Origin of the sequence: Phyllobacterium brassicacearum, assembly GCF_003010955.1 — a bacterium.
In the GTDB taxonomy this organism is placed as follows: domain Bacteria; phylum Pseudomonadota; class Alphaproteobacteria; order Rhizobiales; family Rhizobiaceae; genus Phyllobacterium; species Phyllobacterium brassicacearum.
Window position 1 is genome coordinate 1 of record NZ_PGGO01000019.1, and the last position, 57,468, is coordinate 57,468.

Below are 57,468 nucleotides of genomic sequence, written 5' to 3' on the forward strand. Positions count from 1 at the left end.
ATATGCACGACATCTCATGCCCCAGATTGGGCAACTGCACTCGGATGTGTGGTACTGCACGGCATTTGGAGGTCATGGACTGAACACGACAGCGATTGGCGGTAAGGTGATCGCTGAGGCGATCCTCGGGGAGTCCGATCGCTATGAATTGTTCAAGCCGTTCGGTCTTGTGTGGGCTGGAGGCCTCGCCGGCTTGTCCGCTGCGCAACTCACCTACTGGAAACTGCAAGCACAGGATTGGTGGCGCGAACAATCATCTGTGTGATCGCGACCTATCCGCAGTGGCCGGGTCTAGCGGTCGCCGTGACACCGATCGGCAAGTATGACAGACGCTCCCGCCTCACGCGCCGCGGAGACTGTCCGCCTGCGAGCCCCCCGCCGATAACAAGAACGTCCGCGGTCGCGGTTTGTCTCAGTGGTGACGCGTGACGGCCGCGAATACCTAATCCCGAACGAAGACTTCATCACTGCGGCCGTTACTTTGTGCGAAACTAAGCGTAATTGTCGCTCGGTTTCTTGTTCAGCGTCAGCTTGGATTCAGTTCATCAAAATCTCTCGTCAGGAACTACGATGACGCCACCACGCTTCTTGGAATGCCTCGCCTATCTGTTTTGGTCGAGAGAAACGCTCGCCGAAATTCTCGAATGCGAGCCGGTATTGGTGAAGGAATGGGCCGAAGGGCGAGAACCCATTCCGCCACAACTTGCCAGATGGCTCGAAACATTGGCACTAGCGCATGCCAAGGCGGGAATTCCGACCGCTTATCGGCGCAAGAAAGCGGCGTGGATGAGGTCGAGCTAAACGGATTTGCCGGAGGGGATGTCCGATCATGACGCCAACGCAGCAGGGTGAGATTCCGGCTGTACAAAATCGTTGACTATCGAAAGACTATTTTCTGATCCTCCGATGCGTATGACTGTGCAAGCAAAGCTGGCTCATGCAGGCGATAAACCCCGCCTGCGAAGTCTTCTTGGGAATACCTGGCAGGCTCGGCAGCTGGCGAATTTTCTCCCGTTAGCGTGGCTTTCTGTCCGCGTTCGCCACGGCATCCAAGGCAATCGCAACGATGCTCTCGGCAAAGCCAGCATCGAGGGGGCGATGCCCTACGAGCAGCCGGTAATACACCGGTCCATAAATCATGTCGAGCAGCACCTCGACATCTTGCGGCAGGGTGACCTCTCCCCGCACAGTTGCCTCCTGCAACAAGGCCCGACCTGCCTCGCGGCTCGACAGGATGACCTGATTGCGGAAAGCCTTGGTATATTCGCTTTCGGGGTCGGCGGCGGCGAGCGTCATGGTGATTTGGCGACCTCTAGTCGTCGCGAAGGCCTGGACCAGAGATCGCATCTGTGCCGTGAGCGCCGATCGCAAATTTGTCCCACTTTCTTCGAGCTTGACCGGACCTCCCGACATCAGGGCGGCCATGGCGAGCTCGGAAGCGTTCGCCCACTGCCTGTAGATCGTCGGCTTGCCCACCCCGGATTGCGCCGCAACGGCCTCGACAGTCAACCGGCCAAATCCGTCCTTGATCAGCATGTCGTGCGCCGTCTTCAGAATCTTCGTGCGGGCTAACTGGCTTGGTGGTCTTCCGGGCCGTCGTGGTGGGCTCATGTGCTCTTGACTCTTTTTATTATGAAACGTAACGTAACGTAATTAACACTTCACTGCAAGGCGCTGCCATGTCCACCTCTATTTCATCGCTGACGCCCTATTTCATCGTCAAGAATGCTCCGGAAGCGATCGATTTTTATCGCCGGGCCTTCGACGCCGAGGAGCTTTTCAGGATGACCGACCCACATGACGGTCGTATCGGTCATGCGGAGCTCAAAATTGGCGAAAGTACGGTCATGATCGCCGACGAGTATCCGGACTTTGGCGCGCTGAGCCCAGACACGATTGGCGGCTCTCCCGTAACCTTCTACCTCGCAACCCGCTCGGTCGATGCCGATCTTGCCCAGGCAGTCGGTGCGGGGGCTGTCATTCTCCGTGCCGCCGCAAAACAAGGTTATGGCGAGCGCGTCGCCATGATCGTCGATCCATTTGGCCATCGTTGGATGCTTTCACAGAAGATCGAAAATGTGGAGCCGGAAGAAATGCAGCGCCGCTGGAATGAGGAGACAGGGGCATGAACGCGTCCGACCGAAATTAACAGAAAGAATGCGGCCTTCAAAAACGTGATTTGCCCAAATGTCATGTCCAGATAGCACGGTGTAATCAAATAATGGGGGTGACAGGTGGCACGGCGATCTCTCTCAAAGCAAAGCGTACGGGATGACAATGCGCAGCGCAGTAGCCGGGACGTCATTTTTCTGCAACGGGAAGAAGGGCGGCGCTATGATCTTGGCCGGCTCACAGGCATATTCAAGGCTGATGAAGCCGATACGGATGGAGCCTATTCTGTTTCCGAATGGATCCTCGAGTCGGGTCTGCAAGGTGTTGGCGAGCACAAACACGACGAAAATGACGAGGTTTTCTATGTGCTCGAAGGCGCGCCTGAGGTACTGGTTGGCGAATGCTGGCGGCGCTTCCAGCCGGGGACCTTCCTACGAATACCAGCCGGCGTCGTTCACGATTTCCGAAACAACGGAGAAAAGGCCGCGAGGCTGCTCAACCTCTTCATTCCCGGTGGGTTTGAGCGCAATATGCCAAAGATTTCAGCATGGTTCGCCGCCCAAAAGGAGGCTTAGGAAAAGCACCACGCTGTCTTTGACCCTTGTCGGAAAGCTCGCGCGGCGCCATCCAGAAATGACATCTCACCGGCGCGATATGCGGCTGATCGTCCGATCAGCCGCGGTAACGATCGGCGTATTGCCATGCTGCGCCACTTCTCGGGAGCCAAAAAAATAGGGACCTTCATCCTCAACGCTACGCAGCCTTGGTGATAAACGAAAAGCTGTCGAACGGATACTTCCGCAGGGTACGACCCCAGGGATCACCCACCAACTCCCAAGCCGCTTCTCCCGAATTAACCTGATTTGCTGCGTGCCTGATTGCAGGCAGATAATCTCCTCTAATCCACGGAACATTGTGGCTGGGCATGATCATTTCGAAATCGCTCCGATAGCGCATCAGTCTTTCATAGCTCGCAGCCAGATCATTCAAAGATCCGCCATCAAGATGAGTCCACACCGCTCCTGCTAGAATTATGTCACCGCTAAACAGTATTCGGTCCTCTGCGTTCAGCAGGCATATATGATCTGGTGCTTCCCCAGGGGTATGCAAAACTGACAGACGCTTACCGCCAAATTCAATGCAATCACCATCTTTCAACCATCGTGCGACTTTGAACGGCGGGATCCTGCAATCAACATCTTTAAAACCTGTTGGCCGCGGGCCTTCAAAAAGATTGTCCGCCAGAATCTCCTTGGCCAGTTGCTCTGAAGAAGCTCCAAACTCCGAAACTTGACGCGAAAGTGGATGATCGAACATCATTATCTCGTCGAAGTCGCGATTGCTGCCGAGGTGATCGAGATGAGTGTGGGTATTTACAACCAGGATGGGCTTGTCAGTGATCCTACCCACCACCTTCTTTAGATCGCCAATGCCACATCCCGTATCGACGAGAATGGCTCCGGTATCGCCAATCATTAGGCTGATCAACGTCGATTCATAATGGCTCTGTTCGCTTATAGCATAGAGATCGGGCGTAATTTCATACACTTTGAACCAATCGTCGCCCGCAGCGATCTCTCGAAAATCAGAAAACTTTGGAATAGGTAACAACTTCGTCTCCTGTGCACGTCATACTTGAAAATGACTCGAACTGCAGTCGCAGCCGTCCAGTCATCGCTCCGTCTCCAGCATAAAGGATTCCGCCTCTCGGGCAGACATTGCTTCCTCGGCGTACGTAAAAGTGCCGGAATCCCTGACCTCCCGTGCAGCGCGCATGAGCCCTCCAAGTGCTGCCCGCGCAAACGAGCCGCCAACGCTGATCCTCTTGACACCCGCCTCGCTCAGTTCCCGGACAGTAAAGACTGGGCCTAAAAGCCCCATCACGACGTTTACCGGACGGTTGACGGAAGAACACACGGTCCGGATTGCATCGAGGCTCGGCAAGCCCGGCGCATAAAGGACGTCGGCGCCTGATTTCTCGAAGGCCTGAAGACGGCGGATTGTATCATCAAGGTCGAACCGCCGATGCAGGAAGTTCTCGGCACGTGCGGTCAGAATAAATGGATGCTTGCGCGCCTCCTCGGCGGCAGCGGCTATCCGTTCCACGGCAAGAGTAAAGTCGAAAATCGGGTCTGTCGGATTGCCGGTGGCGTCCTCGATTGACCCACCCACAAGACCAATCTCCGACGCCAGAGAGACTGTCATGGCACAGCATGCCGGGTCTGCCCCGAATCCGTCCTCCAAATCGGCAGAAACAGGCAGGTTTGTCGTCTCGACGATGCTCCGTGCATTCAGCAAGATGGCCTCGCGCGGGAGGGCGGCGGCCGAGTCCCGGCGCCCTATGGTGAAGGCAAATCCGGCGCTTGTGGTGGCCAACGCTTCAAAACCGAGAGCGGTCAGAATTCGGGCGGAGCCAGCATCCCAAGGGTTGGGAACTACAAAAGCCCCCGGCCGATCGTGCAACTCGCGAAACACCTGATACTTTGTCGTTTGACTTGGCATGCTCCCCTCCGGTCAAAAAGCGATAAAGAGCGTGTTAACACGCAACGAACAAAAAGGGAACGCAGCACCAAAAACGTTTCGCTAGATTCGAGCGTGCGAAGTTGATCTTAGGTCGAGAACCCCGAGGATTTTCTCAACTCTTCATCCCCAATCAATTGCCGTTTCTAACCTCTGGCATACGGCCAACCGTCATCAGACATTGATCAACATTCCCAGCTGTAGACGAATTCGTAACAAATCTACCTTGCCAACAAGTGGTTATATATTGGCCTGTTTGGCCCCTCGCGAAAACTTTAGAACGATCGCGATCAAGATCGTCCCGAGAATGAAAACGAAGGCCGCCGCAGCGATTGCGGGACTGATGTTTTCCCGTATCGTCGAAAACATCTGCCGTGCGAGCGTCCGCTGGTTGGGGCCTGCCACGAACAGCGTCAGCACAACTTCGTCCAACGACGTCGCGAAGGCGAAAATTGCTCCAGACACGATGCCGGGGAGCGCCAGCGGCAAGGTGACTTGTTTCAGCACCGTAACGGGCGTTGCGCCGAGGCTGGCTGCCGCCTGCTCCAACCGGCGATCGATCCCTTGCAGGACGGCCAGGACGTTGACGACGACAAAGGGCACGGCCACCACCGTGTGGGCGATAATCACCCCGAGATAGGTGTTTGTCAGACCGTATCGCGCAAACATCAGCTGCATGCCGACGCCCAGCACCACCGCCGGAACCACCATTGGCAGGAGAAAAATCGTCTTGATGGTCGTTAGAACCGGCGAAAGCTGCCTGTCGCGAAGTCCGAGAGCACCAACCGTCCCAAGGATCGTCGCCAGCAAGGTGGTACCGCACCCGATGATGAGGCTGTTGACGATCGACCGTTGCCATACGCTGGCGGTGAACAGCTCTTCGAACCACCGTGTCGAATACCCCGGTATGGGGTAGTTGAGGAACACGCTGTCGGTAAAGGCGAGCGGCAGGATGGCGATCAACGGTGCGATCAGAAAGAAAACGGTGGCGGAGCCGAAGAGGAGTTTCGAGAAACGCAGCACGTTCACGGGCGCACCTCCCGTTCTGACGAAAGCCGAAGATAAATTGCATAAAGGATCATCGTGGCCGCCAGGAGTACCAGTCCAAGTGCCCCTGCCATTCCCCAGTTCGCCGCGCCGGTGGCGTAATAAGCGATTACCGAACTGATCATCTGATCCCTCGCACCGCCGATCAGCGCGGGCGTAATGTAGTAACCGAGGGCGCTCATGAATACCAGAAGCGAACCAGAAACGACGCCGCGCAGTGCGAGCGGCAGCAAGACATACAGGAATGCCCTGACGGGATGAGCCCCCAACGACGCCGCGGCCGGCATCAGATTTTTGGGGATGCCGATCAGCACGCTGAAGATTGGAAGCACCATGAAGGGAAGGAGAATGTGGGTCATGGCGATGATGACGCCGATCCGGTTGAAAATCAGTGGCACCGGGCCGGATGTCACGCCCAATTGCATCAAGACTGAATTGATCAGGCCTCTGTCCTGCAACAGAATGAACCAGGCGGCGGTACGCACCAGGAGGGACGTCCAGAGCGGCAACAGCACTGCGCCCAGCAACAACTGCCGCTTCCAGCCGTCGACCGAGGCAGCGATCATCGCGAACGGCAGTCCGATCAAGACGCACACCACCGTTACCGTCAAAGCCATCACAAACGTCCGGAGCATGATGACTTTGTTCGCCGAAGCATCCGCAGGAAGCGCGGTGATTGCGCTGGACGCGTCCCGTTGCAGATCGACCGCCGCCAGAAGGTTGCGGTCTGTAAAGGTCGAGGATGCCGCCACGCTGACAGCCTGCCAATAGGAGGGATCGGCCCATCGTTTGTCCAACGCGATGAGATCGATGTTTCCGTCGGTTTCCGAAGCGGCTGTACGTGTTTTCGACATCAAGGTTCGAAAGCCGGACTTCGCGCTGTTCAACCGCCGAACCAAATCCCCGAACAATTGGTCGTCGCCAATCTGGCGCAGGTCGGCTACGAAGGCAGCCTTCATTTCATCGGTTGGAGGGCTGACGCGATCCCAGCTCGAAACCGCACGGGCGGTGGTAGGAAGCGCGCGTGCCGCCACGGGATCGGAAACCGCGGACCTCATCATCGTGACGAGCGGAAACGCGAAAAAGAAAACAAGGAACAACAACAGCGGCGCAACAAGCACTAGCGAAATCACCTGTTTGCTGCGTCTTGGCGGATTCATGGGCGGACCACCCAGCAATCGGACGGCAAAAATGAAAGTTGCACCTCTTCACCAATTGAGAGCGTCGGTTGGCTGCGGTCCGTCTTGACGACAAGCGCCTGGCTGTCACTTCTCGCAACCAGCCGCAAATGATCCCCGTGATAGACCACGTCGGAGATGGCGGCGGTTATCTTATTGCCTGCGACTTCCCGTCCTCCCACCTTGATCCGCTCGGGCCTTATCGACAGGCAAACACTGCCGTTTGGACGGAGGTCCGTTGCCGTTTCGATAAAGACCTCCTGACCGCCGGGCAACTGGACACGGGCCGTGCCACCTTCGATGCTTTGCACGGAACCGCGGACCAGATTTGTCTCACCGATAAACTCCGCGACGAATTGCGTGCTCGGATGGTCGTAGATGTCCGAGGGCTTGCCGATCTGTTCGATTTGTCCGCGGTTGAAGATCGCGATGCGATCCGACATTGTCAGCGCCTCCGACTGGTCGTGTGTCACAAAGACGATCGTCAGCTCGAGCCGCCGATGCAAGTCCCTGATATCCAATTGCATTTGTTCGCGCAGTTGCTTGTCCAGCGCACCGAGCGGCTCGTCCATCAAGACCACTTCGGGCTCGAAGATCAGGGCACGCGCCAAGGCAACCCGTTGCTGCTGACCGCCCGAGAGCTGTGACGGACGTCGTTCGGCAAGTGAACCAAGCTGTACCATATCGAGCGCTTTTCCCACACGCTCGGTCACCTCCGCACCCGGGCGGCCGCGCATTTTCAAGGGGAAGGCCACGTTCTCGGACACTGTCATGTGCGGAAAGAGCGCATAATTCTGGAAAACGACACCCATGTTGCGTCTGTGCGGTGGCAAACTGTCAATTCGTTTGCCGCCTGCCCAGATTGCTCCGCTTGTCGGATTCTCGAAACCTGCAAGCATCATGAGTATCGTTGTCTTGCCCGAACCGGATGGGCCAAGCAGGCTGATGAACTCCCCCTTACCGATCTCAAGATTCAGTCCCTCGACAACGGTGAGGAGGCCGAAAGATTTGCTGACATCCTCCAAGCGGATGAATGGATTACTCAATGTCGATCACCTCAGCTTTCAGGAAACAATGCGCAACGGCGACGGCTCCGACAAACCACGAACCTGTCGGTCACAGCGGCGAGTGCAGAGGCGCCGATGTCTCAGCGCCCTTGCACAACAACTTCACTGTGCGAGCCAGGCATTGAAACGCTGCGTCAGAGCCTCGGAATTGTCGGTCCAGAAATCGACATCCAGGGTAATCGCTCCCTTCAGGTTTTCCGGCGAAGTCGGAAGCTCAGTCTGGAATTTTGCAGGCACGAGCTTGCCTGCCTCGGTGTTAGGTAGTCCGTAGGCAATGTATTCCGGTAATTTGGACTGGTTGTCCGCCTTGCTGGCATAAGCGATGAAATCCATCGCCGCGTCCTTGTTCGGACTGTTCTTCAGAACCACCCAACTGTCGATCGCATAAATGCTGCCGGGAAACACAAAGCCGAAGTGCTTGCCTTCGGATCTGTTCAAACCGCTGATGCGCCCGTTATAAGCAGTAGTCATGACCACCTCTCCTGAAGAGAGTAGTTGAAGCGGCTGTGCTCCGGCCTCCCACCAGACAATGTTCGGCTTCAGCTCATCGAGTTTCTTGAAGGCCCTGTCGACGCCTTCCGGGGTGGCGAGAACTGAGTAGACTTCATCGGCGGCTACGCCGTCCGCCATCAAGGCGAATTCAAGCGCGTATTTCGCGCTTTTGCGCAGGCCGCGCTTGCCGGGAATCTTCTTGGTGTCCCAAAAGTCGGCCCACGAGCCTGGTGCTTGTTTGAGCTTGTCGCCATCGTAGGAAATTCCGGTCGACCAAACGATCGCGCCGACGCCACAGTCGCTTACGGCGGCCGGCAAGAACTTGGACTTGTCCCCAAGCTTGTCCCAGTCGACCTTTTCGTAAATGCCGTCCGCGCAGCCAAGCGCAAGTTCCTCGGCCTCAACCTGAACCGCATCCCAGTTTGGAATGCCCGCTTTCACTTTGGCTTGAAGGACTCCGTACCCGCCATCCCAGCTTTCATCCAGCACTGGCTTTCCGGTCTGCTTTGCAAAGGGTTCGAAGTAGATCTTACGTTGGGCGTCCTGGTAGTTACCGCCCCAGGACACGACCGTCAGATCGCGTGCTTCAGCCGCCGCGGCCCCGATGGTGGCCAACGCGCATGCAATCAACGTTGCGTTCAGAATTTTCATTGTCATTCCCCTTGTTTTTCTATGACAAAGGCTAACAAATCACAGTTTGACTTGATTGAAAGCCCGATTAAGCAAAGCGGTGATTAAAATCACCGTATTGAACCCCATCCAGTCAATATGTCGGTGGAGTTATCGCGCTCAAGATCTCGCTTCTCTCCTCGCCGACATTGCGGAAGCAATGGGGTAGCCGGCTGTCGAAATAGTACCCATCGCCCTTTTTCAGGATCTTTTTCTGCCCCCCGACCGTCACTTCGACTGCTCCGCTTATCACCATTCCCGCCTCCTGCGCGGCATGGGCGAATGCTTCTCCGGTATCCGCACCGACCGCGTAGGTTTCGTGCAGCATAAGAAGTTGCCGGTTGGGATGGTTGAGGCCAATGACACGGTAGGAGATTGTTTCCGCCTTGCCGATCTCTACCAAATCCTCTGCCCCATAAAATGGCGTGTACGGCAGGCTCGACTGAAGATCGCTGAAAAACCCCGGCAGCGTCGTTCCCAGAGCGTCCAGCACCGCGCTCAACGTGTCGATCGACGGACTCATCTTGTCTCGTTCTATCAAGGAAATGGTGGAATGTGAGATGCCGGACCGTGCCGCCAGCTCACGGACGCTTAAATCGCGCCTGCGCCGCATCTCCCTCAATTTGAGGCCAATCTTTGGCATGGGATCCTTCTCCAGTTTTTGTGCCCTCTTCGAAACAATAGCCGCAGGACGTGCAGAAAGACCTTCACCTTGGTGAATATACTGAACAGAGGGCACAGAGGCAATTGCAGTCAATCCGCAGGTGCACGATTGTGATGACATTCCTCGCGCCGCAAGCAACCCAGAGATTCAAATGGCAAACCGCTTCAACCAACTCGATGACAAAATCAAGCATATCAAGCAGCCAAACTTACTCTCGGTATCGGACTTGGCGGCAATCGAGGCCACCGTGAAGGACATCATTGCAAATGTGCGCGCACAAGGAGACGCTGCAGTACGAAAATACTCACGCACCTATGACAGAGCGGATATTGAAGCCTTCGAAGTGGGTCTCGAGGATCGTCTGGAAGCGGTTGCCAACCTCGACCCTCAAACCCGGAAAGACACGGAGTTTGCCATTGAGCGGGTAAAGGAGTTCGCCGAAGCGCAACTCCGAACCATACTTCCCCTCGAATTCGACGCTCTTCCGGGATTGCACCTCGGGCATCGGATCATTCCGATCGAGGTTGTTGGAGCCTACGTGCCCGGGGGCCGATATCCGATCCTGTCTGCTCCCGTCATGACCATCGTGCCGGCAAAGGTCGCGGGCTGCGATCAGGTCATTGCCTGCCTGCCGCCCAATGCACATCCGGCCATGATTGCCGGCTGCCATTTGTCGGGTGCTGACAGGATTTTCAAAGTGGGCGGCGCGCAAGCCATTGCTGCTATGGCATTCGGTACTGAAACCATTCCCGCCGTCGACAAGATCGTCGGGCCAGGCAACGCCTATGTCAATGAGGCAAAGCGACAAGTTTTCGGCCAGGTCGGGATCGACCAATTGGCCGGACCCAGCGAAATATTCGTCGTCGCCGACGAATCTGGCGACGCGGAGATGATCGCCACCGATCTTCTGGCGCAAGCCGAGCACGATGTCAGGACCCGCGTCGGTCTGATCACAACCGATCAAAAACTGGCCGAGGCCACTCTGAAGGAGGTCGAACGCCAACTTGAAACGTTACCCACGGCCGACGTCGCCGGCGTCGCCTGGCGTGACTATGGTGAGATAGCGGTTTGCGCTGATGAAAGCGCCATGATCCAGTATTCCGACCATATCGCGGCGGAACACCTCGAGGTTCACACACGCGATCCCCATTCCACAGCCGGAAAACTGCGCAATTATGGCTCTCTCTTCATCGGGAAACTTGCAAGCGTTGTATATTCTGACAAGTGTTGCGGGACGAACCACACGCTTCCGACCATGGCCGCAGCACGCTACACCGGAGGTCTCTGGGTGGGTTCCTATGTCAAGGTGTGCACCCACCAATGGCTCGACGAGCGCGGTGTAGCCGCAGTCGCTCCCCCTTCGGTACGGCAAAGTCGCACGGAGGGCATGGAGGGCCACCGCCGGGCGGCGGCGTTTCGACTGAGCCAGGAAGACCCAACCACTATCTGACGCGAGAGCGTCCGGGTTGGCATTCGGCGGGGGCATTGTAACCTTGCGCTGATTCTGATCAGGTACAATGGTGGTTTTGATTGCGCAGTTATGTAGCCGTCACGCATGCGATCTCACGCCATTTCGTAGCAGTGGCGAAGTTCGCGATGATCGGTTGAAGTGAATGCGTTATGAGCAAAGTGATGAAGATTGGCAATGAGGTCATGGCCGACGTTGAACATCGGTCACACAGGGTTGAACAATCGGGCGGAGAATTCGCACCTGCCGTTGCGAAAACGGGAGCGAGTAATGCAGGGTTTCCGATCATCGGGAAGCTTGTAAGGCCGCGCCTCACTTCAACATCATTGTGGCCGAAATGACTGACGGCATAGGCTCCGGCCATCTGTTCCGGTGTGAATGCTTCCACCGTCAAGGCGTTGAAGAAGACGAAGGTGGCGAACCCGATCATGGGCAAGGCCAGATAGCGCCAGATTTTCCGCAAATTGCCACTCCGTCCACGACGCGGGTTCAAACCAACCTGAAATCTGCTTGCCGTCGACGGCGATGTCACATTGTTTTTGGCTTAAGAGATTGTCGCTAGACGGTTTCGGCATGAACCAGCCCATCGCCCATTACAAGAACCACCGGTTCCCGCCAGAGATTATCGCCCGAGCTGTTTGGCTCTATTATCGGTTTCCGCTGAGCCTGCGCCACGTTGAGGAAATGCTGCTTGAGCGCGGGATCGCTGTCTCCTACGAGACCATCCGCCGATGGGGCAGAAAACATGGCCCCGACTATGCCCGGCGCATTCGCCGAAAGTCTCCTTCCGGCAATGATGTCTGGTACCTCGACGAGGTTGCAGTTCGGATCAATGGCAGGAAATGCTGGTTATGGCGAGCGGTCGATCAAGATGGCTATGTCCTTGACGAAATCGTGCAGAACCGCAGGAACACCAAGGCTGCCAGGCGCCTGTTGACCCGTCTTTTGAAGAAGCAAGGCCTTCTCCCAAAACGGATGGTGACTGATAAATTGCGTTCCTATGGCGCGGCAAAGCGTCAAGTCATGCCGGGTGTCGAGCATCGCTCACACAAGGGCTTGAACAACCGAGCGGAGAATTCGCATGTACCGTTTCGAAAACGGGAGCATATGCGCCAGGGATTCCGTTCAATCGGAAGCTTGCAGCATTTCGTTTCGCTGTTTTCCGCCGTCCGCAATCTCTTCGTTCCAGATCACACAAAATCTTCTGCCAACCAAATTCGCAATCACAGACTGCAAGCCATGGCTCAGTGGAAAGCCGTCAGCGGACACATCGTCTGAAACTGTCAGCACGGGCCTCTACCCGCCTGTCCTTCAAACAAGGTGACAGCACCTAAAAAGGGCATTCTGCGGCTCGCCGAGATGCCGGAGCCGGAGCTTCAGGACCACGATGTCTTGGTCGAGGTCCATGCTGCAGGGGTGAATCTGCTGGATTCGAAGATAAGAACAGGCGAATTTAAACTCATCCTTCCCTATCGCCGACCCTTCATCCTGGGCCACGATGTGGCCGGGATGGTGGTCCGGGTTGGAACAAAAGTCCGCAAATTCAAACCCGGTGACGAAGTCTACGCGCGGCCGCGCGATGGCCGGATAGGGACGTTCGCCGAATCCATCGCCATCAATGAAGCCGACATCGCCCTGAAGCCGAAGAACCTCAGCATGGAAGAGGCGGCCTCGATCCTGCTGGTCGGCCTGACCGCTTGGCAGGTGCTGCTCGACAAGGCCAAAATGAAGAAAGGCCAGAAAGTCTTTATCCAGGCCGGCTCCGGCGGCGTGGGAACACCATCCAACTGGCAAAGCAGCTCGGTGCGACCGTTGCGACAACAGCGAGCGCAGCGAGTGCCGATCTGGTCAAGGGTCTCGGCGCCGATGTCGTCGTCGACTACAGGAAAGATGACTTCGAGAAAGTCCTGTCGGGCTACGATGTCGTCTTGAACAGCCAGGACGCCAGAACGCTTGAAAAATCCCTGAATGTGCTGAAACCGGGTGGGAAGCTCATCTCCATCTCCGGCCCCCCGGATCCCGAATTTGCCAGGGAGCGGGGACTGAACCTGGGGCTGAGGTTGATACTGCGCCTATTGAGCCGCGCTATTCGGATCAAGGCCAAGCGCCGTGGCGTGAAATTTTCGTTCCTTTTCATGTGGGCGCAGGGTGATCAGCTGAACAAAATCACGTCCCTTATAGAATCCGGAGCGATCCGCCCGGTTGTCGATCGGGTCTTTTCATTTGAAGCGACCAATGAGGCTCTGGCTTACGTCGAAACAGGACGTGCCAAGGGCAAGGTCGTCATCAAGGTCAGATAGCAATTTCCTTGTTTTTATAGGAAGACGGCCTCGCTCGATGTCCGCCCATGGCGCAGATGCTCGTATCGCGCTGCAGTTAATAATGGAATGCCGACTCAATGGTTTCAACGAGTTAGCTTTGCACTTAATTTGAGAGCGAGCAGTTTTTTTGAGAATTCTGCACCAAACGGCCGCTCCACACATGAGATTCGAGTTCACTGGAGTCTCATCCTTTTAATGCCAAACTCGACTGAAACCACCCATTCTTACATTTCAGTGCCGAGCGACACGCTCTTGACAAGTGCACTCCTGCCGCAGGCGCCTAGCTGGTAGGCACCTGGCTGATGCCGGTATTGATCCAGAAACGCGTCTGTTCCAGCACCTCATCCGAAAGCGCGGGATCATTGATCGCCCGGGCGAGGATCACTGCCCCCACCATCGCTGCCCAGCTTCCTATCGCTGCGCGTCGCCTGTCTGCTGAATCCAACTCCGGGAGCGCCTTGCCGATACGGTCGATCTGCGATCGAAGGCCTTCGGTCATGGCCGAGCGTGCAGCCGGGGTCTGATGGCGGATGTCCGCGGCAAAGCCCGCCGTCGGGCAACCACCGGCGGTGTTGTCGCGATGGCGGGGTGAAAGATAGGAATCCACATAAGTGCGCAAATCGCCCCCTCCGCCCTCGTCCGCAGCGAGGACGTGGGCAAGGGTGTGCGCGATCAGGTCGTCCTTCGAACTGAAATGGCCATAGAAACCGCCGTGGGTGAGCCCGGCGGCTTTCATCACCTCCGCTACGCTGACGGCGTCGAACCCCTTGTCGCGAAACAGCCGACTGGCAACGTCCAGAATCCGGCGGCGGTTCTCCGCCATCTGTTCTCGACTCACCTTCATTTCAAAATTCTCCGCTGGTGCCATTGACATTTACATGATGGCCATCATATTTAGTTGCAATCATGACAACCGTCATGAATATAGGTTCCATCAGAGAAAAGAGCAATGCCATGACCACCATTCCGTCAGTTCTCATCACCGGCGCCTCCACCGGCATCGGCGCTGCCTATGCCGAGCGCTTCGCGCGCCGCGGGCACAACCTCGTGCTGGTTGCCCGTGACGTGGCACGGATGGAGGCTTTGGCGACCCGTCTGGGTCAGGAGAATGGCGTGGCGATCGACATCATTCAGGCTGATCTTACGCAGCCTTCTGACCTTGCGACGGTAGAGACGAGGCTGCGCGATGACGCCCGCATCGGGATCCTCGTCAACAATGCCGGAACGGCCATCGGCGGAAGCTTTATCGAGCAGAGCACCGATGTTGTGGCGCGGCTCGTGGCGCTCAACACGACCGCGCTTCTGCGGCTTGCCAGCGCCATCGCCCCGCGACTTGCGAAGGCCGGCGAAGGAGCAATTGTCAACATTGGCTCCGTGGTCGGCCTGGCGCCGGAGTTCGGCATGACGGTCTACGGCGCAACCAAGGCCTTCGTTCTGTTTCTGTCGCAGGGGCTCAGCCTCGAGCTCGCGCCGAAGGGAGTCTACGTCCAGGCCGTGCTTCCCGCCACGACGCGAACCGAGATATGGGAGCACGTCGGCGCTGACGTTAACACGCTCTCCAACGTGATGGAGGTGGACGATCTGGTTGATGCGGCGCTGGTCGGGTTCGACCGCCGCGAACCGGTGACCATCCCGCCGCTTCCCGATGCCGGGCAATGGGACGCGCTTGAGACAGCGCGCCAGGCCATGCTTCCGAACTATGGGAACGAACATCCGGCCGAGCGGTACCGCACCGTCGCCTGAGCACCAACGAAGCTATTCTGATAAACGACCCCGCCGCGGCGGGACAAACAAAGGTGACCCAGGATGACAAAAACGCTGTTTGAGCCCTATACTCTCGGCTCGCTGACCCTCTCAAATCGTATCATCATGGCGCCCCTGACGCGCAATCGCGCTGGCCCGGGCTTCGTTCCAGGCGATCTCACCGCAGAGTATTACGGCCAGCGCGCGTCGGCCGGCCTGCTGATTTCGGAGGCCACGCAAATCTCGCAGCAGGGACAGGGTTACCAGGACACGCCCGGCATCTATTCCCAAGCTCAGATCGACGGCTGGCGCAAGGTCACCGCCGCTGTGCACGCCAAGGGCGGGCGGATTTTCCTGCAGCTTTGGCATGTCGGGCGCGTCTCGCACGTCGATCTCCAGGAGAACGGCGTTGCGCCAGTGGCGCCCTCAGCGATCCGGGCCGAGACCAAAACGTTCGTCAACAACAGCTTCGTCGACGTCTCAGAGCCGCGCGCGCTCGAACTGGATGAACTGCCGGGCATCGTGGACGACTTCCGCAAAGCAGCCGCAAACGCTGTCGCGGCGGGCTTCGACGGCGTTGAAGTTCATGGCGCCAATGGCTATCTGCTCGACCAGTTTGCCAAGGACGGCGTCAACATCCGGAAGGACGCGTACGGCGGATCGATCGAGAACCGGGCCCGGCTGATGCTGGAGGTTACGGCTTCGGTAGTCGAGGAGATTGGCGCCGAGCGCACCGGAATCCGGATTTCGCCCGTGTCGCCCGCCAATGGCGTTTCGAGCAGTGACGCTCAAGCGCAGTTTGACTACATCGTCGATCAACTCGATGCTTTGGGCATCGTCTACATTCATGTCGTCGAGGGCGCCACGGGCGGACCACGCGACGTCACGCCGTTCGACTTCGGCTCGCTCCGCCGCCGCTTCGGCAACACCTATATTGCCAACAACGGATACGATCTTGAGCTTGCGACGTCGTACCTCACCGAGGGTAAGGCGGACTTGTTCGCCTTCGGTCGGCCCTTTATCGCCAATCCCGACCTGGTGGATCGACTGCAAACCGGTGCGCCGCTGGCGCAGATCAATCCTGCCACGATCTATGGCGGGGGCGCCGCGGGCTATACCGATTATCCCGCCATCGCAGCCGCAAGTCGCCGCTGATCCCTTCTGGTGCCGCGCTTAGGCGCGGCCCGACCAGCGTTTGCCGCTCTAAGTGCGAGCGAAGTGAAAAAAAGCCAGACAGCACCTCCAGCCCTCTTGCTATACCAGGCCAGCCCTCGCCGCCGGTGGCGCGAACGAGTCACATCGTTAGTCGGTGCTCAACTGATCGGCCGACATTTTGCCCGATTTCTTGTCCCGCACCATTTCGTACTTGATTTTCTGACCGTCATTGAGGCCGCGCGTAGTCCGGCCCGCTCAACGGCGGAGATATGAACGAAAACATCTGTACCGCCATCATCCGGCTGAATGAAGCCAAAACCTTTGGTCGAATTGAACCATTTAACAGTGCCATTAGCCATTTTAAACCTTCTTGGTGCGTATGGGAGCGCGCCAGATTGGCAACGACCCCGTTATAGTGCGGCCAGAGCCGCCGAGGTCGAGATAGACGCAATGTAACTCTTCCACGCCTTTGGCGAGTTGATCGACAGACATGGATGCATAGCCGAAGATATATCCAGCTCGCTCATCAGTCGGCGATGAGAACAGGCGCGTGACAGGATAGATTCCGATGTCATGGCTTCGAGCGGCTTCGGAAAAACGCTCCTCATCCCTGGAACAGATCGTGTTGAACCACACGACGACGTGAAGTCCCGCAGTCGTGCCGACGATCTCGATGTCGTCGGCAAAAGCGCGGGTCATTAAAGCTAGAAATGCAGCGCGTCTCTCCGCATTCAGTCTCCGCATCCGGCGGACATGCCGCTCATAAGCGCCTGTCTCGATCAACGCGGCGAGAGCTTCTTGCTCGAACGTGGACGTGTGCCGGTCGGCAATCCGCTTGCAGTGAATGAAGGCATCGACAAGAGGATGCGGGAGCACGATGTATCCGAGCCTCAGCGTCGGCGACAGGGTCTTCGAGACCGTTCCGACATAGATGACGCGGCCATGCCCAGACAGATAGAGAGTCGGTATGGGGCCAACATCGTACCGATACTCGCTGTCGTAGTCATCCTCGATGACATAAGCGTTTGCCGACGCGGCCCACTCCATCAATGCCTGGCGATGCGCAGCAGGCAACACCCCTCCCAGGGGGAACTGATGGCTCGGAGTCACGTACGCCACCGCGATGTCGCCAGCCTCCGGAAGCTTCGTGGTGTCCATGCCATGAGCACCACAGGGCACAGCAACGGTGTCTGCTCCGACCGCGAGCATGACGTTCTTTGCCATGGCATAGCACGGGTCTTCCACCACGACCCTGTCGCCGGGATTGACCAGGACCCGCGCGCAGAGGTCCAGCGCCTGTTGCGATCCATTTACGACCATGATCTGGTCGAGATCGCAACTGATGCCCCTTGAGCGCCAGACGTAGCCCTGCAAGGCCTCTCGCAAGGATCGGCTTCCTGCCGGATCATCGTATCCCAATCTGTCGCGATGTATGAGGAAGGCGGTGTTCAGCGCTTTTCGCCAGGAGGCCTTTGGAAAGTCCGCCGCTGCGACATCCCCGTAGCGGAAATCGAACTTGAGCGGCTGCCTCCCGGCGGTGCTGTTCGACGGCAGGGCCATCGCACGAGTTGCATAGGCTGAAAGTTGGCGAGCGGCGATCGCCGAACGGTCGTGCTGGTTGACCTGGCTCGGCCGCCCTGCGGAGGCAACCGACGCCTTTCGACCCTGCTGTACCCGGACATAACCCTCAGAAATGAGCTGGTCGAAAGCGGCGGTCACTGTCGTCCTCGACACCCCCAGCTCTTCCGCAAGCGCGCGGCTTGAAGGTAAGGCGTCGCCGACACCGTAGACTCCGGCCTCGATCTGCGTGAGTAGGGAATGATAGATACGCCGCGTCGCTCCGGTCCTGCGAGACCCCTCCTTGTACTGGACCAATAAAAATCTCCTAAAGTGGCCGTTTAGTTTGTGCCAGTGAACTGCAATAGTGGCTTGCAGTCAAGGAAGCGATCATTACTGGTCGCGCCGCTCATGGATTGCTTTTGCCTGAATTGATGGAGTTGCCTGGATGTTTGAAAATCCCGTAATCGACGGTCGAATACAGAATATTGCACCGGGATTTAGAGCCGTGAGCGTTCACGTCGATGCGGCTTCAGCCGGAGAAGGACGTTTCGATCCTCGATTGCTGACGGAAGCCTGCGATTGCGTGTTGGCCGGTGGCCCGGCCTGGGCGGAAACGCATCTGGCGAGTTGGTCCGACGCCTATGTCCGCTTTGGCGCGAAGCCGAACCGCACGCCGTGCTCAGCCCAGGCCCTGAGAAAGCGGGTTCTGAAGGACAACACCATTCCGACGATCAACCCTGTCGTCGACCTCTACAACGCCATCTCCCTGAAATACGCAATCCCGGTTGGCGGCGAGAACTACGACTCCTATGTCGGAAGACCCTTCCTGACGATCGCGGACGGAACGGAGACGTTCGACACTGTAATGAACGGGGAGGAAGTCAACGATCCTCCCGTAGTGGGAGAGGTCATCTGGCGCGACGACACTGGCGTCACCTGCAGACGCTGGAACTGGCGACAGGGAACTCGAACCCGTCTGGAGACTGCAAAAGGCCGGATGTGGTTCATCTTGGAGGCGTTGGAAACCATGCCCGACGAAGCGCTGGCGGAGGCGACGGATGCCCTGGTCGAAGGGCTGAACACGTTGTTGCCAGGCTGCACGATCGTTAGCCAAACGATTGCCATCACCAAGTGACGTTTCCGGTCGAGCGAGCGCATCCATCGATTGGGACGAGATTTTCAAGGGTTCAGAGAATGAATGTTGATTTCCATCAGTTGCTCATCGTCTTTGCGGCATATGTCATAGCCGCAGGAAGCCCCGGCCCGAGCAACATGCGTATCATGGGCGTGGCGATGGCTCGCGGCAGAGGTGCTGCGCTGGTGCTCGCCTCGGGCGTCGTCAGCGGCTCGATCTTCTGGGGTCTGATGGCCTCGTCGGGCATCTCCGCCTTGTTGGCCAGGTACGCCCAGGCACTGATCGTTCTGCAGATTTTCGGGGGCCTCTATTTGCTGTTCCTCGCCTTCAGGGCGGGACGGTCGGCACTGACGTCGAACGAAAGGCCGGCGGCGCGCGCGTCGGCCGACGACGTCGCTCTGTCACGGGGTGCGCTTTACCGGCGGGGTCTATTGATGCATTTGGCGAACCCAAAATCCGTGCTGGCATGGATCGCGCTGGTCACGCTGGGCATCGGCCCGAATTCGTCATGGCAGAGCATCGCCGCGATATTGGGTGGCTGCGCCGTCCTGAGTGTCACGATCTTCTGCGGCTACGCCGTTGTCTTCTCCACCCCGCCGATGGTGGCTCTGTATCGTCGCTGTCGCCGCTGGATTGAAAGTCTGCTGGCGATCTTCTTCGCGTTCGCAGGGCTGCGCATGCTCTTCTCCCGCCTATAGTTTCGAAAGGATAGATGATGACTTTGTTTCGTGGCCTGTCGGCGTTCCCTCTCACACCAACCGATGCGGAAGGGCATGTTGACACCGAAGCGCTGGCTCGTTTTCTCGAGCGCATTCATCGCGCGGGAGCAGACTCGATCGGGCTTCTCGGCAGCACGGGTGGTTATGCTTACCTCACCAGAGAGCAACGGAAGCGTGCCGTCCAGGCGGCCGTGGAATGCATCGGCGGCAAAATGCCTCTTGTCGTGGGTGTGGGAGCATTGCGTACCGACGACGCTCAGTCTCTGGCGCACGATGCCAAAGCCGCTGGCGCTGACGGCCTGCTCCTGGCACCGATGTCCTACGTTCCCCTGAACGACGACGAAGTCTTCCGGCACTTCGTCGCCGTGGCCGAGGCGGGGGACCTGCCTTTGTGCATATACAACAATCCAAGCACCACGCGCTTCACATTCAGCGACGCATTGATCGCCCGGCTGTCAGCGGTGTCCAACATCGTCGCCGTGAAAATGCCTCTGGCGGCAGATGACGATTACGCTGGGGAACTCGCACGCCTGCGGCAGATGACCCCTGACACCTTCACAATCGGCTACAGCGGCGATTGGGGCGCGGCCGATGCCCTGCTTGCCGGATGCGACACCTGGTATAGCGTTGCCGCAGGTCTGCTGGCAGCCCCGGCGCTTGCGCTCACGCGTGCAGCGCAGTCCGACGACGCTGTCGAGGCCGCGCGGTTGAACGGTGCCTTCGAACCGCTCTGGGCCTTGTTCAAACGCTGCGGCAGTTTTCGCGTCATGTTCGTCATCGCCGACCTCCTGGGACTGGCGCACGTCCAGCCGGCGCGCCCTGTTTTGCCGTTGCCGGAGGAAGCAAGCGACGACGTCAGGCAGGCATTGGAGACGCTCGAGATCGCCGAGCGCGGGGCATAATTTCCAGTGTTACCGCTGACAGTTATTGGTTGCAAAGCAAGCGTTCTGTTGAGGCTCCTTGGCCGTCTTTTCGCCTGGCGGATCGGCGACTCGGTTGATCGATCGCCTCGCCCGCGAATTGACGGGAATTCGTTCGAACTAAGCGACCTTGGCCTCCGTCCATCGATGCGGAGCGATCTTCAGTTGGGCGTCTTCGCTGTTCAAATATGAAACCAGCTCGGATGAAAGCTTGAAATTTCGTCGTGGAGTTCAAGTCCAGACGACAACTGGCGAATCGACAAAATACATCGATCTGGGGGACACGGACCTTAAGAATTGCTCGCAGGGTCGAGGATCAATCCCAAACCTGTTCGAGCAGACACATCGACCTGCGGTGTCCGAAACGGCGGAGATGGCATCTCGGCAGCGCGTTGGCGAATTCGCGTCTGGGATTGACGAGATGAGCTGGTCGTCGGCCCGGTCATGGACAGGTCCCGCGCGGCAAAGCCGACGGATCCGATCGGCGAGGCTGTGCCCGATACAGACCCGGGTGATACGCCGTTGGAAGAGACTGCGGAGAGGGCCAACAAAAGCAGCCGTGCGCCATCGAGCGCTGAAAATATTGAGTGCGTCACAGTGTTAGCGACACCGATTTTCGAAACAAGTTCAGGAGCAAATAGATTGCGGATGACACTTCGCCGCCTTAAAGGTTTTGGAAGCGGCAATCAGCCGTGAAAGCGTCGAGGATTTGTTTATGCCCACTGGCACGGTTAAGTTTTTCAATGGAGACAAAGGTTTTGGCTTCATTACACCCGAAAATGGAGGAGCTGACGTGTTTGTACACGTGTCTGCTTTGGAGGGCGGCAACTCGCTGAGTGAAGGACAGAAAGTGAGCTACGACATCGGTCAGGATCGCAAGACCGGGAAATCGAAAGCTGAAAACGTTCGCGTGCTTTGATTGAGATCGTTCCGTTGTTGGATCGGCCGTGTGTGGAGGCCAATCCTTGTTTGGCGATCCGAAGTCCTTCGCCTTGAATAGACTTCCAATATTCAGCACGAGAGAAAAGCGGTCCCGGACGAGGCATTATGCAACTCTCGGCGCACATACCGAGAACGTCGGGGGTAGCACTCAAAAATTGCGACGCGATGGAGGCGCCACCTGATCGTAGAAATTTTCGCATTGCTGAAGAGCGAAATCCTTGATCCGTGCCTGAGATGGCGTAACTCTGCCCAAAGCTGAAACGAGGCACGCCCGGGATCAAACCCGGGGCAGCCACAGGCTAATCTTCAGCGGGTGCCTCCGGTATTCGGGAAAACATCGGTATGAATCGATCGATGGTAATGGGGTAAGGCTTCATCTGTTTCGGCGGTTTAGTGTCATTTGCGACGGACATCAGCGCCCAACCCTTATATTTCACGTCGTGGCTTTTCCGGAGTAGCTCGGGAAGCTCATCATGACACCACCTCTGATGCCTTGGCCAAAGTGTCTGAGCATCCCACTACGATATCGTTATCCGGAACGGCCTTTTGACATCACTTTGGACATTCGGCTCCGGTTTTCACCCAAGCAGCGATCAGTGCGGCAAAAGTCTCCTGCGAACCGGGAGGGGCGGTTCGTCCATCGCCCGGGTGCCAGGCCCAGCCGACCAGGTGATCCTCACCCATATGTTTTATGAGATCGTCGTGCGAGCGATTGCCGTTGCGGCTCGTGTCCTTCACCTGCTGGCATATTTCGCTGACCGTCAGCCCTTGCCAGGCCATGCTGGCCGGAGCCAATTGCCAGTGTGCGTTGCCCGGGATGGATTTCATGCGGCTTCCGACGATCGGACGATTTTCGGCGCCATGGCAGGTGCTGCACGCAAGACCCAGCGGACCCATTGAGCTATTGCTGGCGATCATCAGCGGCACGTGCGGGTGCTTGTCTTCTCCTTGCGTCGGGCTGCGCGTTGCCGGATGGCAGTTGATGCAGCGCGGATGCGTCAGGACGCGGCTTGCCTCTTCGAAGATGGCCTTCGAGCGCGCGCTGGTATCAGCTATCGCATCGAAATCGGAGATGGCCTTGAGCGGGCCGCTTCCCGATGTCTCGGCGTAACCCTGCAAGGGTCCCATGACGATATATGTTCCGGCTGTCGCGAGAACGGATGCGATTGCAATGACGGCAAAACGCATGGCCATGGTCACACCCTCCGGAATTCGTTCTGGTCGATCGGCAGCGACCGCAGCCGCTTGCCCGTCGCTGCAAAGATCGCATTATACAGCGACGGGGCAACGCCGGGCGTGCCGACCTCGCCTATGCCGCCCGGCGCCTCCGAACTCGGAACGATGTATACCTCGATCCTCGGCGTCTCATGTATTCGCAACACGGGAGAGTCGTCGAAGTTGCCCTCGACGACGGCTCCGTTCTGGACGGTCAAGCGTCCGTAGAGCGCAGCGCTGAGGCCGTAGACGATGCCGCTCAATATCTGGGCGTCCACCGTGTCCGGATTGACGACCTGGCCACAGTCGACTGCACAGACGATGCGCTCGACCTTGGGTTTTCCGTCGTCCCCGACGCTTACTTCAGAGATCATGGCGGCAAAGCTGCCGAAATCCTCCGAAAGGGCGATGCCCCGTCCTTTGCCTTGAGGCAGGGCATTTGACCAGCCCGCCTTTTCGGCGGCCAGATCAAGAGCAGCAAGGAGGCGCGGCTTATGCTGAAGGAGACGTTTGCGGTACTCGATCGGATCAATTTTCGCGGCATTAGCCAGTTCGTCGATGCTACCTTCGATCGGAAAGATGTTGCGCGTGGCGCCGACGCCGCGCCAGTTACCCGTCAACATTCCGTCGGGTGCCTCGTGGCGCACGAACTCCGTGTATTTGTTCGGGATCGCGTATGACGACTCTGCGCCGCCCATGATGTCAAGGTCGATACCATCTTTGGTAAAGGCCGGCAGCCAGCGTGCCATGACGGCGGGACCGATCACTCGATGCCGCCATGAAACGGGCATGCCATCCGGACTAAGCGTCGCGGTGACCTTGCTGTAATTGAGATAGCGATAACAGTCGTGGCGGATGTCCTCCTCGCGGCTCCAGGTGACCTTCACCGGGCCATCCACCTGTTTTGCGATCTTCGCCGCCAGAATGACGCCGTCGACGTCGAGCCTGCGGCCGAAACCGCCACCGAGTAGTTGATTATGAACCATGACCTTATCCAACGGCAGGCCAGTGACGTCGGCTACGGCCTGCCGCGCACGCCCCGCCACCTGGGTGCCGGTCCACACGTCACAGCTGTCGCTGCGAATGTGGAGGGTGCAGTTCATTGGCTCCATTGCCGAATGCGTGAGGATGGGCATGCGGTAGACGAATTCATGAACGGGCCCGTGTTCCGCTTCTGCCTTGGCGACATCGCCTTCATTTATATGAGGCAGCGCCTTGCCGCCGTTCGTCGCATCCTCGGCGCGCATCTCGAGTTCGGCCAATGTGAGATCGCCGCTCGGACCCAGCTCCCACTCGATGGCGAGCGCCGCAAGCCCTTTGCGCGCAGCGCCGGTATTGTCGGCCACCACTGCAACCGCGTCCTCGATGTGGACGACCTGTTTGACACCCTTGACCGCCATTGCCGGCTTGTCATCAACGGAACGCAGCTTGCCGCCGAAGTGCGGGCAGATCGCGATCGCCGCGTAGGACACACCGTCCGGGCGAGCGTCTATACCGAATTTTGCGGTACCGTTGACCTTCTCCGCGCTGTCAAGGCGCCGGATGGGCTTGCCGATAACCTTAAAGCTCGATGCAGGCTTGAGCGGTACGTCCTGTGGAACGGTCTCGGATGCGGCAGCTTGAATAAGGCTGCCATAGGCCGCGCTGCGTCCGCTTGCGGCGTGAACGACATGCCCGGCCTCGGCCGTGCACGTATCGGGCGCAACGCCCCAGCCACGCGCCGCGGCGTTCACCAGCACCATACGGGCGCTGGCACCTGCCTTGCGCATCTGCTCGTACACAGCGCGGATGGCGAGCGAGCCGCCTGTGATCTGGTCGCCCAATAATGGGTTTGCATAACGGGTCGGATCAGCAGGTGCGTGCTCCAGCACCACCTGGTCAAGGGTAACTTCCAGTTCTTCGGCGAGCAACATCGCCACCGAAGTGTAGATGCCCTGCCCCATCTCCACGGAGGGCATGATGAGAACAATTTTGCCATCGGCAGGAATGCGAATGAAGGGGTTTGGTTCAAACCCGGCAGCGGCAGCCGAGGAAATCGACGGGCGCAACCCGATGATCAGCCCGGCTCCAGTGAGCGTTGCGCCGATCAGAAAGTGGCGGCGCGAGACGGAAAGATTGACTTTGTCATGGATGGACATCGCATCACCCCGCCTTTGCTGCCTGCTTGATGGCCGCCCGAATGCGCGGATAGGTGCCGCACCGACAGATATTTCCGGCCATGACCGCATCAATATCGTCGTCAGTCGGCGACGGATTGGCAGCAAGCAGCGCGGTCGCGGACATGATCTGTCCGGATTGACAGTAACCACACTGGACGACATCGATATCCAGCCAGGCCTTCTGTATCCGCGCGCCTGCGGCAGTATCGCCAATCGCCTCGATCGTGGTGATAGGCTTGCCTACCGCGTCAGCGACCGGCATGACGCACGACCGCACCGGTACGCCGTCGACATGCACGGTGCAGGCACCGCACATGGCAATGCCACAGCCGAACTTCGTGCCTGTCAGACCTATGGTGTCGCGAAGGACCCATAAGAGCGGAATGTCGTCGTCCACATCGATGGCATAGTCGTTGCCATTAACCATAAGATTATGAGACATGTGAAACCCGGCTGACAGCCGCCCCCAACCAACCTACAGCAATCGCTAAAAACTACCGGAAATTGCGGGAAGCAGCAAGGTATGAACTCTGGCTTAGCCTGTGTGCCGAGGACCGAAGAGTGATCCGTCCACAAAAGGTCTGCTATGGCTCGGAAGCGGTCATAACGGACGCCTTGGGAGTCACGCGTGCGGTTCCAGAGGAGCCCTTATGCGACTTTCGAAGCACAAAACGCGAATGTCATTTCTGAGTTTGAAGAACCGCGAAGTCAACCGAATATTCGTCGCAGTTCGTGGCTGACGTATTGTCGGGAAAGGCAGATGCATGTTGCTGATGCCAGTCTTCAAGTTCGGAGGTTGGCATCATGAAGCTTGGTCGGGCTCTTGGTGAAGAAGAGGCGTTCGCGATTGTTGAGGAAACCGTCAACGGGCCTATCGGTGATCGTGGTCTTGCTATTTGGGCCATCGGCCAGAAGAGGTTGTGGTCCGTTCTGGATCGCATCTGGGCACAGCGCACCGCACTCACTGAACGTGAAATGGCTCGCCTATCTCTCGACCTGATCAAACGCATCAAACGCGGTCTCCGGGTCCCGTGGTTCGCGGATGGATGCTCATTGTTTTTACTTAATATTTACAGCTTTCCCGCATCTAAATATTACTTAACTTCATCTAGACTGATGATAAAAGGAAGAATTTCCAGTCTACGGATGATTTCCTTTGCCGATCCTGCAACCGAATGGCTATGCGTCCCTGTGATCGCCCCAACACGCGTTTTCCTTGAATTTTGGGCGTTTTGACGCCTGTAGATCTGCTCGATCGCCTATTATCGGCATTTTCAAACGACCGTTTGTCCATAACTTTCGATATTGTACAGACGTTCTCCAAGAACCAACGAACGAACGCCGCCGCCATCTTTAATCGAACAGCCGCAACCATCTCGTTCGCGTGGCAGTGCTGCGGGCGCAATGCTATCATGGCAAGCCGTTCCGACACGTTTGCGCGGAATGCATGAAGGCTCGATCGCATTGGACATCTTCCCTCAGACGTGTCGAGGATTACCGATGAACGCCATAATCTATGCCATAGCCAGCATTCCGATCGCCATCGTGCTTGCACTGATTCTTAAACGTTTCCAGATTGGAGAAAGTACGACCTTCATAGCCTTGCTGCTTCTGCCGCTCGGTGTCTGGGGCATAGCGTCGGGTACGATCAGCGAATTTTCCGCCGGCGGCGTCGGGCTGAAATTTCGCGAGGCCGCCAATGCTGAGGTCAGGACATTGCCACTGACCGCCGTGGTGGAGGACTTCCAGATGGTGGAAAAAGGCGGTCTGGCGGCCATTGAAGGCTTTACCCGCGCCCTTACGCCCGGCAAGCCCATTGCGCTCACGCTGCACCTTGGCCGGCGGGGCTACTACGTGCCGTCTGCCATCGTGAGCTACCTGCAGGCATTGTCGAGCTTCGATCCGGAACTCACATTGGTGGTGACGGACGCTCAAGGAAAATTCGCAGCGGCGGCTGATGGCCGGGCGGTCATCAATTTTCTCACGGGCCAAAATGACCGCTTCGAAGCTGAGCAGCGATTCCGGGAAGCGATCGATTTTGCCGATGCCAGCAAGCTTTTGCGGATCCCGGGGTTTACCGATGCGGCGATCGCAGCTGACGCATCCAACGCCGACGCGTTGACGAAAATGGACGAGACAACAAGGAGAACACTGGTTGCACTTGACGCTGAGAACAAACCCACCGGCATTGCCAAGCGGGATGCGATCGTGACCCACCTTCTCGTGCAACTTACATCCGGCAGTTCGCGATGAAAGTCGCTATCGAATTTGGAATGGCACCGTGAAACTTTGCCGCGAAATCGTAACCTCGTCTGGCGCTGCAGGAACTGGCGATGCGCGGCGAACCGTGTCAAGCACGCTTTGATCGAGTTGCGGCGAGCCGGAACTGCCAACGACACTGGCAGACACGATATCGCCCACGCGCGTTACGACAAATCGCACGCTCACCGTACCCTCGCCGTCTGCTCGAGCCCTTTTGGCTCGGCGCGCCAAGTAGGCCTCAACTCTGGTTTGCCACTTTGCCGCCTGCCTTACCGTCGCCGCACTTGATGCTGTTGGCCGCTGCTTCGCCTCGCGAGGTGTCTCGTCCCTGACTACGGCGGTCGGCGCCTTCTCCGGTTTGCGCTCGGCCTTCTCGAAGCGCTTCTTTGGGGCATCAGGGTTCCTGGCTTCAGGTCGCACGACGGGCAAAGGCACTTCCACCTTCGGCAGTTCGACCAGCTCTTCAGTTTGCTCGTCCGGAGGTGCGACTTCCTCGGGTACGGGTGTGGGCTGTTCGGCGACATCCGGCTCTGGCTGATCCGGGGTCGTTTCCTCAACCGGCTGTGTCTGCGGCTCCGGCTCCGATTGTACTTCCTGTGCAGGCTCTGACGCAGCCGCTTCCTGCGGAACGGGTTCCGGAGCCACCGGCTCCGGTTCAATTGGTGCTTCTTCCTTGACCGGTTGTGCCATGACTGGCGCAGGAAGCGGTTCCATATCGATCATCACTGCAGCGGCAATCTCACCACCTCGGTCGAGCGTTTGATAGTTCTGAATATACCAGGCACCTCCAGCATGAAGGCATGCCACGATGAGGCCGGCACCAGACCAGAGAACCACCTCGCGCCAATCGGGACGCAAGAGCCCTCGCTTTGGTGAAGCGATTCCTGCGTGCATTACTGAGGGCTTCCGCTCGGCGCTACTGCTGGTGCACTCTGCACTACAGGAGCACTTTCAAGCCCGACCAGCGCGATCTTGAGATAGCCGTTCTCACGCAGACCATTCATCAGATCCATCAGCGAACCGTAGTCGACCGCCTTGTCCGCGCGCAGGAAAACGCGTGTTTCCTTATCGCCCTTGGTTCGTTGGTCGAGAAAGCTGCCTAGCGTTTCGCGTGTCAGTGTGTCATTGCCGATGGCAATCGAATGGTCTTCCTTGAGCGTGAGCCAAACCGGTTGGTCCGGGCGCGGTGTCGGCGTGGCAGTCGAAGCCGGCAAATCAACGTTGATATCGACTGTTGCCAGCGGCGCCGCCACCATGAAGATGATGAGCAGGACCAGCATGACGTCGATGAACGGCGTCACGTTGATCTCATGATTTTCCTGCAGGTCGTCGTCCGATGCGTTGTGCCTGATGCCGCCAGCCATGACGGGTCTCCCTACTCAGCTGCGGCAGCGCGCTGCTGCTGTGACTTTGGCACCAAGGCAAAATCCACATCGCGGCTGACCAGACGCTCAACGCCCGCTGAAGCATCGGCGAGCAGCTGTCTGTAGCCGGTGATCGACCGGGCGAACACGTTGTAGATCACCACAGCTGGAATAGCGGCGACCAGGCCGATCGCAGTTGCGAGCAAGGCCTCCGCTATGCCGGGCGCTACAATGGCGAGATTGGTCGTCTGCGATTGCGAGATTCCGATGAAGGAATTCATGATCCCCCACACCGTGCCGAACAGTCCCACAAAGGGTGCCGTCGAACCGATGGTGGCCAATACACCTGTACCGCGGCTCATGCGGCGGCCCGCCTGTGCTTCGATACGCGACAGACGCGACGCAACGCGCTCCTTCAGGCCATCAGCACTGGCATGGCCTTGCGCTTCGAGCGATATGCGCACTTCTTCGCGGGCGGCGTGGACAAACAAGACGCCGGGACCGCCTTTGCCCTCAAGCTCTCGTTCGGCATCGAGCAGCGTGCTGGCGTTGCCAATTGCTTTCAAGGCGCGATAGGCGCGCAATCTCGCCCCGGCAAGCTCGAGTGTTTTTGCAAGCCAGATCGTCCAGGTCACCAGGGACGCAAAGGCGAGACCAATCATCACCGCCTTGACTACCCAATCGGCCGCCATGAACATGCCCCATGGCGAAAGGTTATGCGGCAAATTTCCAGCTGCGGCCGGATTTGGTTGTGCAGGTGCGATTGCTGTTGCGGGAGCAGATTGGGCTTGCGGTGCTGGTTGCGCAGCAACTTCTGGCTGCTGAGCAGGTGTAGGCTCTTGCCCGTAGGCTGCGTGGTAGGACAACGTGCAAGCGAGTAGTAAGCAACCAAGCGTCCCTACCCTCAAACTCGCCATGATTTTACTGGCCGTTGAATGCCCGTTTGGCCTTGCTCGCATTGCTCCGCAATCCTTCAATAGATTCACCGCAGGAGACCTGGATACCGTCGATTGGACCGGGCTCCGCATGCGCGGCTCTGTCTTCGTTTGAGAGCGGCTTAGTATTTATGAGTAAAACAATCAACTATTTTTTGGACCTGTCGACATCGCCGGCCGCCAATGGATCGGGCTCTAGACTATGCCCCAGGCACGGTAACGTCCCCTGCCCGTCATTTCGCGTATGCCCAGTTCAGCGATGAGATTCAGCGCGCCACGTTGTGTTACCTTCAGCTCTTTCGAAATTAGCGCTGTCGAAACCATCGGGCGCGCCAGGAGAAGGTCTATCATGCCCGGCAGGCTCGACGTGGACCGGCGATCCTTCAATTTTCGCTCCATTTGCATGCGCGCCAGACTGAGCCGCTCGACTTCCTTCAGATTTGTTGCACTCGACACCTGGACAGCTTCCAGAAATGCCACAAGGCGGGTGGTGCGATCACGTGCCCGCCGCCGATCACGCGGGATGGTCCGCAATCCGGCATTGAACGCCGCAAGATGTGATTTGGTCTTGCCGCGTTCCCTGAGCATGGCTGCAACAAGCATCGGGCCCAGCCAATGCTGATGTTGCAGCGGCTCGATATCTTCCCATGCGTCCCAGACCACCGCAGCTGCAAGCAGCGGCGGAAGATCACGGGTTCGTTCATGCACCGCGAACCACCGCTCCATCCGTGCTTCTTCATCCCAATCCGGATCGTAGACCAGCGGATCGCCATCAGGCGTCGCGTCGGCCGGCACCGGTTGCTCCCCTCCCCTGCCCTTTCTGTCGCTTGCTGCAGATGCCGGTTGCTTGAGCAACCAGGCCGACCGGTCCAGCAATGCGTCGAGCCGAGCCAACTCATCTTCAAACTCGGTTTCAGCCTGCGATCTGGATTCGCTGTCATAAAGCGGGATGACCTTGGTTTCCGGCGAGCGTTCAGCTGCTGTAATGAAACTATCCGCTCCGCCACGCCCCCGAAGACTGGCCATGCCTTTCGGACTAAGCGCCCAGGCCGGCTGGCTTCCCGCGATCTGGCGCCGGGTCCTCAAGATGGTATGAGCCCGTGTCAATTCGTGCGTCGGTGCGCGAATATCCATGCGGGCATCGTGCAACACCAGATCCTCGACGTGCACGAGCTCACCAGCGAGCCACAAGGCATTGCATGCTTCCATGAAGTGAGCGCGAGCAATCCAACCGTCATTCTCCCGAAGCAGCCCCTCGCCTGACCGGCGACGATCGACCTCACCAAAATCACTCTTTCGGCCCAGTCGGTCATCAAGCCTCGCCAAGGCGTCTTCGGCCGCAACCAAGGGCTGAAGCAGATCATCGAGGGACAAATTATGAGAATCATAAACCATTGAAATCATGGTAAACGATTGGTGAACCGGAAGATATAACGGATTTAACTTCCATTAGGCCGGGCGACGTTTTCGCCCGGATCACTTTTGCAACGAATCACATGGAAGTTGGTACACTATTAGTAGACGGTTTCTCGCCGTTAGCCAACCACTACTGTCGCCTTCCCAGGCACACGGTTGTAAAGATCGATGATGTCCTGGTTGATCAAGCGAACACAGCCGGACGACATGGATTGGCCGATTGACCACCATTCCGGCGAACCGTGGATTCGATATCCGGTGTCGACGCCATCCTTGAAAATATACAGTGCGCGCGCGCCGAGCGGGTTCTCTGGACCCGGCTCCATCCCATGCTCGTATTTGGCCAGTTCCGGTTTGCGCTGGATCATTTCTCGCGGCGGCGTCCAGCGCGGCCATTCTTTCTTGTACTGAATATTGGCCCGGCCGTTCCAGAGAAATCCAGCCTTGCCGATACCGACGCCGTAGCGGATGGCATCACCGCCCGGTTGCACGAGGTACAGGTACTTTTCCTGCAGCCGCACGACGATCGTCCCTGGCTGCTCGCCCGTCGGATCGACTACAATCTGGCGGCGGAACTGGGCCGGAATCTTTTGATACGGAATGGCGGGCAACGAATACGGCCCTTCCTGGACCGCCGCATACATCACGTCCGGAACGGTTACAGATTTGTCGATACTGATCTGCGGACGAATTCCGCTCGTCGGCATGGCGTCGATGTTCAGTTCCGGCATTTCAAAGGTTGTTTGCGTGCAGCCGGATGCACCGAACACCGCGACTGAACCGGCTCCAATCAAAAGCTGGCGGCGGGAAATCATCGGCATCTGCAGTGCGTGTGGGACTGCCTGTTTACGCTTGAACAATTCGGTACTCGCTTACAAAGATGGCAATTGTTCAAACTGTATGGAATTGTGGTTTACAAACCCTAAAGCTGATGCATCGCTTTTTAACCAACGGACCGGCCGGCTCGTTGACAGCTGTCAACAACGCTCTTTCGTCTGTCCGGCGTAATCAACTCCGCATTCCTTGTGGGTTAACACCGAGGACAGTTGACAGCTGTCAACAGCAGCGATCACAGGGAGATTCGCCTAGGTCGAATATCCAGAACGGCACATTCGCTTTATTAGTGTACAATCTGTCGTTTTATGCTTTCACTTTTTCTACGTGTGATTGTATTCTTGCCGTCTGATTTGAGATTAGATCAGGACCATCACAATGCCAGATGACCACCGTCGAGACTGCAGATCTCTTCCTGACGCCAATCCATTCATCATAGATAAGGAAGAGAATACCCCTCCCCCGAACCGTTCCCGCCGCGGGCCCACACGCGCAGCTGAACGACAGATGTGCCTTGCCGAGCAATACATACGCGAGAATATCTATAATCCCATCACCATTGCCGACATCACTGCCAAGACCGGGATCAATATTCGCGCCCTGCAGCGGCTCTACCGGAAATACCACAATGCCACCCCGATTCAGGTTCTCGCCAATTATCGTATCGCCGCTGCCCGCGCGATGATTCTCGATGGACAGGTAACGTCGGTAAGGCATCTGGCGGCCAAGTTACATTTTTCGAACCCTGGCCGGTTTAGCAAACTTTACCGGACAACCTATTCCTGCACGCCGTCTGAACACATTCGGGCGATAAGCCGAAGCGGCCAGTGACCGACACAGCGACAATACGTACTCAGCGATAGGCGGCCGAGCGATCGAGAAAATCATGAAAATGCGCGATCACGCTGTCGCGGTCGATGAAGATCACAGCATAGGCGGGCGGCTCGTGCGTAATCGCAATTCTGTCCGGAGAAAAATCAAGTGCCGACTGATGATTGGTCCCGCGCAGGACGCTGACGGGAATACCCCGCCAACTGCCGGCGATCGGCCGATGCGCATGGCCGGCAAAAATATGCCTGACGTTACCGTGTTGCTCCAGGAGTGCATGAAGGGCATCGGCCTCGACAATGCCCATCCTGTCGAGAAGCGGCATATGGATGGGAAAGGGCGGGTGATGTGAGAAGAGAAACACAGGGCGGTTACTTGCTTCTTCCAGTCGCTGTTGCAACCAACGCAGACGGACGTCGTCAAGGCGCCCTTCCGGCCGTCCTGGGAGTAGCGTGTCGAGCATGATCAACCGGCCTTCCGGGGTATCCTCGACACTATGGATGAAGCCGTCATCCCGATTTCCCCCACCGAACACGTGGCGGAATGCGATGCGATTATCGTGGTTACCGAGCATCAAGCGGAATGGCGGAATGAGCTTGCCCAATTCATCGGACAACGCCCGATATGTGACCTCGTCGCCGGTTTCACTCAGGTCGCCCGTAAAAATGACCAGCGCAGCGTCGCCGTGGTTTCGGTTGATATCGGAGATGCACGCTTTTAGCCGCGCCAACGGGTCAAGACCACATAGAGTCTCGCCCGGCGTCACGAGATGCAGATCGGTCACCTGGATGATTTTCATGGATTGGTCCGAGGGTTGATCAGGAAGGAATGACCGTGCGGAGCCGCGCGCTACCACGCTCGATCAGACGGGTAGTCAGGCGTTCATGCACGGGCGGATGGTCAGGCTCAGCATCGCGGCGATCGAGTAGCGCTACCGCATGCGCGGCCATCACCGAAGCATCCTGCTTGAAAGTGGTAAGATTATAGGCGTCCCACGCCGCTTCGGGGATATCATCGAACCCGATCACAGACAGATCATTCGGGACCCGGAGTTTGGTGTGCCGCCGGACATAGTCAATCAGGCCAAATGCCACGAGATCATTCACGCAGAACACCGCATCGGGGTGGTCCGCCCCGGAAAACAACTGTTCGGCAGCTTCCTGACCACCGGCATAGTTTGAGTTGCGGCCATTTCCTATTTTCACGGCAGCCCCAAGAAGCTCCGCCTCGTGCTGGAAACCATATTCGCGCTCAACAGTCGTTGGCGTGCGCGAGAGTGCTCCTGCAAAACCGAGCTTCCTGCATCCGCTGGCAAGGAATTGCCGCGCCGCTTCACGCCCAGCACCCTCATTGTCGATATTGACGTCGTCCGCGCCCGTCTCTGACCGTCCCAGCACAATCAACGGCTGACCATTGCGGCGCGCAAGGTCAACAAAAGAGGAGGGCGGCGATCCGGACAGGATAATTGTTGCCTCGGCACGATAACCGAACAGAGTTTTCTGGGCAGCCACCAATTCATCGTCAGTCTGGCCGGTATTGATGACGATCGGAACGCTGCCGCGCTGAATCAGCGCCTTCGTGAGCGCTGCCACGAGATGCGACCGGTAACCAAGCTCAGGATTGGTGACGACTAGCCCGACCAGGCGGCTCTTGCGTGCGAGAAGCCCGCGTGCAAGGTCGTTGACCTGATAACCGAGCGCTTCCGCGGCCTCCATGATCTTCTCGCGCTTTTTGGCTGAGACGCTGGCGCCGGGCGTAAATGCCCGTGAGACAGCCGAGCGCGATACGCCAGCATGTTTTGCGACCTGCAACGCGCTTACATACTGCTTGTCGTCTTTCGATGACTTCTTACCCTTGGATCCCATATGTCTAATGCCCAACCTTGGAAAGCACATCGGCGCGCAAGAATCGCTCGACGATCAGCATGAAGCCTATCGAGGGAACGAGCAACAGCAGCGCGGTGATAGAGGCAATCTGATAATTGCCGCCTGAACCTGCCGTATAAAGCAACAGTGGCAGTGTGGTCACATCCGGAGCACCGACAAAATACGTGCCGGTGAATTCATCGAGCGACTCCAGAAACACGAAGATGGCGCTGGCCATAAGGCCAGGGGCGGCGAGGGGCAGCGTCACATCGCGAAACGCATGAAACGGGCCAGCTCCGATCGAACGCGCAGCCTCCTCAAGATCGACATCCACTGCCGAAAACGCCGCTGTTGCAATCCACACGGCGTAGACGAGCCCGTGGGTGACATGCACCATCACCACGCCAGCAATCGTTCCATTGAGCCCGATCTGATAAAAGAACCGGGCAATGTTCACGTAAACTGGAAGGTTCGGAAATGCCTGCGGGATCAAGAATGCCAGAAGGATCAGCCCGCGGAATGGAAGTGTCAGCCGGGAGAGCGCATAACCCGCCGGGATCGCCAACGCCAACGACGCAATGACGGTCAATGCGGCAATAACAATACTCGTCAGCAATGACTCCATGGCATTGCCGCGCGGTGAAAATACCCGTTGCCAGAAGCTCAAACCATATTCCAGTGGCAGCATATGCGGGAAGTACCATTTCTCCGCTATGGTCCAGAGAACGAGATTGCTCAGTGGCCCGAAAATGATGAACGCAAGCAGACCGAGAACAAGGGCGCGTGGCAGCCACCAGAGATCGATGCGAGCCATTACGAACGCTCCTTCACCGATTGGCGCAGATATATCAGAGCTGCGCCGGCAGTTAACAACAGTGAGATCAAGCCCAATGCATTGGCGACGCCATAATCGCCATGGGCGTTGATTCGGAAAGCAATATCGGCGGTGAGCATTGTCGGAGATTGTGCGTTGATCATCAGCGGAACGGACAGAACGGACATCATGGTCACAAAGGACAGAATCAGACCCACCATCAGCGTAGCCGCAATCTGCGGCAGAACGATCTCAATCAGGATACGCAGACGGGAAGCGCCAAGGTTGCGCGCCGCCTCTATCGTACTGCGGTCAAGCGATGCCATAGCGCCTGCAACGAGCAGCGTGACAAATGGGGTCTGCTTCCAGACAAAAGCAATGACAATCCCGCGCCAGTCGAGAAAGCCGACTGTCTGCAGGGGCGTCAACAGGCCGAGACTGACGAGTATGTTGTTCATCAGGCCATTCTTGGCAAGGAAAGTGCGCATGACCTGGCCGACGACGATAAACGGAATGAACATCGGCCAGCGATAAAGCCAACGCAACGCGGCCATCGCTCGGGGATTTTCACCGAGGGTAAGATATCCGCCGATAGATACGGAAAAGAGGCCGATAAGAACCGTTGAAACAGTCACGATCACCAGCGTGAAGATCATGTCGCTCGAGTAGAGCTCGAACGATTTCGTGAAATTGCCGAGACCCATCGTTCCTCCAACTTCAAATGCACCGACAACGGAAGCGAAAAGCGGCACGATGAAGAACAGCACGATCATGATCAATGCTGGCAGAACAAGGAGGATGGCGAGGAGGCGTTTCTGCATTGCGGGTTTCCGGGGGAGGGGAGGGCTCGCAGGTCAATCCCGCGACCCCTTGCTCTGCAAACCTATTAGTTGGCTACATTCTTTTCGTAAGCTTCGAGAATCGCTGAATTATAGGGAGCGATCGGAAAAGGCTTGGCCTTGGTAGCTAGGTCGTCCGGTGAAATATCGACGAAGAGTTTGTCCCAGCTTGCCTTGTCTAGTTCCGGTTGCACAAATTTAGCATCGATACCTGGATACCAGTTGAAGCGCTTGACGATACCGTCCGCCTGAACCTTCGGGCTGGTGGCGAGCGCAACGAACTTCTCGGCCAGATCGGTGTTGGGACTCTTTGCCGGAATAACGTAGTGCATCGGCTGTCCCGGCATGCCTGGCGCCGGCAGCACCAGTTTCATTTCCGGCGGCAGTTTGCCATCGGCCTGCCAGGAATAGAACATGTCGACCCATACCGGACCCATGGCAATTTCACCGCGGCTTAGCATGTCGAGCGTTCCGGCATTGCCCGGGGTTAGGGTGGCGTTGGTTGTGAAATCCTTGAGGCTGGCGAAGGCCTTGTCCCACTTCTTGGTCTCGGCTTCTTCAAACGGACCGTTCATCAGCTTGTTCGCGTCGCCATCGCCAAAGGCGTAGATCCAGCCCATGACGAAACTGACGCCCGACGCACCGCCCTTGATGCCGTTGTAGCCGAACTGCTTCGGATTCTGTTTGGCCCACGCAACAAGTTCCTCGTAGCTCTTCGGCGGGTTTGGAATAAGCGCAGGATTGTAGGCAATCGCTGTCTGGCTGGAGAACATCGGCATGACATAACCGTCGACGTTCGCACCGAGCGCCATCTTGGCCTTTTCGCTGGTAACCATCTCGCCCGAAGGGATCTTGGAACGGTAAGACTCCAGGTAGCCCTCCTTGACTAATGGCCCGGCGAACTTCTCATGGACGACGGCAACATCCGCATCCCATTTGTCGACATTCGCCTTGGCCTGCGCGTCAAACCGCTCGACAATCTTCTGTGAACCAGCGTCGCCTGGTCCTGTTCCAACCACGCGCACCGTCGTGCCAGGATTTTCTTTCTCGAAAATGGGCGCAAGGTAATCATTGACGTAGTCAACCATGTTCTGGTCACCAGCTGTCAAAACCGTCAGATCCGCCGCTGAGGCAGGCGTTGCCGCCAGTCCAAGGATAAGTGAGGTCTGTAGAAGCGTTTTCATTGATAACTCCCGTGAGCAAACATTTATGGATGGCAGTCTTTTGTCGTGGCAGCCGTGTCACGAATGCCAATTTCTCAATGTGCGGGTGCCGGCGCTTCCGGCGTGTTGAAGATGAACAGCGACTGTGCCGGTATACGGACTTTCACGGTCTCTCCCTGGGCAAATGGGGTGATGGAATCGACGAGTATTTCGTCCGTTCCGAGCCGCACTGCATGGCGCCAATGACCGCCTGGATAGCTGACGCTGGCCACCTGACCGCGCAGCTCAAGCGCCCCCGGCTCGCGCGCAGCTGTATCATTATTGCTTACTAGGCGCGCCGCCTCGGCACGGAAGCGTAGCTCGACAGGTCCACTGAGCAATTTCCGTCCGCTCCGTGCTGTCACCGTGGATGAGTTGAAGGCGCCCTCGTGTAATTCGATCTGTTCGCCAGTGACCCGTGCTTGCATGGACAGAAGATTTTCCGCACCCATGAAGGCGGCAACGAAAGGCGAGGCGGGCTTGTTGTAGACCGCCTCAGGCGACCCCTGCTGCTCGATACGCCCGGCATTCATGATCACGATGCGGTCGGCCATCACCATCGCTTCCTCGCGATCATGGGTAACGTGTATGGCCGTAATGCCGAGACGTTGTTGCAAAGAGCGGATTTCATGGCGAACCGTCAGCCGGATGCGCGCGTCGAGATTGGAGAGCGGTTCATCGAGCAGGAGAATTTCCGGATCGATCGCCAGGGCACGGCCCAAAGCTACTCGCTGTCTCTGTCCTCCGGAAAGCTGTCCCGGCTTGCGATTGCCGAGACCGGAAAGGCCAAGCAGGTCTTGCATCTCGGCAACCTTCGCTTCGATGTCTCCGCGCGATCGCTTTTGCAATTTCAACCCGTAACCGATGTTTTGTGCGACAGTCATATGCGGCCATAGTGCATAGGATTGAAACACCAGCGCCATACCGCGCCTGTCGGGCGCCATTTGCGTGACATCGCGCCCGTCAACCTGGATTGAACCTGCAGACGGCCTCGCGAAGCCAGCAATTGTGCGAAGTAGCGTCGTCTTTCCACAGCCGGACGACCCGAGTAGGGCGACGAACTCACCTTTTCCAATACCAAGATCGAGGTCAGCGAGAACGGTCGTCGTACCATAGCCAACGCTGATTTTCTCCACCTCGAGGAAAGTCTGCATAGTCATTTCACGTCCCCGATTGCACAGCTGCGCAATGTTTTCTTTCTACTGTCCGTATATAACAGCGGCGTGACAAGTTAAAAATATTGAAAAGGGAATACCTACTCCCTTTTCACCTGCAAGGGCCGAAAAGGTAGTCCGCGGTTAGAATGTCATAGAACCGTTATCCGGCTTGTATAGAGGTTGGTTAAACCTTGGAACCTGTGCGACACAACCGCCGGTTCGCGTCATTCCACAAAGGGGTCACCATGCGCCAACTTCTCGCTGCTACCATTTTCTTGGCCGCCGGGCTTCATCCGGCATTTGCCGCCGAAGGCACGCTCGTGCTTTACACGAGCCAGCCCAATACCGATGCCCAGCAGACCGCCGATGCTTTCATGGCTAAGAACCCTGGCATCAAAGTCGAGTGGGTGCGGGATGGAACGCCCAAGATCATGGCCAAGCTCCGCGCCGAGATCGAGGCCGGCAATCCCCAGCCCGACGTCCTCCTGATCTCGGATGTCGTGACGATGGAAGGGCTCAAGAAGGAAGGGCGCCTGCTTCCGTTCAAGGATGCCGATACGAAAGGCATCGACTCAGCTTTGGTCGACAAGGATGGTACCTATTTTTCGACCAAGCTGATCACCACCGGTATCGTCTATAACACGAAGGCACCGTTCGTTCCGACAAGCTGGGGCGACCTGACGAAACCGGAAGCGAAGAACCTTGTGAGTATGCCAAGCCCGCTTACCTCCGGCGCTGCGATGATCCACACAGTCACGCTCACCGGGAATCTGCCGCAGGGCTGGGATTATTACGCTGAGCTCGCCAGGAATGGCGCCCAGGCATCGGGCGGCAATGGCGATGTGCTGAAGGCCGTCAGCGGCGGCGACAAGCTCTTCGGCATGATCGTCGACTACATGCCGATCCGTGAGAAGGCCAAGGGGTCCCCGGTCGAATTCGTGTTCCCGAAAGAGGGTGTTTCCGCGGTGACGGAACCGGTCGCCATCCTTTCAACCGCAAAAAACCCTGATGCGGCCAAAGCGTTCGTCGATTTCCTGTTGTCGGAAGAAGGCCAGAAGGTCGCCGTCAAGCAGGGGTACATACCGGCCCGTGCGGATGCGGGCCTGCCGGCCGGCTACCCGGATCGCACCGCCATCAGGGTCCTGAATTATGACGCGGCCGCGGCCCTTGCGAACGATACTGCCAACAAGGAAAAGTTCAGCGAAGTAATGGGACAGTAAATACTCTTGGTTGTCACTCAACCTGATCGCAACACCGCAAGGCCCGCATCCTCAGATGCGGGCCTTCTGCCGTCGATCTGGCGGGGAATGTGGCACAACATCCGTCTGTCGCGCCTTATTGTCCTCGGCGTCATCTTGCTTCTCAGCCTGCTTCCCGTCACGCGTCTGCTCCTGGCTGCTGTCGCACCTGGCGGCGAACTTGACATTGCAGCTCTTGCAGGCCGTCTCTCCAGCCCTTCGGCAGTTCGTGCCACTCTGAACACGTTGGATACGGCCGTTTTTGGCGCCCTACTAGCGCTTGTGATCGGAGCGCCTTTCGCTGTTGGCGTTGCGATGACCGATCTGCCAACGCGACGGTCCCTGGGCTTTCTCCTACTGCTTCCGCTGATGATCGCACCGCAGGTGATGGCGCTGTCATGGCTCCACCTGTTTGGGCCGTCCAGCACGCTGCTCGGCGCCTTTGGCCTTGCACCACCCCCAGGTACCGCCAATCCGCTTCTCGGACGCAATGGCATCATTCTGCTTTATGCTATTCAGCATGCACCGATTGTCTTTGTAACGCTGCGGGCCGGACTATCGCGCGTGCCACGTGATCTGGTGGAAGCTGCGCGCTCGGCGGGTTCATCGCCGGTTCGGGTGCTGATGACAATTGTCCTGCCGATGGTCCGGCCCTATCTCGTCGCGGCCACAGCACTCGCCTTCGTTTCCGGCGTTGGCAATTTCGGCATCCCCGCGCTGCTTGGGATGCCTGTCAATTATCTGACCCTGACAACGTTGATCTACCAACGTATCGCCAGTTTCGGTCCCAGCGTTCTGCCGCAGGTCGCGGCACTGTCCGTGCTGATCGCTATACTCGCCTTGCTTGGCGTTACGCTGCAGGCGCTGGCGCTGCGAAAGGCAGGCCATCGGTTTACGTCAGGCACACCCGCACGCTTTGCCCTGGGACGATGGCGCCTGCCGCTCGCGCTGCTCGGCTGGCTGGCCATCCTGTTCATGCTGATTTTGCCGGGCCTGGCATTGGTGACCACCGCGATCATTCCTTCCTTCGGCGTGCCGCTTACCTGGAACACGGCAACCCTCGCCAATTTCGAGGAAGTCCTGTTGCGCCAGGCTTCGACTAGCCGCGCCTTCCGCAATTCGGCCATGCTCGCCGGGGGAGCAGCGCTGATCCTCGCCTTTGGCGCCATTCCCTTGTCGATTGGTATAGAGCGGTTCTCACGCCTGTCTCAACGCATCCTGCACGGCGCCATCGAGCTGCCTTACGCGCTCCCCGGTATCGTGCTTGCCATAGCATGCATCCTTCTGTTCCTGCGGCCATTGCCGCTGATCGGCAGCTTATATGCCACTGCATGGATCATTCTGGTCGCATATCTCATGCGATTCTTCGCTCTCGCAATGAAGCCAGTCACCACGGCGGTTGGGCAAATCTCGCGTGACCTCAATGAAGCGGCAGCGGTTTCCGGCGCGCGGCCCCTACGCCGGATGCTGACCATCACTACGCCTTTGGCGGCGCCCGCTGCGGTGGCCGGGGCATTGCTCGTCTTCATGAGCGCCTTTAACGAATTGACGGTCTCGGCGCTGCTCTGGTCGAGCGGCAACGAGACACTAGGCGTCGTGCTGTTCAGCCTCGAGGAGGCCGGGCTCGGTACACAGGCAGCGGCGATCGCCGTCACAACGATCATGGTGGTTATCGCGTTGCTGCTCGTTCTGGATCGACTTGGCAAGAGACTGCCCGCCGGCGTGCTGCCCTGGCGCTGATCAGGGAATGATCCACGCGTCCTTGACAGCAACACGCGCGGTTTCTCCAGGCGTTAGCGCCACGGGACTGTCGAGCGTCACATGCTCGCCATTGGCAAGATCGAGCCGTGTCTCGTGCACCGGCCCGCGATAGGTGCTCTCCCGTACCGCAGCAGCAAGCCCTTCTTCAGCAAGGCCGAGCGCTTCCGGGCGCAGCAGAACCTGCACCCGGTCGCCACCGTTGGCCCGACCGCGCGCATTGACGCTATAGCCGCCAATGTCGAGGAGGGTCGATGCACCGTTCCTTTGCATGACATGCCCGGATACAACCGCTCCGCGGCCGATGAAGGAGGCTACTTTCTGGTCGGACGGCGAGTGATAAACCTCGGCAGGAGAGCCCAGCTGCAGGATGGTACCTCCGCTCATGACTGCAATACGGTCGGAGAGAGCCAGAGCCTCCGATTGATCGTGGGTGACATAGACGATCGTCGCGCGGGTACGGCGGTGGATTTCGCGGAATGCCTCCACCATCGATGCCCTGAGATGCATGTCGAGATTGGCAAGCGGTTCGTCAAAGAGAATGATCTTTGCATCCGCCACCAGGCACCGGGCGAGGGCGACACGCTGGCGCTGGCCACCGGAAAGTTCATCGATCCGCCGACTTGCAAAGCCGTCAAGGCCGACACTCTCAAGAACAGCGTTGACGCGACCGGCGATCTCGCCTCTGGCAACCTTGCGTGTCTTCAGCGGGTAAGCGACGTTCTCTGCCACGTCCATATGTGGCCAGAGCGCATAGGACTGGAAGACCACGCCAACACCGCGTTCTTCCGGCAATTTTTGCTGTCGCTCGTCCGCGACCAGGTTGCCGCCAAACCGTATCTCACCTTCATCCGGCGCTTCAAATCCCGCAAGCAATCGCAGCAACGTTGTCTTACCGCAACCTGATGGGCCAAGCAGCGACGTAAACGAGCCGGATGGGAAGCTGAGCGAGATATCGTTGAGGGCGGTGGTTGCGCCAAAGCGTTTCGTCAGGTTCTGGATGAGGATTTCAGTCATGCGTTTGGTTTCAATTTCTTCCGGAGTTCTGGCACCGCCTATGGGCCCGAAGCTGTAACAATTGTGTGACGCGCAATTGATCTCGGGAAGGGGCCCCGCGAAAAACCCAATCGGCACCTGCACGTTGCACAGGAACTACCGAAATGCAGCCTCAAATCATTACAAAACTATAATTTGTAATGGCGCGTAGAGGGATTAGTCCTGAGACATTCGGCGCTCATCAACGAAAGTTAATTGCATGAAGCGTATCGGCCTTGCGATTGCTATTCCAGTCACTATCGGCGTTGGCTATTTCCTTGCTTGTCCCGAGTTGTCCCTGCGCGCATCGGCACCTGACACAAGTGCAATGCCGTCCGCGTCGCTTTCGACCGAAAAGGAAGCAACCGCGACAGGGAAGCGGGGGAAGGGGAGTGCCGTGCCTTCGGTTGTTGTTGCCGAAGCGAAGACCGAGGACGTTCCCGTCTCCAAGACTGTGGTTGGTACCATCGAACCCATCGATACCGTTGCCGTCAGGCCGCAGATCGACGGCGTCGTCATCGCCGACAACGTCACCGACGGCCAGATGGTAAAGGCGGGTGACGTGCTCTTCCGTCTCGATGACCGCGCTATCCGTGCCATGATCGACAAGGACCAGGCCCAGCTCGCCAAGGACCAGGCCAGTCTCGTGGCCGCCAATCTCGATCTCTCGAGCGCACAGAACCTTGAGAAACAGCGCGTCGACACCAATCAGCAGGTTTATCAGGCCGATGCCGCCGTGAAGGTGCTCGAAGCCTCCATTGCCATGGACAAGGCCCAGATCGAGGCCGATCAGGTTCAACTGTCCTATATGACCATCGCTGCGCCGATTGACGGCCGCGTCGGCGTGGTCAACACGTCATTGGGAAATCTCGTCCGCACGGCCGATACCGGCAACGGCCTCTTGACGATCACCCGGATGGCACCGCTTCGCGTCGCTTTCACCATCGCCGAAAGCGATCTCCCTGCACTCAGGGCGGCTGTGGCCGACCACCCAACGAGGGTTCAGATCCAACTTCCCGGGGGCAGCGAAACGATTGCGACGGGAACATTGAATTTCATCGATTCAAGCGTCGATACCGCGTCAGGGACGGTCGTCCTGAAAGCCGATCTGGATAACCGCGACGGTGCGCTTTGGCCCGGCCAGTATGTGACGGCCATTGTCGATCTAAGCCTGCAGAAGAACGCTACGACCGTTCCGCTTATCGCGGTCCAGCAAGGCAATAACGGCTCCTTTGTCTTCCTGGTCCGTGCGGACAAGACCGCCGCCATGCAGCCAGTCACCCTCACCAGCTCGGTTGGCGATACGGCCGTCATCGCATCGGGCATCAAGCCCGGGGACCAAGTCGTCGTTGATGGCCAGCTGCATTTGCAGGATGGCGCGACCGTGCGGACATCGTCAGATGCGTCTTCACTTGCCGACGTCGAGGCGAGGCAATGAACATCTCATCCATATTCATCCGGCGGCCCATCGCGACGATCCTGCTTTCCGTTGCTCTCGCAGCCTCCGGTCTTTTTGCCTACCGGTTCCTGCCGGTTGCCGCCTTGCCGGAGGTGGATTTTCCGATCATAACGGTTTCGGCCAAACTTCCAGGCGCCGCCCCCGATACGATGGCCAATGCGGTTGCGACGCCGCTGATCAAGCAATTCTCGACGATCCAGTCCATTTCGACGATCAGTTCGACCAGCACGCTCGGTTCAACCCAGATCACCCTCGAATTCGACCTGAACCGGAATATTGATCAGGCAGCAGCCGACGTTGAAGCAGCGATCGCCAGCACGCTGCGAAAACTGCCTCCGAGTATGACAGACCCGCCCAGCTACCGGAAAACCAATCCGGCCGATGCGCCCGTTGTCCTGGTCGCCCTGCAAAGCGATACGATGCAATTGTCCAGGCTCGACGATTACGCTGAAAACGTGATGTCACCCGCCTTTTCGACAATCGCCGGCGTGGGTGAAGTCCAGGTTCTCGGTACCAAGCAGTACGCGGTGCGCATTGAGGTCGATCCCAACGCCACCACCGCCCGCGGCATCGGCCTTGACGATCTGACAAATGCCGTGGCGGCCAACAATTCGATCGCGCCGGTCGGCACGATCTCCAGTCCGACGCAGCAAATGGCGATTGAAGCCGATACGCAGGCACAGAACGCCGATACATTTCGCCAGATCATTATTGCTTCGCCCAACGGCAAGCTGGTCCGTCTTAGCGACGTGGCGCGGGTGATCGATTCGGTTGCCACCACGCAGACCGAAAGCAGGTATGACGGCAAGCCATCGCTGGTCCTTGCCGTGTTCCGCCAACCCGGCGCCAATACGGTCGATGTCGTCGATCGCGTCAAGGCCATACTGCCGCAATTCACGCAGGACCTCGGCCCTTCAGCCAGCATTCACATAGTCAATGACCGCTCTCAATCGATACGCCAGGCGGTCTCCGACGTGCAGTTCACGCTCATACTCACAATTGCCCTGGTGATCATGGTCATCTTCGTCTTCCTGCGCCGGCTATCCGCCACGATGATTCCGATCATTGCGGTACCGCTTTCGCTGATCGCGACCCTGGGCGCCATGTACGTGCTCGGGTTTTCGATCGACAACATTTCCCTCCTCGGTCTCACCCTGTCGGTGGGCCTGGTTGTTGACGATGCGATTGTCATGCTCGAAAACATCACGCGGCATATCGAAGACGGCATGTCGCCGTTCGAGGCGGCGATGAAGGGCAGTGCGGAGATCGGCTTTACCATCATATCGATCACCACTTCGCTCGTTGCCGTGTTCATACCCATCCTGCTCATGGGCGGCGTCGTCGGCCGAATCTTCAACGAATTCGCCGTCGTCGTCACCGTCGCCATCATGGCCTCCGCATTGATCTCGCTGACGCTGACGCCAATGTTGTGCAGTCATTTGCGCGGCGAGAAGCACGGCGAGGGCGCCGATCGAAAACCATTCACTGAACGCGTCTTTGATACCGTGCAGTCGGCCTACGCGCGCGTCCTCGATCTCTGCCTGCGCTTTCGCCCGGTGATCCTTGCGGTGTTCGTGCTGACAGTCGTTGCGACCGTCTATCTCTTCTCCACGATCAACAAGGGGTTCCTCCCGACCGAAGACATCGGACAGCTTTCGATCTCGACCGAAGCGCGGCAGGATATCTCGTTCGATGCCATGGTTGACCTGCAAAAGCAGGTGGCGGACGCCATATCCAGCCGGCCTTACGTTGCGCATTTCGTATCCAACGTTGGCGGGGGCTTTAACTCGTCCAGTCTCAATCAGGGACGCTTCTTTGTTGAACTGAAGCCGAAATCGGAGCGTGCGCCGCTTGAGAGCGTTCTGAGCGATCTGCGCCGGACGCTGGCGAAAGTCCCGGGCATAAACAGCTATCCCGTTGCCGTACAAAATCTGCGGATTGGCGGCGTCTCCTCCAACGCGCAATACCAATATGTTCTTCAAAGCGTCAACGCTGCTGACCTCTACCCCTGGTCACAAAAGATCATGCTGACGATGCAGCAGGACCGCCAGACTTTCATCGACGTCTCAAGCAACCTGCAAAACAATGCGCTCCAGGCCAATCTAGTGATTGATCAGGACAAGGCGCATCTCCTCGGCATCAATTCCGATCAGCTTCGCAACACGCTGTATTATGCTTTCGGTACCAATCAGGCGTCGACCATATTTTCGACTGGCGACAGCTACCAGGTCATTCTCGAACTCGATCCCGCAATTCCGTGGACCGCTGACAAGCTCGATCAGATGCAGATTCGGTCAACTACAACCAACAAGCTGATACCATTGTCAGCCTTTGCGCATGTTGAACGCAAGACCGGCCTGCTGGCGGTCAGTCAGCTTGGCCAGCTGCCTGCCGTCACCATTTCCTTCAATCTCCCGCAAGGGGTATCGCTCGGACAGGCACTGCAGGAACTCGATGCGCTGAAGGCGCATCTCAACGTCCCGAGCACCATCACCTCGAGCTTTACTGGTACCGCCCAGGTGTTCCAGCAGTCGCTCGCCAATCAGGGTCTGCTTGTCGGCGCCGCAATCCTGACCATCTATATCGTGCTCGGCATCCTCTACGAGAGCTTTGTCCACCCGCTCACCATCCTGACCGGACTCCCGGCCGCCGCTGCCGGGGCGCTCGCAACCCTCGAGCTGTTCGGTTACGATCTCAGCGTCATCGCGATCATCGGCATCCTCATGCTGATCGGCATCGTCAAGAAGAACGCCATCATGATGATCGATTTTGCCCTTGTCCGCCAAAGGGCAGGCGAGACTTCGCTTGACGCTATCCGCGAGGCCTGCCTCGTGCGTTTCCGGCCGATCATGATGACGACATTTGCCGCTTTGATGGGCACCATCCCCATTGCAATCGGCGCCGGTGCGAGTTCCGAGCTTCGCCAGCCCCTCGGCGTCGCAGTTGTCGGCGGGCTGGTCGTTTCGCAGATCCTGACGCTGTTCATTACGCCGGTTCTCTTCCTTTACATGGAGGACCTGTCACATGCCCTGAGAAGATTGGGAAACGCGATATTAGGAAGGCAAGCGCCTGTCGCTGCCGAATGATCTCTAAACGACTGCGGAACAGACCGCCGCGTAGTGAATGCTTGCTGCGACCAAGACAAACCCATGCCATATAGCGTTGTGAAACGGCAGCCGTTCGACGACGTGGAAGATAACGCCGAAGGAATAAACAAGGCCCCCGATCAGAATGAGCCAAAGGATCGATGCCGAAAGCGTCCCCGCAAGCTCGTGATAGGCAGTTACACCGCTCCAGCCGAGGGCAAGATACAATCCGATCGACAATCTGTCGAAACGGTTCGGCATGAGGAGTTTCAGAAGAACACCGGCAACAGCGATTGCCCAGACGGTCGCCAGCAGCCACCACGTTCCGCTCTTGGCAATGAACGGCGTGTACGTCCCGGCGATCAGGAGATAGATCGCCGAGTGGTCGAAGCGACGCAAGAATAGCTTGACCGGTGAAACCGGCCACACGTTGTAAACTGCGGAAATGCTGATTGAGAGGACGAGCGTTGCAAGATAGATCGCCGTCGCGATGTAGGCTCCTGTGGCCGTGCGATCAACCATGAACGCCAGAAGTGCGATGGATCCGGCCACCGCCATAACAACCCCGATAATATGGATGGCGCTGTCGGCGCGCACTTCCGCAAGCGAATAGTCCCTGTAAATGACAGCGGCTACAGATGGTGGCTTGCGCATATTGCTGGTCCTCTGACCCAACTGGTTCCCGCGAACGGCCGCCGGATTTCTCTCATCAACATTGTACGTTGAAGGCCAATTGTCCAGCGCGTAGCGGCCTACAACACCTGCTTGACATATAGGTGCATATGCTCCTATATTATGCGCATATGCACCTATATGAGGGACTGGAACTTCATGACACGCCTTCTGGATATGAACCCCGACCTGTGCAACTGCCTGGCTCTGCGTCAGGCGACCCGTCACGTCACGCAGTATTATGACCAGTTCCTGGCGCCGACCGGATTACGCACGACCCAGTTCTCGATTCTCGCAAAACTTGGAAATCGGGGACCACTCACGATCAATGCTCTGGCGGCGGAAATGGTGATGGACCGCACGACCCTCGGCCGTAATATTCAGCCGCTGGAGCGGGAGGGCCTTGTTGCGGTCATGACCAGACGCACCGACCGCCGGAGCAAGGAGTTGCAGCTGACCGAGCTTGGCGTTGAACGGCTCAGCGCCGCGCGCGAGGCCTGGGCCGAGGCCCAGTCGCAATTCGAATCCTCTTTCGGAAATGACCGCGCTTCCGACCTGCGCGCCATCCTGCATTCCGTCACTGCCTGTGATTTCGCAGCGAGCGCCAGCAGCGCCGCGCCAGAGCTGCAGTGACCGCCATGACCACGCCAGCCCCACTGACAAGCGGGAAGGTTCTGTTCCTCGTCACTGGTCTGGCAGGGTCATTTCTTGTCAGCCTTGCGGCGCAGTTCCCCTCGTCCAATATCGCTGACGTCCAGGGCGGCGTGTTTTCCACGCCCGACGAGGCATCGTGGATACTCACCGTCTATACCATGGCCAGTTTCGTCGGCATCGTCACGTCAGGACTGTTCATCAGGACTTTGGGGATTGGCAGGTATCTCGCCTTGAGCGCGACCGTGTATGCGATCACGGCCCTTGCTTGCGCGACAGCCCCCGCTCTCGCTGTGATGATCGCGCTGCGGACAATCCAGGGCTTTTCGGCTGGCGGCTTCGGTCCGGCCGCCTTCGTAACTGTATTCACGGTGATGGGCGGACCGCGTCTCCCCTTCGGCGTAACGCTGCTGGCTTTCGTGCTTGTTTTCCCTACGACATCAGGGCCTGTCATCTCCGGTTTTGTCGAAGACAGTTTTGGCTGGCAGACGCTGTTCCTCGTTCAGGCTGGCATCGGTGTGGTGCTGGCGCGAGCCGCCTATACCTGGTTGCCGCGCCAGCTGCCGGATTGGTCAGCACTGAAGACCGACTGGGTGGCGGTATTCCTGCTGTCGCTCACCCTTGCCTCCCTGGCCCTTGTCCTCAGTCAGGGGACACGCCGCTTCTGGTTCGAAAATGACATGATCGTCTGGTGGACAACAGTCTTCATGGGCGCCCTTGCAGGCTTTGTCTTCCTTGCGCGCTTCTCGCCGATGCCGCTCATGGCGCCTCGGCTGCTGCTGTCGCGCAAATTCGGCATTCCGATCGGGCTCAATCTCGTGTTCCGCGTGGGCGTGGTTGTAACCTCGTATCTCGTGCCGCAATTTCTTAGCGTGGTGCAGGGTTACCGGCCGCTTGAGGTCGCTGAACTCATGCTCTGGGCCGTGATGGCGCAACTGGTTGCGCTGCCTTTGGTCTGGCGGCTGATGCATCATTTCGATACGCGAACGGTGATGGCCTTCGGCCTTTTGCTCTGTGCCGCCGGGACTGCCGTGGGGATCAGTGGGACAGCACTTTTTGCCGCCGAGCAATTCCGCCTGATGCTCGTCGTCTATTCGGCCGGTCAGCTGTTGTTCCTGGTTCCCGCGCTGGTGATCGGCTCAGGGTCGCTGAAGCCGGCAGATTTACCGACTGCCTCGCTCGCATTCAATGTGACAACGCTCGGCGGCACGACCCTCGGCACCGGCATCGTCTCCCACTTCGTTACCGAGCGCCAAAAGTTCCACTCAAACATCATTACCGAGAACGTATCGCTTTATCACCCGCTCGATGCAGACCGCGTCTCGGCTCTTGCCGCTACATTTGCAAACCGGATCGTCGACAATGCGGGTGCAACCGCCCGGACGGTAGGCCTGTTGGCATCCGCCGCCCGCCGCGAAGCGTGGGTCCTTTCATTCAATGACGCATTCCTTATCGTCGCTGCCGTCTTGGCCATCAGCGCTTTGGGGGTTATCGCCATCGGCCAGTCCTCGCCTTTGCGAAGCAAGGAATCCCTTTCAGGAGAACCATCATGAAGCTCTTAACCGCAGGAATAAGCGGGCTCCTCGTCGCGGGGACCGTATTTGCCGCTGCCTCTACGTCGATGGCGCCAGGACGGTGGGTAACGTCATTGCGATCGACCTCCACGGACAACGCCTACGTGCGCGGTGACGTGACGCCGATGAGCCCCAAGATCGCCGGTTACATCACGGAAGTCCATATCAGCGACAACCAGCCCGTGAAGGCCGGAGACATCCTGTTCCGGATTGATGACAGCGACTATCGCGCCCAGGTGGATCAGGCCGCAGCCGGTGTCGCCACACGGCGCGCGATGCTAGGCAACCTTGCAAGCCGCATCGATCTGCAACAGGCCGTCATCGAACAGGCGGTCGCGACGCTGCGTGGAGCAGATGCCGACGCTAACCGTGCTGCTCGCGATTTCGCCAGGGTTCATGAACTGACCGGCGGCGGCTGGGTTTCACAATCGAGAAGCGATGAGGCCGAAGCGACCAATCTCCAGGCGCAGGCGAAAATTGCCGAAGCGACCGCCAATGTGAGTGCCGCCAGGCAGCAGATGAGTGTGCTGGAAACCCAGCGCCCGCAGCTTGAGGCGGATATCGACGCGGCAGTAGCAACACTCAAGCTCGCCGAGATCGACCTCGAAAACACCCTCGTACGCTCGCCATCGGATGGCTGGGTCGGCGAACGGCAAGCCAGGGTCGGACAGTATGTACGGCCCGGTACGCTATTGATCGCTGTCGTTCCCCAGGATTTCTGGGTTGTCGCCAATTTCAAGGAAACGCAGATTCCGGCGATGCAGAGCGGGGACGGTGTCGCCATTTCAATCGACGGCATTCCTGGAATAGACTTCATGGGCCACGTCGAGAGCCTCTCGCCAGCCAGTGGCGCACAATTTGCGCTGCTGCCGCCTGACAATGCGACCGGTAACTTTACCCGCATCGTCCAGCGCATCCCGGTCAAGATCACGTTCGATCCAAATCAGCCCGGGCTTGACCGCCTGCGGCCGGGCATGTCAGCGGTTGTGTCATTGGTGACCGCCGAAACGCAAGGCACTGGCAACACCGCCATGGGTCCCACGCAAGACGCTGCAGGTTGAGAGAGGCGCCAGAAAGTTCTTGCTAAATTAATCCCCGTACAAGGAATGCAGCGACGTGTACCGTCTAGCAGCATATTACCACAATGCGCACTTGGTTCGACCGAGATCATTACGATCTCCGGTCGGGCGCAGGCACACAGTAAATGCCGACTGCAGCCCGTTCAACGATCCGCATCTGCACCGCCGTTTGCGTCCTTGACTTCTCGGTCGTCGATGAACAGATCGACGTTATGCCATTCATGAACTGATGATATCAGCGGTGCCAGCCGCGGAAGACGGCATGCGTGTCCGGGAGTATTGCCGGAAAACGCGGTCTTGTTATGATGCAAGCACTGTTATCCGCAAGGCGGCAGCGGATCTTGCGGAAGCGTACGAAGCCGCCTGCCGCCTTCGAAGGGGAGACAGCAGAATGACAAGGCGACCGATTCCTGTCTCGCACCTCCGCTTGAAGCGCGCTTACGATCCGGTCATGCCCGACGATGGCATACGGATTCTGGTCGATCGGCTTTGGCCTCGCGGGATAAGCAAGGCGGAAGCCGCAATCGATGACTGGGCAAAGGATATTGCTCCGAGCATCGAACTTCGAAAATGGTTTGGCCACGACACTGGGCGCTGGCCGGAATTCCAGCACCGGTACAGGTCCGAACTTGCGCAACATTCGTCACGACTTGACCAGATCCGCACCCTGGCTAAAAAACAATCGGTCACGCTCGTCTACAGCGCGCGTGACGAACTGCACAATGATGCAATCGTATTGAAGGAAGTGCTTCTTGAGGGAAATTAACAGAACGACCACCTGTAAAGCCCACTGGCACTGACCTGGGGCACTTCGGAGGAGGGTATGATCAATGCGTGTAGCCACATGCCGATGCGGGCAGCTTAAGGCGACTTGCGAGGGTGAACCGGTCCGCGTCTCGGTTTGTCATTGCCTGGATTGCCAGAAAAGAACCGGAAGTGCGTTCGCCGCTCAGGCGCGATGGCCTGATGAGCGCGTGAGGGTCACAGGCGAATTTCGCACCTGGGTTCGGGTAGCCGATAGCGGCCATAAGGCCACGTATCAGTTCTGTTCGGCTTGCGGCTCGACGGTCGCAAACATCATCGAAGGCTGGCCCGGTGTCACTGCAGTACCTCTCGGCGCATTTGCCGATCCGAGCTTTCCTGCTCCAAAATTTTCCGTGTACGAGCATCGAAAGCACGTTTGGACGACCGTTTTAGGGGAGGAGGTCGAGCACTCGTCCACTCCAAGTACCCGGCGGCGGCCCAGCGATGGCTTTCATGACGCGGCAGCCGATAAATGATGTCGCGACATACGCATGCAATCCCGTCAGTTCACATGCCCATGCGCAACTGCTGGGACGCACTCATTGTATGACAAGTCGCAACTTGTTGCCCGAGTTATGCCGGAGTCTGGTGTGCTGTTGTGTCGATTGAGGCGGCTATGGGTAACTCGACCGAACTATGTGACATATCCTCCTCTCGCCTTTCCTGTCGTCACATTTCCCATCAAAACCACTCAAAAAGAGTTGCACACCTCAAAGACCTGATCTAAGACTTTGGTCGGAGGAATTTTCTCGTGGTCAAGATGACGCTCGAAGACGTCGCCCGAGAAGCCGGTGTCAGTCTCGCAACGGTTGATCGTGTCGTGAACGGAAGGATTGGTGTGCATGCGCGCACCATCGAACGCGTCAACGCGGCCATCAAACACCTTGGCTTCCTCCCCGATCCCCACGCATCCCGTTTGGCCCGCGGACGCGACTATGACTTCCGCATCATCCTGCCCATCGGCGAGAATGAGTTCATGCTGGCGCTTGCCGCCGAGTTTCGTGCCACGCGCGAACGCCAGCTGCAGGAGCGGGTGCGCCTGTCGATCCAGCATGTCGACACATTCGATGGCCTTGCGCTTGCCGCCGCACTGGAAAAGCTGCCGTCAGGTATTGATGGTGTCGCCGTGGTGGCGCTCGATCACCCGGCTGTCACCGAGGCCATCAATGCACTCGCGGATGCCGGTGTGGTTGTCCTCACCCTCGTTTCTGACGTACCGAACTCGCGCCGCGCACATTTCGTCGGCATCGACAATTTCGCTGCGGGCCGCACCGCAGCCTCGCTGATTGGCCGCTTCGTTGGTCCACGCAAGGGCAAGGTCGGAATGATTGCCGGATCGCTCGCATTGCGTGACCACATCGAGCGTCAATTCGGCTTCGAGCAGATCATTTCCCGTGAATATCCCAACCTCGACGTGCTCCCCGTGCGCGAGGCCCGCGATGAGAACGCCCGGGTCGAGGCGGCCAGCCGCTCCCTGCTTCAGGATCATCCGGATCTTGTCGCCATCTATAATGCCGGTGGCGGGCAGGCGGGTGCCATCGCCGCACTGGAGGCGACGGGCAGGGCTTCTGATGTCATTTTTGTTGCGCATGAACTGACCCCTTCGACCCGGCGTCACCTTGTACGCGGCACGGTCGACGCATTGATCAACCAGGACGCTGGCCATATGGCCCGAAGCACCGCGCGCATCCTGACCGCATTGCGCGAGGGTCGCCCAATCGTGCCCGGCCAGGAACACATCCGTATTGATATTTTTCTCAGGGACAACATGCCCTGACGGCAGACACATTGAAGGAGGAGACTGATGAAGACGATCAAGGGACCAGCCATTTTTCTCGCGCAATTCGCGGGGGACACGGCGCCTTTCAATTCCTTCGACGCAATCTGCGAGTGGGCGGCTGGACTAGGCTACAAGGGCGTCCAGATCCCGGCCTGGGACGGACGCCTCATCGACCTGAAGAAGGCCTCCGATTCAAAAGACTATTGCGACGAGCTCGCAGGCGTTGCCGCTTCGCACGGCCTGACGATCACCGAACTCTCAACACACCTGCAGGGCCAGCTTGTTGCTGTCCATCCGGTCTATGACGAGCTGATGGATGGCTTCGCCGCGCCGGAAGTGCATGGCAACCCCAAAGCCCGCCAGGAATGGGCGGTGGATCAACTCAAGCGGGCCGCCCGTGCTTCAAAACATCTCGGCCTCAAAGCCATGCCGACCTTCTCTGGCGCACTAGCCTGGCCGTTCCTCTACCCCTTTCCGCAGCGTCCTGCCGGTCTGGTTGAAGCGGCATTTGACGAGCTCGCCAAGCGCTGGACGCCAATTCTGAATTATCTCGATGAGCAGGGCGTCGACGCCGCCTATGAAATCCATCCGGGCGAAGATCTGCACGACGGCATCACCTATGAAATGTTCCTGGAGCGCGTGAAAAACCATCCCCGCGCCAACCTGCTCTATGATCCGTCCCACTTCGTGCTGCAGCAGCTCGATTATCTCGACTACATCGACATCTATCACGAGCGCATCAAGGCCTTCCACGTCAAGGACGCCGAGTTCAATCCGACCGGACGGCAGGGCGTCTATGGCGGCTATCAGTCCTGGGTCAACCGCGCCGGCCGCTTCCGCTCGCTTGGCGACGGGCAGGTGGATTTCGGCGCCGTCTTCTCCAAGCTGACCGCCCATGACTTCGACGGCTGGGCCGTGCTCGAATGGGAATGCGCCCTCAAGCATCCGGAAGACGGGGCCCGCGAAGGCGCCGAATTCATCAATGCGCATCTGATCCGCGTTACCGAGCGGGCCTTCGATGATTTTGCCGGTGCTGGCACTGATGATGCGGCCAATCGCCGTATTCTTGGTTTGAGTTAAGAGGACAGAGTAATGGCTATTGGAGCATCCAAGGAAAAACCCGCAACGCGCCGTATCCGTATCGGCATGGTGGGCGGTGGGCAGGGCGCTTTCATTGGCGCCGTGCATCGCATAGCGCTGCGCATGGACGATCAGTATGAGCTCGTAGCGGGCGCGCTGTCTTCCGATCCGGCACGTGCCAAGGCGTCCGCCAAGGAGATCGGTATCTCCGATGACCGAACCTATACATCCTTCGAGGAGATGGCCAAGGCCGAAGCCAAGCGCCCCGACGGCATCGAGGTGGTCTCGATCGTGACGCCAAACCACATGCACGGACCAGCAGCCAAGGCGTTTTTGAAGGCCGGTATTCACGTGATCTGCGACAAGCCGCTGACAACGACGGTCAAGGAGGCGAAGGAACTGGTCTCGCTGGTGAACAAGACCGGCAAGCTCTTCATCGTCACCCACAACTATACCGGCTATCCGATGATCCGCCAGGCAAAGGCCATGGTGGAGAAGGGCATGCTCGGCACGTTGCGACTGGTCCAGGCGGAGTATCCGCAAGACTGGATGACCGAAAAGACCGAGGCAACCGGTTCCAAACAGGCCGAGTGGCGCGTCGATCCGAAGCGTTCCGGTGCAGGTGGTGCGATCGGTGATATCGGTACGCACGCCTATAATCTCGCCTGTTTCGTCTCGGGGTTGAAGCTCAAGCAGCTATGCGCGGAACTGACCAGCTTTGGCGAGGGTCGCGTGCTCGACGACGATGTGCAGATTCTCATGCGCTTCGATGGCGGCGCCAAGGGCATGATCTGGGCAAGCCAGGTCGCCCCTGGCAATGAAAACGGTCTGAAGCTGCGCGTCTACGGAACCAAGGGCGGACTGGAGTGGACGCAGGCCGACCCGAACTACCTGTGGTACACTCCGTTCGGCAAACCGAAGCAGTTGCTGACCCGCGGCGGCGCGGGGGCATCATCGGAAGCAGCGCGCGTCACCCGTGTTCCAGGCGGCCACCCGGAAGGTTATCTCGAAGGGTTCGCCAATATCTACACAGAAACAGCACAGGCCATCATCGCAGCACGGTCCGGAAAGAAAACGCCGAAGGATGTCATCTACCCGACCGTTGAGGACGGGCTCGCCGGAATGGAGTTCATTGAAGCGGCCGTGAAGTCATCGAAAGCGGGCGGCGTCTGGACGAAGGTGTGATGGAAACGAGGGAACCAACAATCGCCGCTACGATGCCAGTGCTCGAAGCACGGGGCATCGCCAAGGCGTTCGGACCGGTCGAAGTGCTGACCGACATCAGCCTCACGGTCATGCCTGGCGAGGTGCATGCGATCATCGGCGAAAATGGCGCTGGTAAGTCGACACTGATGAAACTCATGAGCGGACACCTCCAGCCGACGCGCGGTACAGTTGCCATTGATGGCGAACCGGTACACTTCGCCGGGCCCGTCGATGCGGAGCATCGTGGTCTGGTGCTGGTCCACCAGGAGATATTGCTGGCTCCGGACCTGACCGTTGCGCAGAACATCTTCATGGGCCGCGAACTGAAACGTGGCCTCATGGTCAATGACCGCGAGATGAACCGACAGTCCGCGGAAGCTGTACATAGCCTTGGCGCTGATATCGATCCGACAACCCAGATCTCGCGTCTTTCCATAGCACGCCGCCAACTCGTGCAGATCGCGCGTGCCCTGCAGGTGCCGCACCGCGTCGTGATCTTCGACGAACCTACCGCCTCGCTGACACCCTTCGAAACCGAAGCCTTGCTCAAGGTGATCCGCGACCTGCGCGACAAGGGCGTCGCCGTTCTCTACATCTCGCACCGCCTGCCGGAAGTCGGGGCGATTGCCGACCGCATCACCGTGTTGCGCGACGGCAAGCTCATCGCGACCCGCAATGCCTCGGAGCTTCAGCCCGTCGACATGGCAAGGCTGATGGTCGGCCGCGACATGTCCAAGCTCTACCCCGAGCGCGAGGATACCACGAGCCGCCAGACCGTATTGGAGGTCAAGAATTTCGATGTTCCAGGTTATGCGCGAGATGCCTCGTTCTCGTTGCGCAAGGGTGAGATCCTCGGCTTTGCCGGCCTCATCGGCGCGGGGCGTACCGAACTCTTTGAAGGGCTCGTCGGCCTCCGTACCGGTCACGGCGACATCAAGCTCAATGGCGCGCCGGTCAAGTTCCATGGTGTGCGCGACAGCATGGCGGCAGGCATTGTCTACCTGAGCGAGGACCGCAAGGGAAAGGGGTTGCTGCTGGCGCAGGACCTGCGCACCAACCTGACGCTGGCAACACTCGGCAAGTTCACAAAGGGCCCGCTGATCGAGCGCAAGCGCGAGGACAAGAGCCTCGACAAGGCCATTAGCGATTTCGATATCCGCGCCCGACGCCGCGATCTTCTGGCCGGGCAGCTTTCCGGCGGCAACCAGCAGAAACTGCTCCTTGCCAAGATGATGCTTCTTGAGCCGAGCATCGTCATCATCGACGAACCGACACGCGGCATCGATATCGGGACCAAGGAACAGATCTACAAATTCATCGCCAGCCTCGCCAAGGCGGGCAAGTCGGTGGTCGTCATTTCCTCCGAAATGCAGGAACTCATCGGCATCTGCCATCGCATCCTTGTCATGCGCTCGTCGCGCATCGTCGGCGAAGTGATGGGCGA

53 protein-coding genes and 4 pseudogenes (1 of these 57 only partly in view) are annotated in these 57,468 nt (G+C 58.2%); 30 read left to right on the plus strand and 27 right to left on the minus strand.

Going from position 1 to position 57,468, the window contains the following annotated elements; translation table 11 throughout:
* Together CU102_RS21130 and CU102_RS21135 are read left to right on the plus strand one after the other, a co-directional pair.
* A pseudogene (locus CU102_RS21130) lies at window positions 1–265 on the plus strand (FAD-dependent oxidoreductase); the annotation flags it as partial.
* A 305-nt stretch (window positions 266–570) separates the two neighbouring features.
* Entirely contained in the window at window positions 571–801 is a 231-nt protein-coding gene (locus CU102_RS21135; RefSeq protein ID WP_106713085.1) for a hypothetical protein, read from the plus strand.
* A gap of 213 nt (window positions 802–1,014) precedes the next feature.
* On the opposite strand, the gene CU102_RS21140 is transcribed toward CU102_RS21135, so the two are convergent.
* Entirely contained in the window at window positions 1,015–1,611 is a 597-nt protein-coding gene (locus CU102_RS21140) for a TetR/AcrR family transcriptional regulator (RefSeq protein WP_106713086.1), read from the minus strand.
* A gap of 68 nt (window positions 1,612–1,679) precedes the next feature.
* Between CU102_RS21140 and CU102_RS21145 the strand changes: the two genes are divergently transcribed.
* Both CU102_RS21145 and CU102_RS21150 read left to right on the plus strand, forming a co-directional pair.
* On the plus strand, window positions 1,680–2,129 hold the full coding sequence (locus CU102_RS21145; RefSeq protein ID WP_106713087.1) for a VOC family protein: 450 nt from the start codon (window positions 1,680–1,682) through the stop codon (window positions 2,127–2,129).
* A gap of 105 nt (window positions 2,130–2,234) precedes the next feature.
* On the plus strand, window positions 2,235–2,687 hold the full coding sequence (locus CU102_RS21150) for a cupin domain-containing protein (RefSeq protein WP_106713088.1): 453 nt from the start codon (window positions 2,235–2,237) through the stop codon (window positions 2,685–2,687).
* 178 nt (window positions 2,688–2,865) lie between these two features.
* Here the strand turns inward: CU102_RS21150 and CU102_RS21155 are convergent, their stop codons facing one another.
* The 7 genes from CU102_RS21155 to CU102_RS21185 form a co-directional block, all read right to left on the minus strand.
* Window positions 2,866–3,723: an MBL fold metallo-hydrolase gene (locus tag CU102_RS21155; protein WP_106713089.1), complete on the minus strand. Its 858-nt coding sequence runs from the start codon at window positions 3,721–3,723 to the stop codon at window positions 2,866–2,868.
* 60 nt (window positions 3,724–3,783) lie between these two features.
* On the minus strand, window positions 3,784–4,614 hold the full coding sequence (locus CU102_RS21160; RefSeq protein WP_106713090.1) for an isocitrate lyase/PEP mutase family protein: 831 nt from the start codon (window positions 4,612–4,614) through the stop codon (window positions 3,784–3,786).
* A 258-nt stretch (window positions 4,615–4,872) separates the two neighbouring features.
* Window positions 4,873–5,661: an ABC transporter permease gene (locus CU102_RS21165; protein ID WP_106713091.1), complete on the minus strand. Its 789-nt coding sequence runs from the start codon at window positions 5,659–5,661 to the stop codon at window positions 4,873–4,875.
* Complete coding sequence (locus tag CU102_RS21170; protein ID WP_106713092.1) at window positions 5,658–6,839, minus strand: ABC transporter permease; 1,182 nt, start codon at window positions 6,837–6,839, stop codon at window positions 5,658–5,660. The genes CU102_RS21165 and CU102_RS21170 overlap by 4 nt, the downstream gene beginning before the upstream one ends.
* The gene (locus tag CU102_RS21175; RefSeq protein ID WP_106713093.1) at window positions 6,836–7,903 is read right to left on the minus strand and encodes an ABC transporter ATP-binding protein; all 1,068 of its coding nucleotides are present in this window, start codon (window positions 7,901–7,903) and stop codon (window positions 6,836–6,838) included. The genes CU102_RS21170 and CU102_RS21175 overlap by 4 nt, the downstream gene beginning before the upstream one ends.
* A gap of 123 nt (window positions 7,904–8,026) precedes the next feature.
* On the minus strand, window positions 8,027–9,067 hold the full coding sequence (locus tag CU102_RS21180; RefSeq protein ID WP_106713166.1) for an ABC transporter substrate-binding protein: 1,041 nt from the start codon (window positions 9,065–9,067) through the stop codon (window positions 8,027–8,029).
* 112 nt (window positions 9,068–9,179) lie between these two features.
* On the minus strand, window positions 9,180–9,728 hold the full coding sequence (locus tag CU102_RS21185) for a cupin domain-containing protein (RefSeq protein WP_106713094.1): 549 nt from the start codon (window positions 9,726–9,728) through the stop codon (window positions 9,180–9,182).
* Between the two features lie 172 nt (window positions 9,729–9,900).
* Here CU102_RS21185 and hisD point away from each other — a divergent pair, with 172 nt between their 5' ends.
* The 4 genes and pseudogenes from hisD (at window position 9,901) to CU102_RS21205 (ending at window position 13,517) form a co-directional block, all read left to right on the plus strand.
* A complete protein-coding gene (hisD, locus tag CU102_RS21190) occupies window positions 9,901–11,199 on the plus strand; it encodes a histidinol dehydrogenase (RefSeq protein WP_106713095.1) in 1,299 nt (432 codons plus the stop codon).
* A gap of 197 nt (window positions 11,200–11,396) precedes the next feature.
* Window positions 11,397–11,517 (plus strand): annotated as a pseudogene (locus CU102_RS21195) (DDE-type integrase/transposase/recombinase); the annotation flags it as partial.
* A gap of 225 nt (window positions 11,518–11,742) precedes the next feature.
* Complete coding sequence (locus tag CU102_RS21200; RefSeq protein ID WP_425351587.1) at window positions 11,743–12,495, plus strand: IS6 family transposase; 753 nt, start codon at window positions 11,743–11,745, stop codon at window positions 12,493–12,495.
* Window positions 12,496–12,576: 81 nt separating this feature from the next.
* Window positions 12,577–13,517 (plus strand): annotated as a pseudogene (locus tag CU102_RS21205) (NADP-dependent oxidoreductase).
* Between the two features lie 301 nt (window positions 13,518–13,818).
* Here the strand turns inward: CU102_RS21205 and CU102_RS21210 are convergent.
* The gene (locus CU102_RS21210) at window positions 13,819–14,382 is read right to left on the minus strand and encodes a TetR/AcrR family transcriptional regulator (protein WP_106713168.1); all 564 of its coding nucleotides are present in this window, start codon (window positions 14,380–14,382) and stop codon (window positions 13,819–13,821) included.
* 110 nt (window positions 14,383–14,492) lie between these two features.
* Between CU102_RS21210 and CU102_RS21215 the strand changes: the two genes are divergently transcribed.
* Both CU102_RS21215 and CU102_RS21220 read left to right on the plus strand, forming a co-directional pair.
* Window positions 14,493–15,281: an SDR family NAD(P)-dependent oxidoreductase gene (locus CU102_RS21215; RefSeq protein ID WP_106713167.1), complete on the plus strand. Its 789-nt coding sequence runs from the start codon at window positions 14,493–14,495 to the stop codon at window positions 15,279–15,281.
* 63 nt (window positions 15,282–15,344) lie between these two features.
* Window positions 15,345–16,436 carry an alkene reductase gene (locus CU102_RS21220; RefSeq protein ID WP_106713097.1) on the plus strand — a complete coding sequence of 364 codons (1,092 nt, stop codon included), beginning with the start codon at window positions 15,345–15,347 and terminating at the stop codon, window positions 16,434–16,436.
* Window positions 16,437–16,583: 147 nt separating this feature from the next.
* Here CU102_RS21220 and CU102_RS21225 read toward each other — a convergent pair.
* Window positions 16,584–16,795: pseudogene (locus CU102_RS21225) on the minus strand (cold-shock protein).
* Between the two features lies 1 nt (window position 16,796).
* Window positions 16,797–18,311, minus strand: coding sequence for a MocR-like pyridoxine biosynthesis transcription factor PdxR (pdxR, locus tag CU102_RS21230; RefSeq protein ID WP_106713098.1), 1,515 nt, complete (start codon window positions 18,309–18,311; stop codon window positions 16,797–16,799).
* Window positions 18,312–18,441: 130 nt separating this feature from the next.
* Between pdxR and CU102_RS21235 the strand changes: the two genes are divergently transcribed.
* From CU102_RS21235 to CU102_RS21250, 4 genes are all read left to right on the plus strand, one after another.
* Window positions 18,442–19,131 carry a B3/B4 domain-containing protein gene (locus CU102_RS21235; RefSeq protein ID WP_106713099.1) on the plus strand — a complete coding sequence of 230 codons (690 nt, stop codon included), beginning with the start codon at window positions 18,442–18,444 and terminating at the stop codon, window positions 19,129–19,131.
* Window positions 19,132–19,190: 59 nt separating this feature from the next.
* On the plus strand, window positions 19,191–19,829 hold the full coding sequence (locus CU102_RS21240; RefSeq protein ID WP_106713100.1) for a LysE family translocator: 639 nt from the start codon (window positions 19,191–19,193) through the stop codon (window positions 19,827–19,829).
* A 17-nt stretch (window positions 19,830–19,846) separates the two neighbouring features.
* A complete protein-coding gene (locus CU102_RS21245; RefSeq protein ID WP_106713169.1) occupies window positions 19,847–20,752 on the plus strand; it encodes a dihydrodipicolinate synthase family protein in 906 nt (301 codons plus the stop codon).
* Between the two features lie 733 nt (window positions 20,753–21,485).
* Window positions 21,486–21,689 (plus strand): cold-shock protein, encoded by a 204-nt coding sequence (locus CU102_RS21250; protein WP_106713101.1) that lies wholly within the window; start codon window positions 21,486–21,488, stop codon window positions 21,687–21,689.
* A 575-nt stretch (window positions 21,690–22,264) separates the two neighbouring features.
* Here CU102_RS21250 and CU102_RS21255 read toward each other — a convergent pair.
* The 3 genes from CU102_RS21255 to CU102_RS21265 are packed head-to-tail and all read right to left on the minus strand — an operon-like array spanning window position 22,265 to window position 25,528.
* Complete coding sequence (locus CU102_RS21255; protein ID WP_106713102.1) at window positions 22,265–22,906, minus strand: Isoquinoline 1-oxidoreductase subunit; 642 nt, start codon at window positions 22,904–22,906, stop codon at window positions 22,265–22,267.
* Between the two features lie 2 nt (window positions 22,907–22,908).
* Window positions 22,909–25,065, minus strand: coding sequence for a xanthine dehydrogenase family protein molybdopterin-binding subunit (locus CU102_RS21260; RefSeq protein WP_106713103.1), 2,157 nt, complete (start codon window positions 25,063–25,065; stop codon window positions 22,909–22,911).
* Window positions 25,066–25,069: 4 nt separating this feature from the next.
* Complete coding sequence (locus tag CU102_RS21265) at window positions 25,070–25,528, minus strand: (2Fe-2S)-binding protein (protein ID WP_106713104.1); 459 nt, start codon at window positions 25,526–25,528, stop codon at window positions 25,070–25,072.
* Between the two features lie 362 nt (window positions 25,529–25,890).
* On the opposite strand from CU102_RS21265, the gene CU102_RS21270 reads away from it, so the two are divergent.
* Complete coding sequence (locus CU102_RS21270) at window positions 25,891–26,322, plus strand: hypothetical protein (RefSeq protein WP_106713105.1); 432 nt, start codon at window positions 25,891–25,893, stop codon at window positions 26,320–26,322.
* A gap of 264 nt (window positions 26,323–26,586) precedes the next feature.
* Complete coding sequence (locus tag CU102_RS21280; RefSeq protein WP_106713107.1) at window positions 26,587–27,339, plus strand: hypothetical protein; 753 nt, start codon at window positions 26,587–26,589, stop codon at window positions 27,337–27,339.
* A 6-nt stretch (window positions 27,340–27,345) separates the two neighbouring features.
* On the opposite strand, the gene CU102_RS21285 is transcribed toward CU102_RS21280, so the two are convergent.
* The 5 genes from CU102_RS21285 to CU102_RS21305 form a co-directional block, all read right to left on the minus strand.
* Window positions 27,346–28,242, minus strand: a complete 897-nt coding sequence (locus CU102_RS21285) for an energy transducer TonB family protein (protein WP_133624628.1) — start codon at window positions 28,240–28,242, stop codon at window positions 27,346–27,348.
* Complete coding sequence (exbD, locus tag CU102_RS21290; protein WP_106713109.1) at window positions 28,242–28,712, minus strand: TonB system transport protein ExbD; 471 nt, start codon at window positions 28,710–28,712, stop codon at window positions 28,242–28,244. The genes CU102_RS21285 and exbD overlap by 1 nt, the downstream gene beginning before the upstream one ends.
* 11 nt (window positions 28,713–28,723) lie before the next feature.
* Window positions 28,724–29,671 carry a tonB-system energizer ExbB gene (gene exbB / locus CU102_RS21295; RefSeq protein WP_425351584.1) on the minus strand — a complete coding sequence of 316 codons (948 nt, stop codon included), beginning with the start codon at window positions 29,669–29,671 and terminating at the stop codon, window positions 28,724–28,726.
* A gap of 171 nt (window positions 29,672–29,842) precedes the next feature.
* Window positions 29,843–31,051, minus strand: coding sequence for an RHE_PE00001 family protein (locus tag CU102_RS21300; protein ID WP_342588782.1), 1,209 nt, complete (start codon window positions 31,049–31,051; stop codon window positions 29,843–29,845).
* Window positions 31,052–31,182: 131 nt separating this feature from the next.
* Complete coding sequence (locus CU102_RS21305) at window positions 31,183–31,884, minus strand: L,D-transpeptidase (protein ID WP_106713171.1); 702 nt, start codon at window positions 31,882–31,884, stop codon at window positions 31,183–31,185.
* A gap of 520 nt (window positions 31,885–32,404) precedes the next feature.
* On the opposite strand from CU102_RS21305, the gene CU102_RS21310 reads away from it, so the two are divergent.
* Window positions 32,405–32,728, plus strand: a complete 324-nt coding sequence (locus tag CU102_RS21310; RefSeq protein ID WP_166648512.1) for a helix-turn-helix transcriptional regulator — start codon at window positions 32,405–32,407, stop codon at window positions 32,726–32,728.
* A gap of 22 nt (window positions 32,729–32,750) precedes the next feature.
* On the opposite strand, the gene CU102_RS21315 is transcribed toward CU102_RS21310, so the two are convergent.
* The 6 genes from CU102_RS21315 to CU102_RS21340 form a co-directional block, all read right to left on the minus strand.
* Window positions 32,751–33,524: a phosphodiesterase gene (locus tag CU102_RS21315; RefSeq protein WP_106713112.1), complete on the minus strand. Its 774-nt coding sequence runs from the start codon at window positions 33,522–33,524 to the stop codon at window positions 32,751–32,753.
* Window positions 33,525–33,543: 19 nt separating this feature from the next.
* On the minus strand, window positions 33,544–34,590 hold the full coding sequence (locus CU102_RS21320; protein ID WP_106713113.1) for a LacI family DNA-binding transcriptional regulator: 1,047 nt from the start codon (window positions 34,588–34,590) through the stop codon (window positions 33,544–33,546).
* Between the two features lie 4 nt (window positions 34,591–34,594).
* Window positions 34,595–35,404, minus strand: coding sequence for an ABC transporter permease (locus CU102_RS21325; protein ID WP_106713114.1), 810 nt, complete (start codon window positions 35,402–35,404; stop codon window positions 34,595–34,597).
* Entirely contained in the window at window positions 35,404–36,225 is an 822-nt protein-coding gene (locus CU102_RS21330; RefSeq protein WP_106713115.1) for an ABC transporter permease, read from the minus strand. The genes CU102_RS21325 and CU102_RS21330 overlap by 1 nt, the downstream gene beginning before the upstream one ends.
* A gap of 65 nt (window positions 36,226–36,290) precedes the next feature.
* Window positions 36,291–37,427, minus strand: a complete 1,137-nt coding sequence (locus CU102_RS21335; protein WP_106713116.1) for an ABC transporter substrate-binding protein — start codon at window positions 37,425–37,427, stop codon at window positions 36,291–36,293.
* Between the two features lie 74 nt (window positions 37,428–37,501).
* On the minus strand, window positions 37,502–38,605 hold the full coding sequence (locus CU102_RS21340) for an ABC transporter ATP-binding protein (RefSeq protein WP_425351585.1): 1,104 nt from the start codon (window positions 38,603–38,605) through the stop codon (window positions 37,502–37,504).
* Between the two features lie 242 nt (window positions 38,606–38,847).
* Between CU102_RS21340 and CU102_RS21345 the strand changes: the two genes are divergently transcribed.
* Complete coding sequence (locus CU102_RS21345) at window positions 38,848–39,822, plus strand: ABC transporter substrate-binding protein (RefSeq protein ID WP_106713118.1); 975 nt, start codon at window positions 38,848–38,850, stop codon at window positions 39,820–39,822.
* 87 nt (window positions 39,823–39,909) lie between these two features.
* The gene (locus tag CU102_RS21350; protein WP_106713119.1) at window positions 39,910–41,580 is read left to right on the plus strand and encodes an ABC transporter permease; all 1,671 of its coding nucleotides are present in this window, start codon (window positions 39,910–39,912) and stop codon (window positions 41,578–41,580) included.
* On the opposite strand, the gene CU102_RS21355 is transcribed toward CU102_RS21350, so the two are convergent.
* On the minus strand, window positions 41,581–42,615 hold the full coding sequence (locus CU102_RS21355; RefSeq protein WP_106713120.1) for an ABC transporter ATP-binding protein: 1,035 nt from the start codon (window positions 42,613–42,615) through the stop codon (window positions 41,581–41,583). It abuts the gene before it with no gap.
* 238 nt (window positions 42,616–42,853) lie between these two features.
* On the opposite strand from CU102_RS21355, the gene CU102_RS21360 reads away from it, so the two are divergent.
* Window positions 42,854–44,071 (plus strand): efflux RND transporter periplasmic adaptor subunit, encoded by a 1,218-nt coding sequence (locus tag CU102_RS21360; protein WP_106713121.1) that lies wholly within the window; start codon window positions 42,854–42,856, stop codon window positions 44,069–44,071.
* Entirely contained in the window at window positions 44,068–47,178 is a 3,111-nt protein-coding gene (locus tag CU102_RS21365) for an efflux RND transporter permease subunit (RefSeq protein WP_106713122.1), read from the plus strand. Before CU102_RS21360 ends, CU102_RS21365 begins: the two co-directional genes overlap by 4 nt.
* A gap of 3 nt (window positions 47,179–47,181) precedes the next feature.
* On the opposite strand, the gene trhA is transcribed toward CU102_RS21365, so the two are convergent.
* Window positions 47,182–47,832: a PAQR family membrane homeostasis protein TrhA gene (gene trhA, locus CU102_RS21370; RefSeq protein WP_106713123.1), complete on the minus strand. Its 651-nt coding sequence runs from the start codon at window positions 47,830–47,832 to the stop codon at window positions 47,182–47,184.
* Between the two features lie 177 nt (window positions 47,833–48,009).
* Between trhA and CU102_RS21375 the strand changes: the two genes are divergently transcribed.
* The 9 genes from CU102_RS21375 to CU102_RS21415 all read left to right on the plus strand — a co-directional run.
* On the plus strand, window positions 48,010–48,483 hold the full coding sequence (locus CU102_RS21375; RefSeq protein WP_208113862.1) for a MarR family winged helix-turn-helix transcriptional regulator: 474 nt from the start codon (window positions 48,010–48,012) through the stop codon (window positions 48,481–48,483).
* 5 nt (window positions 48,484–48,488) lie between these two features.
* Window positions 48,489–50,054 (plus strand): MFS transporter, encoded by a 1,566-nt coding sequence (locus CU102_RS21380; protein ID WP_106713173.1) that lies wholly within the window; start codon window positions 48,489–48,491, stop codon window positions 50,052–50,054.
* Window positions 50,051–51,136, plus strand: coding sequence for an HlyD family secretion protein (locus tag CU102_RS21385; protein WP_106713124.1), 1,086 nt, complete (start codon window positions 50,051–50,053; stop codon window positions 51,134–51,136). Before CU102_RS21380 ends, CU102_RS21385 begins: the two co-directional genes overlap by 4 nt.
* Before the next feature lie 409 nt (window positions 51,137–51,545).
* Entirely contained in the window at window positions 51,546–51,920 is a 375-nt protein-coding gene (locus CU102_RS21390) for a DUF488 domain-containing protein (RefSeq protein ID WP_106713174.1), read from the plus strand.
* A 64-nt stretch (window positions 51,921–51,984) separates the two neighbouring features.
* Window positions 51,985–52,434, plus strand: a complete 450-nt coding sequence (locus tag CU102_RS21395; protein ID WP_106713125.1) for a GFA family protein — start codon at window positions 51,985–51,987, stop codon at window positions 52,432–52,434.
* Between the two features lie 284 nt (window positions 52,435–52,718).
* Window positions 52,719–53,735, plus strand: coding sequence for a LacI family DNA-binding transcriptional regulator (locus CU102_RS21400; protein WP_106713175.1), 1,017 nt, complete (start codon window positions 52,719–52,721; stop codon window positions 53,733–53,735).
* Window positions 53,736–53,762: 27 nt separating this feature from the next.
* On the plus strand, window positions 53,763–54,818 hold the full coding sequence (locus CU102_RS21405; RefSeq protein WP_106713126.1) for a sugar phosphate isomerase/epimerase family protein: 1,056 nt from the start codon (window positions 53,763–53,765) through the stop codon (window positions 54,816–54,818).
* A gap of 12 nt (window positions 54,819–54,830) precedes the next feature.
* Window positions 54,831–56,003 carry a Gfo/Idh/MocA family protein gene (locus tag CU102_RS21410; RefSeq protein WP_106713127.1) on the plus strand — a complete coding sequence of 391 codons (1,173 nt, stop codon included), beginning with the start codon at window positions 54,831–54,833 and terminating at the stop codon, window positions 56,001–56,003.
* Window positions 56,003–57,468, plus strand: the 5' portion of a protein-coding gene (locus tag CU102_RS21415) for a sugar ABC transporter ATP-binding protein (protein ID WP_106713128.1). It continues 85 nt past the right edge of the window; only the first 1,466 of its 1,551 coding nucleotides appear in the window; its start codon is at window positions 56,003–56,005; its stop codon lies beyond the right edge, outside the window. The genes CU102_RS21410 and CU102_RS21415 overlap by 1 nt, the downstream gene beginning before the upstream one ends.

Coding starts and splice junctions, on each gene's coding strand:
- CU102_RS21135 (WP_106713085.1), top strand. CDS start 571: ATGACGCCACCACGCTTCTTGGAATGCCTCGCCTATCTGTTTTGGTCG.
- CU102_RS21140 (WP_106713086.1), bottom strand. CDS start 1,611: ATGAGCCCACCACGACGGCCCGGAAGACCACCAAGCCAGTTAGCCCGC.
- CU102_RS21145 (WP_106713087.1), top strand. CDS start 1,680: ATGTCCACCTCTATTTCATCGCTGACGCCCTATTTCATCGTCAAGAAT.
- CU102_RS21160 (WP_106713090.1), bottom strand. CDS start 4,614: ATGCCAAGTCAAACGACAAAGTATCAGGTGTTTCGCGAGTTGCACGAT.
- CU102_RS21170 (WP_106713092.1), bottom strand. CDS start 6,839: ATGAATCCGCCAAGACGCAGCAAACAGGTGATTTCGCTAGTGCTTGTT.
- CU102_RS21180 (WP_106713166.1), bottom strand. CDS start 9,067: ATGAAAATTCTGAACGCAACGTTGATTGCATGCGCGTTGGCCACCATC.
- CU102_RS21185 (WP_106713094.1), bottom strand. CDS start 9,728: ATGCCAAAGATTGGCCTCAAATTGAGGGAGATGCGGCGCAGGCGCGAT.
- hisD (WP_106713095.1), top strand. CDS start 9,901: ATGGCAAACCGCTTCAACCAACTCGATGACAAAATCAAGCATATCAAG.
- CU102_RS21200 (WP_425351587.1), top strand. CDS start 11,743: ATGTCACATTGTTTTTGGCTTAAGAGATTGTCGCTAGACGGTTTCGGC.
- CU102_RS21210 (WP_106713168.1), bottom strand. CDS start 14,382: ATGAAGGTGAGTCGAGAACAGATGGCGGAGAACCGCCGCCGGATTCTG.
- CU102_RS21215 (WP_106713167.1), top strand. CDS start 14,493: ATGACCACCATTCCGTCAGTTCTCATCACCGGCGCCTCCACCGGCATC.
- CU102_RS21220 (WP_106713097.1), top strand. CDS start 15,345: ATGACAAAAACGCTGTTTGAGCCCTATACTCTCGGCTCGCTGACCCTC.
- CU102_RS21235 (WP_106713099.1), top strand. CDS start 18,442: ATGTTTGAAAATCCCGTAATCGACGGTCGAATACAGAATATTGCACCG.
- CU102_RS21240 (WP_106713100.1), top strand. CDS start 19,191: ATGAATGTTGATTTCCATCAGTTGCTCATCGTCTTTGCGGCATATGTC.
- CU102_RS21245 (WP_106713169.1), top strand. CDS start 19,847: ATGACTTTGTTTCGTGGCCTGTCGGCGTTCCCTCTCACACCAACCGAT.
- CU102_RS21250 (WP_106713101.1), top strand. CDS start 21,486: ATGCCCACTGGCACGGTTAAGTTTTTCAATGGAGACAAAGGTTTTGGC.
- CU102_RS21255 (WP_106713102.1), bottom strand. CDS start 22,906: ATGGCCATGCGTTTTGCCGTCATTGCAATCGCATCCGTTCTCGCGACA.
- CU102_RS21260 (WP_106713103.1), bottom strand. CDS start 25,065: ATGTCCATCCATGACAAAGTCAATCTTTCCGTCTCGCGCCGCCACTTT.
- CU102_RS21265 (WP_106713104.1), bottom strand. CDS start 25,528: ATGTCTCATAATCTTATGGTTAATGGCAACGACTATGCCATCGATGTG.
- CU102_RS21270 (WP_106713105.1), top strand. CDS start 25,891: ATGAAGCTTGGTCGGGCTCTTGGTGAAGAAGAGGCGTTCGCGATTGTT.
- CU102_RS21280 (WP_106713107.1), top strand. CDS start 26,587: ATGAACGCCATAATCTATGCCATAGCCAGCATTCCGATCGCCATCGTG.
- CU102_RS21285 (WP_133624628.1), bottom strand. CDS start 28,242: ATGCACGCAGGAATCGCTTCACCAAAGCGAGGGCTCTTGCGTCCCGAT.
- exbD (WP_106713109.1), bottom strand. CDS start 28,712: ATGGCTGGCGGCATCAGGCACAACGCATCGGACGACGACCTGCAGGAA.
- exbB (WP_425351584.1), bottom strand. CDS start 29,671: ATGCGAGCAAGGCCAAACGGGCATTCAACGGCCAGTAAAATCATGGCG.
- CU102_RS21300 (WP_342588782.1), bottom strand. CDS start 31,051: ATGATTTCAATGGTTTATGATTCTCATAATTTGTCCCTCGATGATCTG.
- CU102_RS21305 (WP_106713171.1), bottom strand. CDS start 31,884: ATGCCGATGATTTCCCGCCGCCAGCTTTTGATTGGAGCCGGTTCAGTC.
- CU102_RS21310 (WP_166648512.1), top strand. CDS start 32,405: ATGTGCCTTGCCGAGCAATACATACGCGAGAATATCTATAATCCCATC.
- CU102_RS21315 (WP_106713112.1), bottom strand. CDS start 33,524: ATGAAAATCATCCAGGTGACCGATCTGCATCTCGTGACGCCGGGCGAG.
- CU102_RS21320 (WP_106713113.1), bottom strand. CDS start 34,590: ATGGGATCCAAGGGTAAGAAGTCATCGAAAGACGACAAGCAGTATGTA.
- CU102_RS21325 (WP_106713114.1), bottom strand. CDS start 35,404: ATGGCTCGCATCGATCTCTGGTGGCTGCCACGCGCCCTTGTTCTCGGT.
- CU102_RS21330 (WP_106713115.1), bottom strand. CDS start 36,225: ATGCAGAAACGCCTCCTCGCCATCCTCCTTGTTCTGCCAGCATTGATC.
- CU102_RS21335 (WP_106713116.1), bottom strand. CDS start 37,427: ATGAAAACGCTTCTACAGACCTCACTTATCCTTGGACTGGCGGCAACG.
- CU102_RS21340 (WP_425351585.1), bottom strand. CDS start 38,605: ATGACTATGCAGACTTTCCTCGAGGTGGAGAAAATCAGCGTTGGCTAT.
- CU102_RS21345 (WP_106713118.1), top strand. CDS start 38,848: ATGCGCCAACTTCTCGCTGCTACCATTTTCTTGGCCGCCGGGCTTCAT.
- CU102_RS21350 (WP_106713119.1), top strand. CDS start 39,910: ATGTGGCACAACATCCGTCTGTCGCGCCTTATTGTCCTCGGCGTCATC.
- CU102_RS21355 (WP_106713120.1), bottom strand. CDS start 42,615: ATGACTGAAATCCTCATCCAGAACCTGACGAAACGCTTTGGCGCAACC.
- CU102_RS21360 (WP_106713121.1), top strand. CDS start 42,854: ATGAAGCGTATCGGCCTTGCGATTGCTATTCCAGTCACTATCGGCGTT.
- CU102_RS21365 (WP_106713122.1), top strand. CDS start 44,068: ATGAACATCTCATCCATATTCATCCGGCGGCCCATCGCGACGATCCTG.
- trhA (WP_106713123.1), bottom strand. CDS start 47,832: ATGCGCAAGCCACCATCTGTAGCCGCTGTCATTTACAGGGACTATTCG.
- CU102_RS21375 (WP_208113862.1), top strand. CDS start 48,010: ATGACACGCCTTCTGGATATGAACCCCGACCTGTGCAACTGCCTGGCT.
- CU102_RS21380 (WP_106713173.1), top strand. CDS start 48,489: ATGACCACGCCAGCCCCACTGACAAGCGGGAAGGTTCTGTTCCTCGTC.
- CU102_RS21385 (WP_106713124.1), top strand. CDS start 50,051: ATGAAGCTCTTAACCGCAGGAATAAGCGGGCTCCTCGTCGCGGGGACC.
- CU102_RS21390 (WP_106713174.1), top strand. CDS start 51,546: ATGACAAGGCGACCGATTCCTGTCTCGCACCTCCGCTTGAAGCGCGCT.
- CU102_RS21395 (WP_106713125.1), top strand. CDS start 51,985: ATGCGTGTAGCCACATGCCGATGCGGGCAGCTTAAGGCGACTTGCGAG.
- CU102_RS21400 (WP_106713175.1), top strand. CDS start 52,719: ATGACGCTCGAAGACGTCGCCCGAGAAGCCGGTGTCAGTCTCGCAACG.
- CU102_RS21405 (WP_106713126.1), top strand. CDS start 53,763: ATGAAGACGATCAAGGGACCAGCCATTTTTCTCGCGCAATTCGCGGGG.
- CU102_RS21410 (WP_106713127.1), top strand. CDS start 54,831: ATGGCTATTGGAGCATCCAAGGAAAAACCCGCAACGCGCCGTATCCGT.